At 64.8% G+C, this 55100-nt stretch carries 57 protein-coding genes and 1 tRNA gene (1 of these 58 running past the window's edge); 28 read left to right on the forward strand and 30 right to left on the reverse strand.

Annotated elements, in window-relative coordinates; genetic code table 11:
* Window positions 1-208, forward strand: a 208-nt coding sequence (locus ACT6UX_RS22205) for an OmpA family protein (protein WP_444777331.1), incomplete at its 5' end; no start/stop codon positions are given.
* A 224-nt stretch (window positions 209-432) separates the two neighbouring features.
* Window positions 433-1938: a hypothetical protein gene (locus tag ACT6UX_RS22210; protein ID WP_444777332.1), complete on the forward strand. Its 1506-nt coding sequence runs from the start codon at window positions 433-435 to the stop codon at window positions 1936-1938.
* A gap of 29 nt (window positions 1939-1967) precedes the next feature.
* Here the strand turns inward: ACT6UX_RS22210 and ACT6UX_RS22215 are convergent, their stop codons facing one another.
* Window positions 1968-2954: a DNA topoisomerase IB gene (locus tag ACT6UX_RS22215; protein ID WP_444777333.1), complete on the reverse strand. Its 987-nt coding sequence runs from the start codon at window positions 2952-2954 to the stop codon at window positions 1968-1970.
* Between the two features lie 134 nt (window positions 2955-3088).
* On the opposite strand from ACT6UX_RS22215, the gene ACT6UX_RS22220 reads away from it, so the two are divergent.
* The gene (locus tag ACT6UX_RS22220) at window positions 3089-4183 is read left to right on the forward strand and encodes an ROK family protein (RefSeq protein WP_444777334.1); all 1095 of its coding nucleotides are present in this window, start codon (window positions 3089-3091) and stop codon (window positions 4181-4183) included.
* A gap of 6 nt (window positions 4184-4189) precedes the next feature.
* Here ACT6UX_RS22220 and ACT6UX_RS22225 read toward each other — a convergent pair whose 3' ends face one another.
* From ACT6UX_RS22225 to ACT6UX_RS22240, 4 genes are all read right to left on the reverse strand, one after another.
* Window positions 4190-4900: a Crp/Fnr family transcriptional regulator gene (locus ACT6UX_RS22225; protein ID WP_444777335.1), complete on the reverse strand. Its 711-nt coding sequence runs from the start codon at window positions 4898-4900 to the stop codon at window positions 4190-4192.
* Between the two features lie 152 nt (window positions 4901-5052).
* Entirely contained in the window at window positions 5053-5337 is a 285-nt protein-coding gene (locus tag ACT6UX_RS22230; RefSeq protein ID WP_444777336.1) for a hypothetical protein, read from the reverse strand.
* Window positions 5338-5454: 117 nt separating this feature from the next.
* Complete coding sequence (locus ACT6UX_RS22235) at window positions 5455-7227, reverse strand: flavin-containing monooxygenase (RefSeq protein WP_444777337.1); 1773 nt, start codon at window positions 7225-7227, stop codon at window positions 5455-5457.
* Window positions 7228-7527: 300 nt separating this feature from the next.
* Window positions 7528-8034 carry a hypothetical protein gene (locus ACT6UX_RS22240; RefSeq protein WP_444777338.1) on the reverse strand — a complete coding sequence of 169 codons (507 nt, stop codon included), beginning with the start codon at window positions 8032-8034 and terminating at the stop codon, window positions 7528-7530.
* A gap of 325 nt (window positions 8035-8359) precedes the next feature.
* Between ACT6UX_RS22240 and ACT6UX_RS22245 the strand changes: the two genes are divergently transcribed.
* On the forward strand, window positions 8360-9331 hold the full coding sequence (locus ACT6UX_RS22245; protein WP_444777339.1) for a TAXI family TRAP transporter solute-binding subunit: 972 nt from the start codon (window positions 8360-8362) through the stop codon (window positions 9329-9331).
* Between the two features lie 70 nt (window positions 9332-9401).
* The gene (locus ACT6UX_RS22250) at window positions 9402-11402 is read left to right on the forward strand and encodes a TRAP transporter permease (RefSeq protein ID WP_444777340.1); all 2001 of its coding nucleotides are present in this window, start codon (window positions 9402-9404) and stop codon (window positions 11400-11402) included.
* A gap of 12 nt (window positions 11403-11414) precedes the next feature.
* On the opposite strand, the gene ACT6UX_RS22255 is transcribed toward ACT6UX_RS22250, so the two are convergent.
* A complete protein-coding gene (locus ACT6UX_RS22255) occupies window positions 11415-12365 on the reverse strand; it encodes an HlyD family secretion protein (protein ID WP_444777341.1) in 951 nt (316 codons plus the stop codon).
* Window positions 12366-12482: 117 nt separating this feature from the next.
* Window positions 12483-12557 (reverse strand) — tRNA-Thr (locus ACT6UX_RS22260).
* 131 nt (window positions 12558-12688) lie between these two features.
* Here ACT6UX_RS22260 and ACT6UX_RS22265 point away from each other — a divergent pair.
* On the forward strand, window positions 12689-13792 hold the full coding sequence (locus ACT6UX_RS22265; RefSeq protein WP_444777342.1) for an amidohydrolase family protein: 1104 nt from the start codon (window positions 12689-12691) through the stop codon (window positions 13790-13792).
* Window positions 13793-13928: 136 nt separating this feature from the next.
* Here ACT6UX_RS22265 and ACT6UX_RS22270 read toward each other — a convergent pair whose 3' ends face one another.
* The gene (locus tag ACT6UX_RS22270) at window positions 13929-14105 is read right to left on the reverse strand and encodes a hypothetical protein (protein WP_444777343.1); all 177 of its coding nucleotides are present in this window, start codon (window positions 14103-14105) and stop codon (window positions 13929-13931) included.
* A 193-nt stretch (window positions 14106-14298) separates the two neighbouring features.
* Here ACT6UX_RS22270 and ACT6UX_RS22275 point away from each other — a divergent pair, with 193 nt between their 5' ends.
* A complete protein-coding gene (locus ACT6UX_RS22275) occupies window positions 14299-14934 on the forward strand; it encodes an OmpA family protein (RefSeq protein ID WP_444777344.1) in 636 nt (211 codons plus the stop codon).
* A gap of 55 nt (window positions 14935-14989) precedes the next feature.
* On the opposite strand, the gene ACT6UX_RS22280 is transcribed toward ACT6UX_RS22275, so the two are convergent.
* Window positions 14990-15382: a hypothetical protein gene (locus ACT6UX_RS22280; RefSeq protein WP_444777345.1), complete on the reverse strand. Its 393-nt coding sequence runs from the start codon at window positions 15380-15382 to the stop codon at window positions 14990-14992.
* 90 nt (window positions 15383-15472) lie between these two features.
* Here ACT6UX_RS22280 and ACT6UX_RS22285 point away from each other — a divergent pair, with 90 nt between their 5' ends.
* From ACT6UX_RS22285 to ACT6UX_RS22295, 3 genes are all read left to right on the forward strand, one after another.
* The gene (locus tag ACT6UX_RS22285; RefSeq protein WP_444777346.1) at window positions 15473-16057 is read left to right on the forward strand and encodes a helix-turn-helix domain-containing protein; all 585 of its coding nucleotides are present in this window, start codon (window positions 15473-15475) and stop codon (window positions 16055-16057) included.
* Window positions 16058-16060: 3 nt separating this feature from the next.
* Window positions 16061-16897: an EamA family transporter gene (locus ACT6UX_RS22290; RefSeq protein ID WP_444777347.1), complete on the forward strand. Its 837-nt coding sequence runs from the start codon at window positions 16061-16063 to the stop codon at window positions 16895-16897.
* Window positions 16898-16994: 97 nt separating this feature from the next.
* Window positions 16995-17297 (forward strand): hypothetical protein, encoded by a 303-nt coding sequence (locus ACT6UX_RS22295; RefSeq protein ID WP_444777348.1) that lies wholly within the window; start codon window positions 16995-16997, stop codon window positions 17295-17297.
* A gap of 53 nt (window positions 17298-17350) precedes the next feature.
* Here the strand turns inward: ACT6UX_RS22295 and rpoD are convergent, their stop codons facing one another.
* From rpoD to ACT6UX_RS22310, 3 genes are all read right to left on the reverse strand, one after another.
* Entirely contained in the window at window positions 17351-19375 is a 2025-nt protein-coding gene (gene rpoD / locus ACT6UX_RS22300) for an RNA polymerase sigma factor RpoD (protein ID WP_444777349.1), read from the reverse strand.
* Window positions 19376-19540: 165 nt separating this feature from the next.
* Window positions 19541-21418, reverse strand: coding sequence for a DNA primase (gene dnaG / locus ACT6UX_RS22305; protein ID WP_444777350.1), 1878 nt, complete (start codon window positions 21416-21418; stop codon window positions 19541-19543).
* Between the two features lie 53 nt (window positions 21419-21471).
* Entirely contained in the window at window positions 21472-21930 is a 459-nt protein-coding gene (locus tag ACT6UX_RS22310) for a GatB/YqeY domain-containing protein (protein ID WP_444777413.1), read from the reverse strand.
* 224 nt (window positions 21931-22154) lie between these two features.
* Here ACT6UX_RS22310 and carA point away from each other — a divergent pair, with 224 nt between their 5' ends.
* The 3 genes from carA (at window position 22155) to greA (ending at window position 27160) form a co-directional block, all read left to right on the forward strand.
* Entirely contained in the window at window positions 22155-23339 is a 1185-nt protein-coding gene (gene carA, locus ACT6UX_RS22315) for a glutamine-hydrolyzing carbamoyl-phosphate synthase small subunit (protein WP_444777351.1), read from the forward strand.
* 7 nt (window positions 23340-23346) lie between these two features.
* A complete protein-coding gene (gene carB / locus ACT6UX_RS22320; protein WP_444777352.1) occupies window positions 23347-26592 on the forward strand; it encodes a carbamoyl-phosphate synthase large subunit in 3246 nt (1081 codons plus the stop codon).
* A gap of 94 nt (window positions 26593-26686) precedes the next feature.
* Window positions 26687-27160 (forward strand): transcription elongation factor GreA, encoded by a 474-nt coding sequence (gene greA / locus ACT6UX_RS22325; RefSeq protein ID WP_444777353.1) that lies wholly within the window; start codon window positions 26687-26689, stop codon window positions 27158-27160.
* Here greA and ACT6UX_RS22330 read toward each other — a convergent pair.
* From ACT6UX_RS22330 to ACT6UX_RS22340, 3 genes are all read right to left on the reverse strand, one after another.
* Complete coding sequence (locus ACT6UX_RS22330) at window positions 27153-27719, reverse strand: inner membrane-spanning protein YciB (protein WP_444777354.1); 567 nt, start codon at window positions 27717-27719, stop codon at window positions 27153-27155. The two genes, greA and ACT6UX_RS22330, sit on opposite strands and share 8 nt — an antisense overlap.
* A gap of 88 nt (window positions 27720-27807) precedes the next feature.
* A complete protein-coding gene (locus ACT6UX_RS22335) occupies window positions 27808-28182 on the reverse strand; it encodes a nuclear transport factor 2 family protein (protein ID WP_444777355.1) in 375 nt (124 codons plus the stop codon).
* A 4-nt stretch (window positions 28183-28186) separates the two neighbouring features.
* A complete protein-coding gene (locus ACT6UX_RS22340) occupies window positions 28187-28666 on the reverse strand; it encodes an Lrp/AsnC family transcriptional regulator (RefSeq protein ID WP_444777356.1) in 480 nt (159 codons plus the stop codon).
* A gap of 177 nt (window positions 28667-28843) precedes the next feature.
* Here ACT6UX_RS22340 and trxB point away from each other — a divergent pair, with 177 nt between their 5' ends.
* From trxB to ACT6UX_RS22355, 3 genes are all read left to right on the forward strand, one after another.
* Window positions 28844-29815, forward strand: coding sequence for a thioredoxin-disulfide reductase (gene trxB / locus ACT6UX_RS22345; protein ID WP_444777357.1), 972 nt, complete (start codon window positions 28844-28846; stop codon window positions 29813-29815).
* A gap of 30 nt (window positions 29816-29845) precedes the next feature.
* On the forward strand, window positions 29846-30736 hold the full coding sequence (locus ACT6UX_RS22350; RefSeq protein ID WP_444777358.1) for a LysR family transcriptional regulator: 891 nt from the start codon (window positions 29846-29848) through the stop codon (window positions 30734-30736).
* Between the two features lie 367 nt (window positions 30737-31103).
* A complete protein-coding gene (locus ACT6UX_RS22355) occupies window positions 31104-31982 on the forward strand; it encodes a DUF6492 family protein (RefSeq protein WP_444777359.1) in 879 nt (292 codons plus the stop codon).
* A gap of 83 nt (window positions 31983-32065) precedes the next feature.
* Here ACT6UX_RS22355 and ACT6UX_RS22360 read toward each other — a convergent pair whose 3' ends face one another.
* The 11 genes from ACT6UX_RS22360 to ACT6UX_RS22410 form a co-directional block, all read right to left on the reverse strand.
* The gene (locus ACT6UX_RS22360) at window positions 32066-33205 is read right to left on the reverse strand and encodes a CaiB/BaiF CoA transferase family protein (RefSeq protein WP_444777360.1); all 1140 of its coding nucleotides are present in this window, start codon (window positions 33203-33205) and stop codon (window positions 32066-32068) included.
* Window positions 33202-34368 (reverse strand): acyl-CoA dehydrogenase family protein, encoded by a 1167-nt coding sequence (locus ACT6UX_RS22365; RefSeq protein ID WP_444777361.1) that lies wholly within the window; start codon window positions 34366-34368, stop codon window positions 33202-33204. Before ACT6UX_RS22365 ends, ACT6UX_RS22360 begins: the two co-directional genes overlap by 4 nt.
* A 10-nt stretch (window positions 34369-34378) precedes the next feature.
* Window positions 34379-34720: a DUF7508 domain-containing protein gene (locus tag ACT6UX_RS22370; RefSeq protein WP_444777362.1), complete on the reverse strand. Its 342-nt coding sequence runs from the start codon at window positions 34718-34720 to the stop codon at window positions 34379-34381.
* A gap of 3 nt (window positions 34721-34723) precedes the next feature.
* On the reverse strand, window positions 34724-35485 hold the full coding sequence (locus ACT6UX_RS22375) for an enoyl-CoA hydratase/isomerase family protein (RefSeq protein ID WP_444777363.1): 762 nt from the start codon (window positions 35483-35485) through the stop codon (window positions 34724-34726).
* 5 nt (window positions 35486-35490) lie between these two features.
* Window positions 35491-36462, reverse strand: a complete 972-nt coding sequence (locus ACT6UX_RS22380; protein WP_444777364.1) for a Bug family tripartite tricarboxylate transporter substrate binding protein — start codon at window positions 36460-36462, stop codon at window positions 35491-35493.
* A gap of 72 nt (window positions 36463-36534) precedes the next feature.
* On the reverse strand, window positions 36535-37509 hold the full coding sequence (msrP, locus tag ACT6UX_RS22385; RefSeq protein WP_444777365.1) for a protein-methionine-sulfoxide reductase catalytic subunit MsrP: 975 nt from the start codon (window positions 37507-37509) through the stop codon (window positions 36535-36537).
* 94 nt (window positions 37510-37603) lie between these two features.
* Window positions 37604-38041: a hypothetical protein gene (locus tag ACT6UX_RS22390; RefSeq protein ID WP_444777366.1), complete on the reverse strand. Its 438-nt coding sequence runs from the start codon at window positions 38039-38041 to the stop codon at window positions 37604-37606.
* A 69-nt stretch (window positions 38042-38110) separates the two neighbouring features.
* A complete protein-coding gene (locus ACT6UX_RS22395; RefSeq protein WP_444777367.1) occupies window positions 38111-38356 on the reverse strand; it encodes a hypothetical protein in 246 nt (81 codons plus the stop codon).
* 66 nt (window positions 38357-38422) lie between these two features.
* Complete coding sequence (locus ACT6UX_RS22400) at window positions 38423-38545, reverse strand: hypothetical protein (protein WP_444777368.1); 123 nt, start codon at window positions 38543-38545, stop codon at window positions 38423-38425.
* 111 nt (window positions 38546-38656) lie between these two features.
* Complete coding sequence (locus ACT6UX_RS22405; protein WP_444777369.1) at window positions 38657-40732, reverse strand: elongation factor G; 2076 nt, start codon at window positions 40730-40732, stop codon at window positions 38657-38659.
* A gap of 171 nt (window positions 40733-40903) precedes the next feature.
* Window positions 40904-42106: a pyridoxal phosphate-dependent aminotransferase gene (locus ACT6UX_RS22410; protein ID WP_444777370.1), complete on the reverse strand. Its 1203-nt coding sequence runs from the start codon at window positions 42104-42106 to the stop codon at window positions 40904-40906.
* Between the two features lie 138 nt (window positions 42107-42244).
* Between ACT6UX_RS22410 and ACT6UX_RS22415 the strand changes: the two genes are divergently transcribed.
* On the forward strand, window positions 42245-42739 hold the full coding sequence (locus tag ACT6UX_RS22415) for a hypothetical protein (RefSeq protein ID WP_444777371.1): 495 nt from the start codon (window positions 42245-42247) through the stop codon (window positions 42737-42739).
* On the opposite strand, the gene ACT6UX_RS22420 is transcribed toward ACT6UX_RS22415, so the two are convergent.
* The 3 genes from ACT6UX_RS22420 to ACT6UX_RS22430 are packed head-to-tail and all read right to left on the reverse strand — an operon-like array spanning window position 42736 to window position 45940.
* Window positions 42736-43554 carry a transglutaminase family protein gene (locus ACT6UX_RS22420; protein WP_444777372.1) on the reverse strand — a complete coding sequence of 273 codons (819 nt, stop codon included), beginning with the start codon at window positions 43552-43554 and terminating at the stop codon, window positions 42736-42738. The two genes, ACT6UX_RS22415 and ACT6UX_RS22420, sit on opposite strands and share 4 nt — an antisense overlap.
* A gap of 8 nt (window positions 43555-43562) precedes the next feature.
* The gene (locus tag ACT6UX_RS22425; RefSeq protein WP_444777373.1) at window positions 43563-44495 is read right to left on the reverse strand and encodes an alpha-E domain-containing protein; all 933 of its coding nucleotides are present in this window, start codon (window positions 44493-44495) and stop codon (window positions 43563-43565) included.
* Between the two features lie 8 nt (window positions 44496-44503).
* Window positions 44504-45940 carry a circularly permuted type 2 ATP-grasp protein gene (locus ACT6UX_RS22430; RefSeq protein ID WP_444777374.1) on the reverse strand — a complete coding sequence of 479 codons (1437 nt, stop codon included), beginning with the start codon at window positions 45938-45940 and terminating at the stop codon, window positions 44504-44506.
* Between the two features lie 83 nt (window positions 45941-46023).
* Here ACT6UX_RS22430 and ACT6UX_RS22435 point away from each other — a divergent pair, with 83 nt between their 5' ends.
* Window positions 46024-47013: a zinc-dependent alcohol dehydrogenase family protein gene (locus tag ACT6UX_RS22435; RefSeq protein ID WP_444777375.1), complete on the forward strand. Its 990-nt coding sequence runs from the start codon at window positions 46024-46026 to the stop codon at window positions 47011-47013.
* A gap of 16 nt (window positions 47014-47029) precedes the next feature.
* A complete protein-coding gene (locus ACT6UX_RS22440) occupies window positions 47030-47404 on the forward strand; it encodes a nuclear transport factor 2 family protein (protein WP_444777376.1) in 375 nt (124 codons plus the stop codon).
* A gap of 24 nt (window positions 47405-47428) precedes the next feature.
* On the opposite strand, the gene ACT6UX_RS22445 is transcribed toward ACT6UX_RS22440, so the two are convergent.
* Window positions 47429-47974: a peptidylprolyl isomerase gene (locus ACT6UX_RS22445; protein ID WP_444777377.1), complete on the reverse strand. Its 546-nt coding sequence runs from the start codon at window positions 47972-47974 to the stop codon at window positions 47429-47431.
* A 299-nt stretch (window positions 47975-48273) separates the two neighbouring features.
* Here ACT6UX_RS22445 and coxB point away from each other — a divergent pair, with 299 nt between their 5' ends.
* The 9 genes from coxB to ACT6UX_RS22490 form a co-directional block, all read left to right on the forward strand.
* On the forward strand, window positions 48274-49143 hold the full coding sequence (gene coxB, locus ACT6UX_RS22450; protein ID WP_444777378.1) for a cytochrome c oxidase subunit II: 870 nt from the start codon (window positions 48274-48276) through the stop codon (window positions 49141-49143).
* A 24-nt stretch (window positions 49144-49167) separates the two neighbouring features.
* Window positions 49168-50802: a cytochrome c oxidase subunit I gene (gene ctaD, locus ACT6UX_RS22455; protein ID WP_444777379.1), complete on the forward strand. Its 1635-nt coding sequence runs from the start codon at window positions 49168-49170 to the stop codon at window positions 50800-50802.
* Between the two features lie 48 nt (window positions 50803-50850).
* Complete coding sequence (locus tag ACT6UX_RS22460; protein WP_444777380.1) at window positions 50851-51783, forward strand: heme o synthase; 933 nt, start codon at window positions 50851-50853, stop codon at window positions 51781-51783.
* Window positions 51784-51791: 8 nt separating this feature from the next.
* Window positions 51792-51932 (forward strand): hypothetical protein, encoded by a 141-nt coding sequence (locus ACT6UX_RS22465; RefSeq protein ID WP_422011789.1) that lies wholly within the window; start codon window positions 51792-51794, stop codon window positions 51930-51932.
* Window positions 51929-52531 (forward strand): cytochrome c oxidase assembly protein, encoded by a 603-nt coding sequence (locus ACT6UX_RS22470; protein WP_444777381.1) that lies wholly within the window; start codon window positions 51929-51931, stop codon window positions 52529-52531. Before ACT6UX_RS22465 ends, ACT6UX_RS22470 begins: the two co-directional genes overlap by 4 nt.
* Window positions 52532-52533: 2 nt before the next feature.
* The gene (locus tag ACT6UX_RS22475) at window positions 52534-53406 is read left to right on the forward strand and encodes a cytochrome c oxidase subunit 3 (RefSeq protein WP_444777382.1); all 873 of its coding nucleotides are present in this window, start codon (window positions 52534-52536) and stop codon (window positions 53404-53406) included.
* A 68-nt stretch (window positions 53407-53474) separates the two neighbouring features.
* Window positions 53475-53837: a DUF983 domain-containing protein gene (locus ACT6UX_RS22480; RefSeq protein WP_444777383.1), complete on the forward strand. Its 363-nt coding sequence runs from the start codon at window positions 53475-53477 to the stop codon at window positions 53835-53837.
* A gap of 27 nt (window positions 53838-53864) precedes the next feature.
* Window positions 53865-54602: an SURF1 family protein gene (locus ACT6UX_RS22485; RefSeq protein ID WP_444777384.1), complete on the forward strand. Its 738-nt coding sequence runs from the start codon at window positions 53865-53867 to the stop codon at window positions 54600-54602.
* Window positions 54599-55100, forward strand: partial view of a carboxypeptidase M32 gene (locus tag ACT6UX_RS22490; protein WP_444777385.1) — the 5' end (the start) only. The gene runs 1001 nt beyond the window's last position; the window shows 502 of its 1503 coding nt (coding positions 1-502); its start codon is at window positions 54599-54601; the stop codon falls past the right edge of the window. Before ACT6UX_RS22485 ends, ACT6UX_RS22490 begins: the two co-directional genes overlap by 4 nt.

The raw sequence follows: 55100 nt of genomic DNA on the forward strand, positions 1-55100 counted from the left end.
CGGTCACACCGACACGTCGGGCGCGCCGGCTTACAACATGGCGCTGTCGCTGCGTCGTGCGAACGCCGTCAAGGACGCCCTGGTGCGCGAAGGCGTGCCGGCGACCGCGATCGCGGTGGTTGGCCGTGGCGAGCAGGGCCTGCTGGTCCAGACTGGCCCGAACGTCCGCGAGCCGCAGAACCGCCGCGTCGAAATCGTCATCCAGTAAGCTGGACGACCCAAAACGAGGAAAAGGCGGCCCATCGGGCCGCCTTTTTCTTTGGCAGTGCGTCGGCGGTTTTTTGCCAGCCCGCCTGCGGCGTTGGGAACTTTTTTGCAGTGGCGGCCCGGCGCCCACCCCTGTACTGGCAATGAACCGGAAGCCAGAATTATTGCTTTCAAAATGCGATAATCATGCGATGAACTGGTTGACCCACCTGATATTCACTGCCCATGGCCTCCACGCTCGCTAATCCGCATCGCAACGCCCCGCGCCTCGACTACTCGATGCTGCGGCGGGCAGCGTTCGGATTCGGGCTGGTCTTTCTGCTGATTGCGCCTGCCTCTCCCGACCCACTGGCTCTCGGTGTCGGTGCGTTCACGCCTTGGCTCCTCCTTCGGCTGATAGGCAGGCCGACCATGCCTCTGGCGATCGTCTACTACCTTCTCTCTCAATGGCTGCAGGTGTTTGCGCGCGCCTTCCTCGCCCTCATCGATGGCGAGGCGATGGCACAGAGCATTTTCGGACCGTGGGTCTTGAACGCCTACTGGTACATGCTGGCGTCCACGGTGACGCTGGCCGTCGCCTGCAGGATGGTCTTGGGAAGCATTTCGCCGCCGACCCAGCAGAACTTCTCGGCCCACCTGGCCTGGCGCCCGATCGACGTGTTTCTGGTTTACCTCGGGGCGAACGTGGTGGCCCAGGTGGGCGCTCTGACCTTGGGTGGTGGACTGTTCCAGTTCTTCGAGTCCGTCGCGCGGTTCAAGATCGTCGCCGCTTTCCTGCTGTTCACGTCGGTCATGCAGACGGGACGCGGATGGAGTTTCCTGTTGGCGATCGTCATGGTCGAGATCGGGTCCGGAATGACCGGCTTGCTCGGCGATTTCCGGGGCGTCTTCGTTTTCCTCGGCACCGCAGCGCTCGCTGCACAAATCAGATGGACGCCTCGCACGAGCGCCTCTGCAGTTCTGGCAGGCTTTGCCCTGGTGTTCCTGGCGCTGTTCTGGACATCGGTAAAAACCGAGTATCGCGAATACGCCACCGGGGGCTCGGAATCGCAGGCCCTTCAGCTCTCCTTGTCCGATCGGGCCGAGTACATGCTCGGGCGGGTCGCCGGGATTGGCGACATCAACTGGGCGCTGACCTCGAAGGCCCTTTTGGAGCGGCTTGCATATGTCGACATCACCGGTCTCGTCATCAACGTCGACCAGGCCGGTTCCGAGCCCTCCTCGATGCGACAGTGGCGCGATGCCCTCAGTCACGTCCTCCGTCCCCGCTTCTTGTTTCCCAACAAGGAGGCCCTTTCGGATACCGAAGTCTATATTCGTCTGACCAAGGCCGACCTTCTCGAGAATATGCGCGGCGGCACGTCGATCAGCGTCGGCTACATGGCCGAAAATTACGTCGATCTGGGATTTCCAGGGATGCTGGCCGGCGTCTTTGCGGTCGGCCTGATCGTCGCCTTCGTCATCCGGTTTTTCTTCTCATTCGATGTCCCCTGGATGGTGCAGCAGGGTTCGGCACTCGCCTACGTCTACGCAATCTGTGCCAGCGGTCTGGAAGTGTCCCTTCCGAAGCTTCTCGGGAGTTCCCTGACCTTTGCTGTGGCCTACGGGCTGATCCTGAAATTTGCCTTTCCCATCGGTCAAAGGTGGCTCGATCGTCGCGCACGTCAGGCGGTGCCTGCTGCTGGAAGACAGACAGGCTTCCCTCGACGTGGCAGGGGACGCCCGAACTAAACCGGCAACCGCAGGGTCCATATTGGCGCTCAGCGGCGACGAGCGACCACCCGAACGAGCGCTTGTGTCGTGCCCTCCAGACTGCGGCCGGCCGCGGCGGGCAATACGCCCTTTTCGAACGCCGCAATCACGGACCCATGGACATAGCTCTTGCGGCAGACCGTTGGCGTGTTGGCCAGCTGTTCGGCCGCCGCTGCGATGGCATCGCGCAGCTGAGCACGACGGGCACGCTCGTTCGCAGCGGGAGGAGCTGCGGCAAGGGCCCGCATGACGCCGGCAGATGCCACGAGGGTACGGAAGTCCTTGAGCGAGATACGAGCGCCCGAGACGTCCCGGAGAAAGGCATTCACGTCGGAGGCTCGCACGAGATGAAGCGCGCCGTCCGTCCCTCGATACTGGAAGAGGCGCCGGCCGGGCAGCTCGAACAGACTCCGGCAGGTGGTCGCGAGGATCCGGTCGCGAACCTCCCGCGCGACGATCTTGGCGCCTTTCCCCCGGAAGTGTAGGCGCACGAACTCTCCATCGATCCGCACGTTCGACTTGAGAAGGGTGGTCGCCCCCCGCGTTCCGCGTTCGCGTGCATAGGCGTCACTACCGGCCCGCAGCGCTGTTTTAGAAACGAGATAGACGACCGCCGCGGCGACCTGACGGACATCGGCCTTGTCAGATCGCAGGCAACGGCGAACCGCCCGACTGATGACCGGAAGAGACTTGGCGAGGTTCTCAAGCTTCCGGGCCTTGAGACTCTCGCGCACCTGCAGCCAGTCGGGATGATATCGATATTGAAGTCGACCGGCGGCATCTTCGCCGACTGCCTGGAGGTGCATCGCTGGGTCCGCGGCGTAGCGGACGTTCGCATAGGCGGGTGGCATCGCGAGGGATTTAAGGCGGACGATGATGCCGGGGTCCTTTATCGTTCCGCCGTCGGCGTCCACGAAGCGAAAGCCCTTACCGCAGCGCTGTCGTCGGAGGAGCAGCATCTCCGGCGTTCCGCGGGTCAGGCCATTCTCGCGCATAAGGCGCGCCGTCGACGAAATTCGAGGCATGACCGGCAAACGGCTGGATGCCGTTATCGTTGCGGCAACCGAACTGAGGCTGCTTCCGTTGCATCACTGCTGCATTTGTAGTGCTGACGGGGCGGAGGACATAAATGGACGGTTCCGGCGTACACGACGTGCCGAGCGGCACGCTCGACAAAGACGCGCGTGGTGCCGAATCCGCGACAGGGCACGGCCCGCGGGTGTTGCCTCACGTCACTGTCGATACTTACAACGAGGAGCTTCGCGACGAAGAAGGGTTTGTCGGAGATCGTGCATCCGGCCGCGCGTTCAGTGCGATCCTCGACGACTGGCGCGAGCGTGTTGCTGCGACGCTCGATGAGGATCCGTTCGGCGACACGCCCACGGGCAGCATATCGAAGGCCACCCTCGACGAGCTCTTGACCGGCGACGACACGGTCGCCGCAGGCCTGGTTCTGACCGCGATCGAGGAGTTCGCGCATGAACTCGCCACGGTGGTCCGGCGGTTCCTTCGCCTCGACGGCTGGCGGGACACCCAGCGAATCGTAATCGGTGGCGGCCTGAGTTCGAGCCAGATCGGACAGTTGGCGATGGGCCGGGCCCAGGTTCTGCTGGCAGGCGAAGGCACGCCCCTGGAACTGCTGCCGGTTCGCAGCCATCCCGACGAAGCCGGTCTCATCGGAGCGGCAGAACTTGCCCCCGCAGCGGTGCTGGCCAGCCATGACGCAATTGTTGCTGCAGACATTGGCGGCACCAATCTGAGAGTAGGCATCGTTCAAATCGCAAATGGCAGCGTCTCGAAAGGTGCGGTTTGGAAGATGGAACATTGGTGTCATCGCAACGACAATCCCACTCGCGATCAAGCCGTGCGCCGCCTGGCTGAAATGACGACCAAGCTGGTTGAAAGATCAGTTGCCGCAAACCTGGATCTGGCGCCTTTCATGGGGATCGGCTGTCCAGGTCTGATCGACGAGCAAGGCACGATTCTCAATGGTGGACAGAACCTCCCCGGCAACTGGCAGGAGGACGGCTTCAACCTGGTTTCCGCCTTGTCGGGATCGCTGCCGCTTATCGGTGGCCGGAAGCCGCTCGTCGTCATTCACAACGACGCCGTCGTTCAGGGATTGAGCGAGGTCGCCGAGATGACAGATGTCGAGCGGTGGGGTGTGCTCACGATTGGAACGGGGCTGGGTAATGCACGCTTCACGAACCGGCGGGCGGAATAACGATCGTCACTCGAGCCCGCCAATGATGCGGTGCGTCTTTTCCCGCAGCGCGCCCACACATTCACAGGCGCCTCGCTCGAGGCCGGCGCGGTCGAGGATCGTGATCTTTCCCCGCTGGTAGCGGATCAAGCCCGCCTGCTGCAGGCCATAGGCGATCAGGCTGACGGTCGGGCGGCGGACGGCGAGCATCTGCGCGAGAAAATCATGAGTGAGGCGGATTACATCATCGTCGATGCGGTCTCGGACTTGCACGATCCAGCGACACAACCGACGGTCTGCCGTGTGAAGTGCATTGCACGCCGCTGTCTGCTGCATCTGCGCCAGCGTGAGTTCGCTGCTCAACAAGGCCGTTTTGCGGAGGAGGGGGCTCTGCCCGATGGCGGTTCGAAAGTCTGCCACCGTCATCCGCCACGCGGTCGCGTCGATCTGCACGATCGCCCGGGTGCCCGCAGTATGGTTGCCGAGCGCGGAAAGCGATCCGAGAATGGCCTCGCGCCCGAGCGTGGCGGTCTCGATCTCGGCACCGTCCTGCATCATCGCGACCAACGAGATCATGCCGCTTTCGAGAAAGTAGACGTGCTCGATGCGCTGCTCGGGTTCCTGGAGGATCGTGCCCTGTGCCATCCGATGGAAGGCCAGATGGGGGCGGAGCCGGTTTTGCTCGGCGGCGGGAAGGGCAGACAGGAACAGATTCTTCGGCTCGAACACGGATGTCACGTCAGTTTCCTCGTTCGCCGGGACACTGCGGTGACTCTCTCGAGCAGCCTGTGGGTCGGGCTTTGGAAGTTCCCGACTGTATGCACGCACCTCTTTGCCGGTCTGTTCCGTAACGAACGAAGAAGCAGGTCGTGTGGACATGAATTACCTGTTCAAAAGGGGAGCGCCCGGCCATGAGGCATCCGGCGACCGAGCCGGTCGCGTTTGACCGCAGGGTCGTTGTCGGCCCGGGCCTTGGGTTCGACGTCGGTCACCGCAGATTCAGCATGCCGACGTCCCAAGGGGGTGAGACGCGGACCGTTCGGTCCGTCATGGAGAAGGCCCAAAAGCTCCAGGCGCAGGCGGTGGGAGGAAGGAAGCGTCACGGTTTGGCCGACGGACAACGCCCTGAGAAGACGCTGCTCCTCTGCGCTGATCCGCATTTGCGCGGTCGGCATGACTCACGGCTCCTTGGATCCGGGTTGGAGATGTTCGGCCCCTCAGGCACCGGCTGGACATGCAACGGGTCCCGTAGGAGGGGGTTCCGCCCCCGACCTGTCGAGCCGTAGCGGAAATCAGTCCCGGTGGATTTCGGCCGCTTTTATCTGCAGGGCGAGATACTTGGAGTATATGCGGCACTGGGCGAAGGAACCGCCCTGGAACCACAGGCCCGGTTGCGCCGTGGGCATCCACATGTTGCGCAGCTCCTGGGTGCGTTCGTCGAAACCCCAGACGGGACCGACCATGTGAGCGATTTCCGCCCCGAAGAGCTGTTCGACGAGGTGATCCTGTCCCTTGTAGCCGGTGGCCAGCACGATCAGATCGGCGGTGCGATCACTGCCGTCCTTCATCGTGAAGCCGGTCGCGGTGAAGCAGGCGATGTCGTCGTACTGGATCAGTCCGATCTCGCCCTTCGCCACCAGGTCGGAAGCGCCGACGTTGAAGTAGTAACCGCCGCCCCGGCCGCGATACTTGAGCGGCCAGCCGGTGCCATCTTCCCCGAACTCGAGCCGGAAGCCGACGCGCTCCAGCGCGTCGAGCAAGGGCGCGTCGTGAGCCCGGGCCTGGTCGGTGAGGATGCGGTGCGCCGTCTTCATCACCCGCAGCGGAACCGACGCGTTGACGAGGTCGCGGTCTTCGAGCGTCGGCCCCTTCCCGTAGTAGATTCCGTCATAGAGCTGGGCGCCGGGTTCGACGTTGACGATCAGCGTCGGGCTGCGCTGGACGAGGGTGACGTGGGCACTGTTACCATGCAGGTCCTGGGCAATGTCATGCGCGCTGGTGCCGGTGCCGAAAACATAGACCGGCCGGCCCTTCCAGTCTGCGCCGCTGGCAAACTTGCTTGAATGGACGACCGTGCCCTCGAAGCGGTCGAATGTCGGTATCTCGGGAATGTTCGGCGTCCCGCTCACGCTGGTCGCCATGATGATGTGCCGCGGATGCAGCGTGCGGTGAACGCCGCCGGCCACGTCCATGTCCAGTTCGGCCATCCAGCGCCTTTCGCCGGCGTCCCACGTCGCTCCCTTGAAGCTCGTCCCCGTCCAGAAGTCGATTTCCATCGTCTCGACATAGGACTCGAGCCAGTTCGCGATCTTGTCCTTGGGAATGTACTTCGGCCATGTCTTGGGGAAGGGCAGGTAGGGAAAGTGGTTGGAGTGCTTCTGGTTGTGCAGCTTCAGCCCGTGATAGCGCTTGCGCCAGTTGTCCCCGATTCGGGCCATCCGGTCGACGACCAACGCGTCGATGCCCAATGCCTTGAGGCGGGCCGCCGCCGTGATGCCGGCATGGCCTCCCCCAACGATCAGCACAGTGGGGTCGTGATCGGCGTAACGTGAGGATTCCTGCCGGCGGTCGAGCCAGTTCGGTCCGTGAAAGTCGCGATCGAAGGCCGGCTCCTCGGCCGCGGCCTGGACCGTCTCTTCGTCGTGGCCGTGCAGTGACTCGAGCGAGGTCAACAGCGTCCATGCCGCTGCGTCCCCGGCGCGGCAATCGGCACGCTTCAGCCGCAGGACGCCTGCACCGGTCCCGACTGCCGTCGTAAAAGTGAGGATCGCTTCGATGCACGCCTCGCCGGCGCGCTCGACATCGCGGGGTGGCCAGCGGTCCGAATCGATGGCGAAGTTTCGGGCGCTGGTTGCGGAAGCAGCTTCGACCAGTCGTCCGGCGATCGCGGCGCGATCGCTGACGGTCTCGATCGAGCCCGTGAGCGCGACGATATCCCGCCAGTCGGCATCCGAGCGGAACAGCAGTGCCAGACGCTGCGAGTCGCGCGCATCGAGCGCGGCGTTCAGATCGGCGAGCCAGCCTCTGACGATGAGTTCCGCATCACGGTTGAGTTCGATATCCATTCCCCGAACTTGTCGAATGGCGGCGCGGTGCACAACCGGCAAGAGGGTGATTTCAACGGAACGGAAGATCGGTTGGACGTTAGCGGACTGAGATCAGGGAAGGCGCCTTCAGCGTCGAAATGGTGCCGGTGACCGTCAGTTCCTGAACGAAGCGCTCGGGCTGGCTCCGGCGCGACGGCAAGGGACTACGTCCATGATCGTCCTCGGAAAAGGCCGGCATCCAGACCGCACCGCCCACGCGCCCGCTTGTCCGCCTCTTTCAGCTTGGCGCCGCGCCCACGTGCTTGAGCAAGTGGTCCGTCAGGCGCTGACACGGTCGACGCGGTAGAGCCTCAGGGTAAGGACAAGGGCGCGGCCGAGCATGGCACCCGCACAGATCATGGCAACGAGGGCGCCTCCCAGGCGAAAGGCCTCAAGGGCCGGACTGCCAGAAAATGCGCCCACGCATTCGATGGCGACCGCGACGCCCACCGCGACCGCCACCCACAGAAGCATGAGTTTGGACCTGTGGGTGAGGTTGACTTGCGGCCGGTACATGTCGTGCTGGATGCCGATCATCATGGCGCGCACGGAGCCAACCACGAATCCGCCGGCGAGCGCCGCTCCGAACCACCAGGCCGCCAGCGGTGCACGCTCGCCAAGTTGCAGAAGCGAAAGGATGCCCCCGACGACAAGCGCGAGCAACGCCGGAGCGAACAGGCGCCAGATCGAAATGTAGCGCCGCCGCACCTCTCGAAGGGAAAGGTAAATGCAGCCGCCTGCCGCAGCGATCAGGAGGAAATGGACTGAGTTCAAATTGTTAATCACGCGCCAAGCCTACACTACGAGTGTGCCACTCTCGCCGCCGGCTATTAAGTCCGACGGCTCGAACTTGGTCCTGAAACTGGGCCTTATCTGGGCGACGCCGTCAACGGGACGTGGGCAATCCGGAGCGGACTACTCATCCGACAAATTACAAGAAAATCAGGTGGTCAATTTCGCGCCATGCGCAGCCAGGCTCGCCCAACCGGTTCCGATTCGCGAAGCCGAGTTTCGAAAAGGCGCTGGATTGCGCGTGTTGCCTGATACCGGAAGTCGTGGTTTGTTCCGCGCCGAGTTCGGGGAGTGGAAACGAACCATAGGGAGCTTCATCATGAAAAGACGTCAATTCATCGCCGCTGGCTCGGCCGCGGGCGCATTCGGTATGGCCGGCCTGTCTCTGCCAGCTGCCGCGCAGACCCAGTTCTCGATCGCAACAGGCACCACGGGCGCGGTCTACTATCCGCTCGGCGGCGCGATGGCGAATATCCTGAGCAAGAAAGTCCCGGGCTGGGCCGTCACCGCCGAGGCGACGGCGGGCTCGGTCGCCAACATGCACATGATCCGGGACGGCAAGGCGCAGATGGCGCTGACGCAGTGCGACACCGCCTATGACGCCATCAAGGGTCTCGACAAGTTCAAGGGCAAGCCCGTGGAGTCGCGCACCTTGGCCGTCGTGTACCCCAATCTGGTGCACTTCGTGACGATGGAAGGCACCGGCATCAACAAGCTGTCGGACATCAAGGGCAAGCGCATCTCGACCAGCGCGCCGGTGAGCGGTTCCGAGGTGATGGCGTTGCGCATCATCGACGAACTCGGCCTGAAGCTCAGCGACATCAAGCGCGAGCGTCTGTCGCCGGCCGAGAGCACAAATGCCATGAAGGACGGCAAGCTCGACGGCTACTTCTTCAACGGCGGCCCGCCGGTTGCGGCGATCACCGATCTCGCGGCGACCCAGGGCGTCAAGATCAAGCTGATCTCGACGGCCGACCTGGTGCCGGCGCTGAACAAGAAATACGGTCCGGTCTTTGCCGCCAGCCAGATCCCGGCCAAGGCTTATCCAAACCAGGATGCGGCGGTTCCGGTAATCGCCATCTGGAACATCCTCGTCGTGCCGGCATCGATGAGCGACGATCAGGCCTACACCATCACCAAGACCCTGTGGGAAAACCACGGCGACCTCATCGCCACCCACAAGGCGTCGACCGACATGACGGCCGAGAATCAGAAGACGGCGAATTCGTCGGTGCCTTTCCATCCGGGCGCGCTGAAGTATTTCGCCGAGAAGGGCATCAAGCTGTCGTAGAGACAGCGACACTGGCGGGGCCCTCCAGCAAGAGAGGGCCCCGTTTCCATTTTTGGGGATGGGAAGAACGATGACGGTCCAGGCCGAACTGCTGAGCGACGAGGAAAAGCGCAAGATCGAGGAGCTCGTCGAGCAGGAAGAAGGCGGCATCCACAGATTCGTGGGCTGGTGGGGCACGTTCCTCACCTTCATCGCCTTCACCATGACCATCTTCCATCTCTATGCTGCCGCATCGACGGTCGACACGCAGTCGCTGCGCGAGATTCATGTCGCCTATGCGCTGTCGCTGGTCTTCCTGCTGTTCCCGGCGGTGAAGAGCTGGCGCAACCGGGTCGCCCCCTGGGACATCGTGGCGGCCGGCCTGGTGATCGTCGTCATCTGGTACATGATGACGGGTGGCAGCTGGACGTCCCTGGCCGATTCCGACGATTTCCTCGATCGCTACGTTTCGCCGACACAGACCGACCTGGTGATCGGAGGCCTGCTGATCCTGCTGGTTCTCGAATCGACCCGTCGGGCAACCGGCTGGATCATGCCGATCCTGTCCCTCGTGTTCTTTGCCTATGCGCTGTGGGGCAACTACCTGCCCGCCCCGTGGACGCACAAGGGCTATCCACTGTCCGACATGATCGCCGAAGAATACATGACCCTGAACGGCATCTTCGGCTCGGCCATCGACGTCTCGGCCACGCTGATCATCCTGTTCACGATCTTCGGCGCCATCCTGCAGGCTTCCGGCGCAGGACGCTTCTTCATCGACTTCTCGCTGCGCGCCATGAAGGGCCAGCCTAACGCGGCCGGCCGTGCGGTCGTGCTGTCGTCGTTCCTGCTGGGCGGGCCCTCGGGCTCGGGCGTCGCCACCACGGTGACTATCGGTACCGTCGCTTGGCCGATCATGAAGGAGGCGGGCTACGGCAAGTCGGCGGCCGGCGGCCTGCTGGCGGCGGGTGGCCTCGGCGCCATCCTGTCGCCGCCGGTGCTCGGGGCCGCGGCCTTCCTGATCGCCGAATACCTGAAGATGTCCTACCTGGACATCGTGCGGATGGCCCTCATTCCGACCTGCCTCTACTACTTCGGCCTGCTGATGATGACCGAGATTGATTCGCGCAAGTACGGGCTGCGCGCCGTCGATCCGACGGTCGATCTGACGATGAAGCAGCTGATGACGCGCTACGGCTTCCATTTCACGTCACTGATCTCCGTGGTCGTGCTGATGGTGTGGGGTTTTTCGGCGACCTATGCCGTGTTCTGGTCGATCCTGCTCGCCATCCTGGTGAGCTACATGCGCGCCGACACGGCGCTCTGGCCCCGCCGGCTGTTCCAGGCGCTGGCCGACGGGTCGATCCAGGCGCTGGGAGTCGCTGCGACCTGCGCTTGCGCCGGCCTCATCGTCGGCGTCATCACCAAGACCGGCCTGGCGCTGAAATTCTCGTCGATCGTCATCGACCTGGCCGGCGGCTCCGTCTTCTGGACGGCGATGTACACCGCACTGATCGTCTGGGTGGTCGGCCTCGCCGTTCCCGTGACGGCTTCCTACATCATGTGTGCCGTGATCGCGGCGCCCGCGCTGATCAAGCTCGGCATCCCCGACTACGCCGCGCACATGTTCATCTTCTACTACGCCGTGCTCTCCGAAGTGTCGCCGCCGACTGCGCTGGCACCCTTCGCCGCCGCCACGATCACACGCGCCGATCCCTACGTGACCACGCTGCAGAGCTGGAAATATGCCCTGCCGGCCTTCCTCGTGCCGTTCATCTTCGTACTCGACCCGATCGGAACCGGCCTGCTGCTCGAGACACCGAAGAACATGAGCTGGCTGTGGATCCCCTGGGTGACGCTGGGCGCTGCGGGCGGCATCGTTGCCCTCGCGGTGGCGGCGCAGGGCCATCTGTGGCGGCCCCTCGGCATCGGCATGCGCGTCGTTTGCGGTGTGGCCGGGATCGCGCTCACCTTCCCGGGCATCATCGACGACTGGGTGGGAGGCACGGTTGCCGCGCGGGCCATCGGACTGGCCATTCTCGCGGCCGCGCTGCTCTACGAGTACAGGAGTCCGCGGCCTCAGGTCGCTTGACGGCCGCCCTGCCTACTGGAAGACCACCCGGGCTTCCCGGCCCAGCATCTGTGGAATGCTCTGCGGATCGTCGGGCCGGATCTCGACCTCGAGAAGGCGCGCGTTGGATTCGCCGAGGTCGGCCTCCGACCTCTTGGTGCGCTTCACGGTCAGCGGCGTCCGGATGATCGTGCCGATGTGCACGGTGCGGCTACCCTGGAAGGTGAACTCGACCTTGCCGCCCGGCTTCAGGGTGCGCAGATGGATCTCGTCGACATCGGCAAAAATGCGGATCTGGCTGAGGTCGACGATCTTGGCGATGCCTCGGAACGAGATCCGCTCACCCTGGCGCGTGTAGATGTCGACCACGACCCCGTCGAGCGGCGAACGGACCATCGCCAGCTCGCGTTCGATCTTGGCTCCGTCCAGCTTGGCTTCGTAGATGGCGATGTCAGCTTCGATCTGGGCGAGATCCGCTTTCAGGACTTCCTTTTGGAACCTGAGCTTGGCCTCCTCGCGCTCCAGCGCCTGCTGCGAGAGGGTGGACTGGAGCTGTTTCTGGTCGGGCGGTGCGCTGGAGCGCGACAATTCGAGGTCCTTGAGTTGGCTCTCGTCCGACGCTGACTTCACCGACACTTCCTGAAGCGCGATCTCTGCGGTCCTGTAGCCTGAGATCATCGTCTCGCGTTTGCGTCGCGCCTTGGCGATCTCGGCCTCGATCCGGCGCACTTCGACGTCGGCAGCGGCGTAATTGTTCAGGACCGCGATGACCTCGCCGCGCTTGATGGTCTGGCCGTTCTTGATCCGCAGTTCGGTCAGTACCGAGCCACCGACCGGGTCGCCCGCGATCACGGCCGTGCCCACGGGCGCGTCGGTGTAACCCCGCGAGATCAAGGGGCCGTTCACTTCCGACCTGTTCTGCGCGCTGCCTACCTGCAGTTCGGGCAGCCCAAAGACCCCGGCCGCGGCGATCACGACGATCACCACCGCGCCGAATAGGACTCCGAGCCATGCAAATTTACCGCTTTGCGCCATCGCGGACCGCTTTCACCATCTACCCGAGATGGGCCTCTCACTCCCTGTACGTCAAGGAGGATGCGCTGGTGCTGCCGGACAGGATTGAACTGTCGACCTCCCCCTTACCAAGGGGGTGCTCTACCACTGAGCTACGGCAGCGCGCGGCCGGGGGTATGCCACACGCTTTGAAGCGGTTCAACCGCTGCCGCCGGCCGGAACCGCCTTCGTTCCGCGACTTGCCGTGTCTTTCGACCTCTGCCTAGGCTGGCACAAAGAAAACGGAGGAACGAATGGACTGGCGCCCGATTTCTGCAGATTCCCACATTACCGAACCGCCCGGCTGCTACCGCGACCACATCGACCCGGCGTTCCGCGATCGGGCGCCGCACGTCGTGCGCCACGACAGCATGGGCGACATCTACCTCGTCGATGGCATGAAAACCCCGGTTCCGATGGGCCTGATCGCGGCCGCCGGCGTCGCCCCGCAGGACATCCGGATCGGCGGCGCCCGGTTCGAGGACTTGCACCGCAGCGGCTGGGATCCCGCGACCCGTCTTGAGGATCAGGATAGGGACGGGGTGGCGGCGGAAATCATCTATCCGACCGTCGGCATGCTGATCTGTAACCATCCCGATTTCGATTTCAAGAAGGCCTGCTTCGACGCCTACAACCGTTGGCTCCAGGCCTATTGCTCACACGCTCCCGATCGCCTGGTCGGCATGGGGCAGACGGCCCTGCGCTCGGTGAAGGAAGGCATCGAGGATCTCGAGCGCATCAAGGCAATGGGCTTCCGCGGCGTCATGATGCCCGGCAATCCGGCCGAAAAGGACTATGACGATCCGATCTACGATCCCTTCTGGGAAGCGGCCGTCGCGCTCGAACTGCCATTGTCCTGGCATATCCTCACGACTTCCGGCGACAATTCCCTCTCGAAGCCACGCGGCCCGAAGATCAATGGCTTCTTGTCGATCATCCGGGGCTGCCAGGACATCATGGGCATGCTGGTGTTCAGCGGCGTGTTCGAGCGACATCCCAAGTTGCGGGTCGTCTGCGTCGAAGCCGATGCCGGGTGGGCGCCACATTTCATGTATCGCATGGATCATGCGTATAAGCGGCATCGCTTCTGGATGAAGGGACAGGACCTCGCGCGCCTCCCGTCGGAGTATTTCAGGGACCACATTACACTGACGTTCCAGGACGACTGGACGGCTTTCCAGTTCGCCGACCGGCTCGGGCCCAAACAGCTGATGTGGGCCAACGACTTCCCTCACAGCGACTCGACGTGGCCTTGGAGCCGGAAGGTCATCGAACAGCAAACCGGGCACCTTGAGCCCGGCCTGCGCAAACGTATCCTCCGTGACAACGTGGCCGAACTCTACGGTCTCGCCGCTTAGGCGGGGCTCATCGGGTCGTATAGACGGTTGTCTGCGCCGGAACCGGCTTCTCGACGACCCTTTCGCTGCGGATGGAGCAGCCGGCTGCCAACACGCAGGCAGCGGCAAGAAGCGTCAGCTTCACCACGGCCGCGCCTCAGCGGGTCGTGTAGACCGTGGTGGTCTGCGCGGGAACCGGGGTGGAATCGTAAACCACCGTCCGCTCGGAAGTAGTACGCGCCGGCACCGGCTTCTCGACCACACGCTCAGTGTACGACGCACAACCTGCGACGAAAGAACAGGCGGCAAGGGTGATGATGGCGACTTGCTTCACGGGGTGCTCCTTGTTGTCTCTTGCTGCACCAACGGCGCCAAATCTCTGTGGTTGCGGGCCCCGTGCACTATCGCAGGTGGTTTTTACCTCCTCGTTTGAAGCAGCATACCCTATGCAATTTTTGGCATTGCTCGCATGAGGGGTGATCGAGCATTATGGCAATGGCTAAAATGGCCATAGGGGAGAGGGGCTTATGCTCAAGAAGTTGTTTGTTCTGCTTGCCGCCACGTTCATGATCGCCGCCTGCGACGAACCGGCGCCGGCCACTGCGCCGCCGCCTCCGCCGCCGCCGGCGCCTCAGAGCTTCATGGTCTTCTTCGATTGGGACAGCGCCAAGCTGAACCCGCAGGCCACGAACGTCGTCGGTCAGGCTGCCACTGCCTACAAGACGAAGGGCAATGCGCGTATCACGGCGACCGGGCACACCGATACGTCGGGTACGGAAGCCTACAACATGGCGCTGTCGCTGCGCCGTGCGAATGCGGTCAAGGGCGCCCTCGTCCAGCAAGGCGTGCCCGCCACCGCGATCGCGGTCGTGGGCCGCGGGGAACAGGGCCTGCTCGTGCAGACCGGCCCGAACGTTCGCGAGCCGCAGAACCGCCGCGTCGAAATCGTCATGGCGCAGACGATGGCTGCTGCTCCGATGGATGACGCCGCCTACTGCAAGGCTTTGGCCGCGAAGTGGCGCGACTCCGTGCGTCGGGACTCGGTGGCCAGCGAGGGTCCGGCGGCGATCGCCAAGTGCGATGCCGGCGACTACAAGGCGGGCATTCCCGCCCTCGTGAAGCTGCTCACGGACGCGAAGGTTCCGCTGCCGCCGCGCAGCTGAGATCTGACACCGACAATGGAAAAGGCGGCCCTCGTGGCCGCCTTTTTTTGTTTTGCTAATTTCCCTTCCCGGGTCGCGCCGGCAGGCGCGCCCATTGCCGAGGCTGGAGTTCGCGATACTCGATCCAAGGCCCGGTTTCGGCGAAGCCGGGATCGAGTGCGCCAACGTCGCTCACCCAATAGCCCAGGGAGCGGCGATTGGGGTCGAACCTCCAGGTGCCGACCACGATCTCGTCGGCGACGTGACCGGCGAGGCCGGGGCAGAAAAGCAGAACGGGCCCTTCGTCCTTCGGCGCCGTCTCGATCGGCCGCCAGGTCGCCGGCCGCAGGGACTCGATTTCCGCTGCCGCCCGCCAACGCACGTCGCGCGCAAGGACGCCGGTGTCGTCGCCGGTCGGGCCATGCTGCTCCCGGCACTGGGCGCGCAATTCATCGACGATGTCCTTCATCTCATTTCCCCCGCTGCATTCCGATCCTGTTTTAGCGCAGCCCGGACTTCCTTGATGCGTCGTCCAATATAGTAGATATTTACTCCATCAGTGGAGGATGCCCTGGAGCTCGGCATAAACGAACGGATCGCAGCCCGTGTTCGCGACCTCAGGGGCCGGCATGGCCTGTCGCTCGAGACCCTGGCCGAAGCCAGCGGGGTCAGCCGCTCGATGATCTCCCTGATCGAGCGCGGCGAAAGCAACCCGACAGCCGTACTCCTCGAAAAACTGGCGACGGGGCTCGGCGTCTCGCTGGCGACCCTCTTCGAAGCGCCAGCCGCGCCACCGCTTCCAATGTCCCGGCGGTCGGATCAGGTCGAATGGCGGGACCCCGAATCGGGGTATCTCCGTCGCAACGTCTCGCCGGGTGGCTTCCCGTCTCCGATCCAGATCGTCGAGGTGATTTTTCCGGCAGGCGCGCGCGTCGCCTACGAGACCGCGGCACGGCCGGGCGTGACCCATCAGCAGGTCTGGGTCCTCGAGGGCAGCATCGAGATGACGCTGGGGGAGGAGCACTTTGAACTGTGCGCTGGCGATTGCCTGGCGATGGTGCTCGATCGGCCGATCACCTACCACAATCCAACGCAAAGCCCGGCTCGCTACTGCGTGGTCATCGTCGCGCAGCGCCCGGCCTGAACGATGGATCTCACCGACGTTTCGCTCGCCCTGCTGAGCGCCGTGCTGCACGCGGGGTGGAATGCCGCCGTGAAGGCAAGCCGCAGTCCGGCCCACGTGATGACGGCCCAGATGGTGCTGGGCGCCGTGCTCGTCGTTCCGGCGCTCTTCTTCTCCGGTCTTCCGAACCTTGCTTCCTTCGGCTGGATCGCGGCCTCGACCGTGATGAACGTGCTCACCGTGTCGGCCCTCCTGCGAGCCTATGAACTCGGCGGATTCGGCCTCGTCTACCCCGTCGTCCGCTCTCTGGCGGTATTGATGGTGGTGCCGCTGGCGGCTCTCGTGACGGGTGAACGACTGGCGACGGCGGGGCTGCTCGGCGTTCTGGTCATTTCCCTTGCCCTCGTCGTGCTGGCCTGGGACGCCGCGCGGGGGAAGGGGATCACGCGGGCGGCGATGGGCTGGACCGCTGCGGCGGGAGTCGGGACGGCGGCCTACATCATGTGCGACGCGCAGGGCGTCCGGCTTTCGGGATCGCCGTGGGCCTATGGCTTCGTCGTGTCGATCACCAACGCGGCAGCCATGGCCTGGCGGCAGCGGCGCGTGGGGCCCCCCTGGGCGCAGGTGACGGCGCATTGGGCGTTCGCCCTGCCGATCGCCCTCGCCGCCATGGGGTCGTATCTGATGATCCTCTGGGTCTGGAGCCACGCGCCGATCGCCCCGGCGGCCGCGCTGCGGGATACCAGCGCAATCTTTGCCGTCCTCATCGCCGTCTTCTGGCTCAAGGAGCCTTTCACGCGTACACGCATCGCGGCCGTCCTGTTGGCGGCGGCCGCGATACCCCTCCTGCGGTTCGGCTGATCTTAAGGGAGGAGGCGCGCGGGCTTGTGCGCCGGGGACTCCGGTGACAGCATCGATACCGATCACAGCGTTCCCGTTGTCGGCCGAGGAGACTCCCATGGAAGTCGATGGTCTTGTCACGGCGTTGGAGCGTATCGAACATGCGACCCGCGATTTCGTGCGTCCCGGGCACACGGCGGAGTCGCCGGCAGCGCTGCTGGGTGTGCTCGCGGAATGCGGGCGCGCCCTCGGGCATCCCTATGCGATCGACCCTGGGCTCGACGACGCCCGCAACGAAGCCTCGCGCCACTGCGCAGCCGTTCAGGAAAATCTCTCGGCCGTCATGGAAGAGGTTCGCCGGCTCAATGTGACGGTGTGCGGGTTGCTGCCGTCGCTGGTGCGGATCGCCGACCGCGAGTGACATGAAAAAGCCGGGGACGGGCCCCGGCTTTCGATCTCCGATCTCGCTCTGTCTCAGCCCTCGTCGAGGAAGCTGCGCAGCATGCGCGAGCGGCTCGGGTGCTTGAGTTTGCGCAGCGCCTTGGCCTCGATCTGGCGGATGCGCTCGCGGGTGACCGAGAACTGCTGGCCGACCTCTTCCAGTGTGTGGTCGGTGTTCATGCCGATGCCGAAACGCATACGCAGCACGCGCTCCTCGCGCGGCGTGAGCGTCGCCAGGACCCGCGTCGTGCTCTCGCGCAGATTGCCCTGGATCGCCGCCTCGAGCGGGATGACGGCGTTCTTGTCCTCGATGAAGTCCCCGAGGTGGCTGTCCTCCTCGTCGCCGATCGGCGTCTCGAGGCTGATCGGCTCCTTGGCGATCTTCAGGACCTTGCGCACCTTCTCGAGCGGCATGCCGAGCTTCTCGGCCAGTTCCTCGGGTTGGGGCTCGCGGCCGATCTCGTGCAGCATCTGCCGGCTGGTACGGACCAGCTTGTTGATGGTCTCGATCATGTGCACCGGGATGCGGATGGTGCGCGCCTGGTCGGCGATCGAGCGCGTGATCGCTTGTCGGATCCACCACGTGGCGTAGGTCGAGAACTTGTAGCCGCGGCGGTACTCGAACTTGTCGACCGCCTTCATCAGGCCGATGTTGCCTTCCTGGATGAGATCCAGGAACTGCAGGCCGCGGTTCGTGTACTTCTTGGCGATCGAGATCACGAGCCGCAGGTTGGCCTCGATCATTTCCTTCTTCGCCCGCATCATCTCGCGCTCGCCGTCCTGGACGGTCTTGCACATGCGGCGGAACTCGAAGATCGGCGCGCCGCAGTGATCGGAGATGTCCTTGATCTCCGCCCGGATCTTCTCGATCTCGGGGCCACGCTTCTTGGCGAAATCCTTCCAGCCCCGGCCCGACAGCTTGCCGACCTTCTCGAGCCAGTTGGGGTCGATCTCGTGCGTGAAGTAATTGTCGAGGAAGTCCTGCCGCGAGATGCGGAAGCTCTCCGCCGTGCGCAGCAGTTTGCCCTCGAGCGTCATCAGCTTGCGGTTGAGGTCGTACAGCGAGAGCTTGAGCTGCTCGATGCGGGCAGCATTGATGTGCACCGTTCGCACCAGCTCGACGATCTTCTTGCGGTGCTTCTCGTAGCTCTTCTCGAACTCGGCGCTGGGCTTCTGCCCGCGGGCGAGAGTCGACAGGCGCCGATTCTGCACCTTCGACATCTCGATATAGACTTTGTAGATCTTGGTGAGGGTGCGCAGAACCTCGGGCTTGAGCTTTTCCTCGAGCGCTGACAGGGAGAGCGCGTTCTCGTCGTCCTCCTCAGCCCCTTCCGCTGCAGGAGCCTCGCCGCCCGCTTCACCGTTCACCGCAGGCCCGGCCGGCCGCACCAGCTTCGGCAAAGATGCCGGACGCGGCATCGGCGGCGCGGCGGGAGTAGCGGGAGGGGCGGCGTTGACGCCCTTGCCTTCGCCGGGAGCGCCGCCACCCTGCGTCGCTTCCAGGTCGATCACGTCGCGCAGCAGGATGCGGCCCTCGTTGATCGCGTCGCGCCAATGCAGCAGCGCCGTGATCGTCATCGGGCTTTCACAGATGCCGCCGATCATCTTGTCCTGGCCGGCCTCGATGCGCTTGGCGATCTCGATCTCGCCCTCGCGGCTCAGCAGCTCGACGCTGCCCATCTCGCGCAGGTACATGCGGACCGGATCGTCCGTGCGACCCAGCTCCTCGTCCTCACCAGTGGCCTCGGCCGCGACCACCGCCGTCTTGGCGGGTTCGGCCGCCGTGGCGGAGGCGGTATCCTCCGGCTCCTCGGCCTCGACGACGTTCACCCCGGCCTCGGACAGCATCGCCATCGTGTCCTCGATCTGCTCGGAGGACACTTCGTCGGGGGGCAAGGCCGCGTTCAGCTCGTCATAGGTGACGTAGCCGCGTTCCTTGCCCTTCTGGACGAGCTTCTTGAGCTCGGCGCCAAGCGAGTCGAGCAGGGGGGCGTCGGGACCCTCCTCCCGGGCATCGGCGGCTTCGGGTTGCGCTACGGTCGCGGTTTTGGTCGCCATTTACTCAAATCCTTGGGTGCGACAAACGGATAGAACGGCCAAAGGGCCGTTATTTGGCTGCAAGAAGGGGAGGCGGGAGGGCGGCCCCGCGAAACTACCCTTCTACTATATGGGGCTTCAGTGCAAGCAGCGATAGGGGGAAGCCCCTGAATCTGCGCGCGCCGGCTACAGCGCATTCGATTCCAGGCTTTCTCGCCGCATTCGGTCGAGAATGGCATGAAGTCGCCGCAAATTCTCCTCGGACATGTCCTCTGCGAGAGCATCTTCCGCCCGTTTCAGCTCTTCGGGGTCGGTCCGGAGATGGCTGACATGACGGGCGGCCCGGCGCCACTGGCCGACCCAGCCGTCCGCCTCCGCGGGCTCGTCGCGGAAGGCTTCGCGGGCCTTGGCCTGGGCCGAGGCTGCCAGCTGCCCCAGGCCCATCCTCTGGAGATGCTGGCCGATCAGCTCGGCTTCGAGGGAGGGATCGCCCGCCGCTTCATCGGCCGCCGGGTCGACCCCGGACGGCACCAGCGAGAGGGCATCCAGAAGTCCGCTGCGCAGACGGCTCAGGTCGGGACTGGCGATCGGTAGGGCCGCCAGGTCTTCGGCCAGGATGTGAAGCAGTGCCGGCCGCTCGATCAGCGCTCCCAGCAAGCCCCACTCCTGGCGGGAGGCGTCGAGATCCTGGCCCGAGCGGCGGGCCGCCGAGCCGGCCGCGAAAGGCGCGGGTTCGGGCTCGCCGGGGCGTCGGAATGGCTTGCGGAAATTTCCAGGCTGCCAGGCCGGCGCCTCGGGGCGGCGAAGCCGGTTCAGCCGGTTGCGCATCTCCGTGCGGTAATAGTCGCGCACGACCGGATCGGCGATCTCGGCCACCCGTTGCTCGACGCTCTGCTGCAGGCTCGCCCGGCGTTCCGGGGTATCGGCCGGCTTGCCTTCGATCTCCAGATCCCAGACCACGTCCGACAGCGGACGGGCGAGGTCGAGGGTGCGGCGCACCGCGTCGGGACCGCGGGTCCGGATCAGGCTGTCGGGGTCCTCGCCCGCCGGCAGCGTGAGAAAACGCAGACTCTTTCCGGGACGGAGCAGGGGAAGCGCCCGTTCAGCGGCCCGGGACATGGCGCGCCGTCCCGCATTGTCGCCGTCGAAACAGAGAAAGGGCTCGTCCGCGAGCTTCCAGAGTTCTCCCAACTGTCCCTCGGTCAGCGCGGTGCCGAGCGGCGCCACGGCGCCGGTGAAGCCCGCCCCGTGGAGCGCGATCACGTCCATGTAGCCTTCGGCCACGATCACCGGCTGATCCTTGGTCACGGCCTGGCGGGCCCGATCGAGGCAGTAGAGATTGGCTCCCTTGTGGAAGAGCGGCGTCTCGGGCGAGTTCAGGTATTTGGGCTCGCCGGCGCCCATGACGCGCCCGCCGAAGGCGATGGCCCGTCCGCGGCGGTCGTTGATGACGAACATCACGCGGCCGCGGAAGCGGTCATAGGGCTCGCGCCGGTCTTCCGGCTGGATGGCGAGCCCGGCCTCCACGATCTTCTCGAGGGGGACGTTCTCGCGCTTCAGGGCGGCGAGGAGGCCGTCCCGCGAATCGGGCGCAAAGCCCAAGCGGAAGTCGTCGATCGTCGTGTCGGAAAGGCCGCGCCCCCGCAGATAATCCAGTCCCTGGCGGCCGACCGGCAGGCGAAGCTGCTTCTGGAACCAGACGGCCGCCATTTCCACGACCTGCTGGAGAGTCGAAGCCCGGTCGGCCCGCTCGCGTTCGGCCGGCGTGGCTACAGGCACCGGCAGATTGACCTCGCGGGCGAGCTTTTCGACCGTTTCAGGGAAGGAAAGTCCCTCTGTCTTCATGACGAAGTCGATGGCGCTGCCTTTCTCGTGGCAGCCGAAGCAATAGAAGAAGCCCTTCTTGTCGTTGACTGTGAAGGAGGGGGTCTTCTCGTTGTGGAAGGGACAGAGGCCCGCGTACTCGGCCCCCGAGCGGCGCTTCAGCGACACCTTCCGGCCGACGATGTCGGACAGGCTGAGGCGCGCGCGCAGTTCGTCGAGGAAGCCCGGAGGGAACGCCATCCCCTAAGATGGCCCTCGCGTCGGAGCCACGCCATAGGGGATAGCGGGGATGATCAGGCGCTCAATGCTTTTTTGACGGCGGCCGACGCCTTGGCAAAGTCCATCTGGCCGGCGTATTTGCCCTTCAGGGCGGCCATGACGCCGCCCATGTCCTTGACCGAGGTGGCGCCGGCGGCGGCAATCGCCTCGCGCACGGCGGCCTCGACGGCGGCCTCGTCCATCTGCTGGGGCAGGAAGCGTTCGATGACGGCGATTTCGGCCTTTTCCTTATCGGCCAAGTCGGCGCGGCCGCCTTTTTCATAGAGAGCGATCGACTCGTTGCGCTGCTTGATCATGCCCTGCATCAGCGACAGAATCCTGTCGTCGGCCACGCCTTCGCGGCTGGCCTCGGTGCGGGCCGCGATATCGGCGTCCTTGAGCTTCGCCAAGATGAGCCGAATCGTGCCCAGCGCGGCCTGATCCTTGGCGCGCATCGCGTCTTTCATCGCTTCGGTCAGTTTTTCGCGCAGCATCGCTTGGGTCCTGTTGGTACGCCCGAAGGCTAAGGGGCGGAAACTAATCGCCCCAGCCGCTGTTGGCAAAGCAAATAAGCTATTGAAATAGCTTAGAAATTGGCTGCCTTCCGCGCCTTGACCCTCTGCGGCGGCTTGGCTACAACCCGCCCGGCTTGCCGATCGCCTCGCCCATGCCGGGTCCGGGGCGAGGCCGCGCGAGCCGCACGAACGGGCAAATCATCATGACTTCACCTAAGACCGCCGGTGCGAATGACGCCGCGCCGCGTTGGGCCACGGCCGCGCTGGTGCTGGCTGACGGCACGGTCTTCTGGGGCAAGGGAGTGGGCGCCGCCGGCCACGCCGTGGGCGAGGTCTGCTTCAACACCTCGATGACCGGGTACCAGGAGATCATCACCGATCCCTCCTATGCCGGCCAGATCATTACGTTCACCTTCCCGCACATCGGCAACGTTGGCACCAATCTCGAGGACATCGAGACGATCACCCCGGCCGCGCGCGCCGTCGTGCTGCGCGGCGACATCACCGAGCCGGCCAACTGGCGCTCCGTAAAGCCGCTCAACGACTGGCTGAAGAGCCACAATCTGCCTGGCATCTGCGACGTCGACACGCGCGCCATTACGCGTCGCATCCGCGACGGCGGCCCGCCCAACGGCGTCGTCGTCCATGCGCCGGACGGCAAGTTCGACATCCCGAAGATGCGCCAGATCGCGCTCGACTGGCCGGGTCTCGACGGGATGGACCTGGCGATCGAGGTCACGACCAAGCAGACCTACCATTGGGACGAGACCAAGTGGGCCCTGGGCAAGGGCTACGGCAAGCTCACCAACCCCAAGTATCACGTCGTCGCGGTCGATTACGGCGCCAAGCGCAACATCCTGCGCTGCCTCGCCAACACCGGCTGCAAGGTCACGGTCGTGCCGGCCACGGCCACGGCCGAGGACATCCTGCGACACAATCCCGATGGTGTCTTCTTGTCCAACGGCCCGGGTGATCCTGCGGCGACCGCGGTCTATGCCTCGCCCGCCATCCAGGCCGTGCTCGAGAAGAAGGTGCCGCTGTTCGGCATCTGCCTCGGACACCAGATCCTCGCTCTGACGCTTGGCGGCAAGACGCGCAAGATGGAACGTGGCCACCGCGGCGCCAACCAGCCGGTCAAGGATCTGACCACCGGTAAGGTCGAAATCACGTCGCAGAACCATGGCTTCTGCGTGATCCCAGAATCGCTGCCGGCAAACACGGAAGTGACGCACGTCTCCCTGTTCGACGGCATCAACGAAGGCCTGCGCTGTACCGACAAGCCGGCCTTCTCGGTCCAGTATCACCCCGAAGCCTCGCCCGGCCCGACCGACAGTCACTATCTCTTCGATCGCTTCGTCGAGATGATCGACAAGAGCAAGGGCAAGTAGAGAAATCATGCCCAAGCGCACAGACATAAAGAGCATCCTCGTCATCGGTGCCGGCCCGATCGTCATCGGTCAGGCCTGCGAATTCGATTATTCCGGCGTCCAGGCCTGCAAGGCGCTGAAGGACGAGGGCTATCGGGTCATCCTGATCAACTCCAACCCGGCCACGATCATGACCGATCCGGGGCTGGTCGATGCGACCTATATCGAGCCGATCACGCCCGACTTCGTGGCGCGCATCATCGAGAAGGAAAAACCCGACGCCATCCTGCCGACCATGGGCGGCCAGACGGCGCTCAACACCGCGATGTCGCTGCATCGCGATGGACGGCTCGAGAAGTATGGCGTCGAGCTGATCGGCGCCAATGCCGAGGCCATCGACAAGGCCGAGGACCGGCTGCTGTTCCGCGATGCCATGACCAAGATCGGGCTCGAATGCCCGAAGAGCGAGGTCGTGCACAATCGCGAAGAGGCGGCGACCGCGCTCGAGCGGGTCGGCCTCCCGGCGATCATCCGCCCGTCCTTCACGTTAGGCGGCACCGGCGGCGGCATCGCCTACAATCGCGATGAGTATTTCGAGATCGTGGCCGGCGGCGTCGATGCCTCGCCGGTCGGCGAGGTACTGGTCGAGGAATCCGTGCTCGGCTGGAAAGAGTACGAGATGGAGGTCGTGCGCGACCGCAACGACAACTGCATCATCATCTGCTCGATCGAGAACGTCGATCCGATGGGCGTGCATACCGGCGACTCGGTGACCGTGGCGCCGGCGCTGACGCTCACCGACAAGGAATACCAGATCATGCGCGACGCCTCGATTGCGTGCCTGCGCGAGATCGGCGTCGATACGGGCGGTTCGAACGTGCAGTTCGCGGTCGATCCGGCGACCGGCCGCATGGTGGTTATCGAGATGAATCCGCGCGTGTCGCGGTCCTCGGCGCTTGCGTCGAAGGCCACGGGCTTCCCGATCGCCAAGGTCGCCGCCCGGCTCGCAGTCGGCTACACGCTCGACGAGCTCCTGAACGACATCACCGGCGAGACGCCGGCCTCTTTCGAGCCGACGATCGACTACGTCGTCACCAAGATGCCGCGCTTCGCCTTCGAGAAGTTTCCGGGTGCGGAGCCGCTGCTCAACACCTCGATGAAGAGCGTCGGCGAGGCGATGTCGATCGGCCGGACCTTCCAGGAATCGCTGCAGAAGGCGCTGCGCTCGATGGAGACGGGCCTGACCGGCCTGAACGAGATCGAGATCAAGGGTGCGCCCGACAAGTCGGCCATCGTGGGCGCTCTGGCGCGGCCGACGCCCGACCGCATCCTGGTGATCGCCCAGGCGTTCCGTTGCGGCCTGAGCGTGGAAGAGATCGCCCAGGCGTCAAAGTACGAGCCTTGGTTCCTGCGCCAGATCGAGCAGCTCGTCGCCATCGAGGCGAGCGTGCGCAAGGACGGCCTGCCGAAGGATGCCAAGGCTTTCTTCGACCTCAAGAAGAAGGGCTTCTCCGACGAGCGGCTGGGCGAGCTGACGAAGCAGGGCGCCGACGACGTGGCCAGGAAGCGCCGCGCGCTCGGCGTGCGGCCGGTCTTCAAGCGCATCGACACCTGCGCCGCCGAGTTCGAATCGCGTACGCCGTATCTGTATTCCTGCTACGAGGGCGACGGTGTACGGCCGGCGGAATGCGAGGCGCAGCCGACCGACCGGCGCAAGGTCATCATCCTGGGCGGCGGTCCGAATCGGATCGGCCAGGGCATCGAGTTCGACTATTGCTGCGTCCATGCCGTCTACGCGCTGCGCGATGCCGGCTACGAGACCATCATGGTCAACTGCAATCCCGAGACCGTGTCGACCGACTACGACACGGCCGACCGTCTGTACTTCGAGCCACTGACCGCCGAGGACGTGATCGAGCTGGTCGAGGTCGAGCGCCGCAATGGCGAGCTGATGGGCCTGATCGTGCAGTTCGGCGGCCAGACGCCGCTCAAGCTCGCCAAGCCGCTCGAGGCGGCGGGCATCCCGATCCTGGGCACCTCGCCCGACGCGATCGATCTCGCCGAGGACCGCGAGCGCTTCCAGAAGCTGATCCACGAGCTCAAGCTGCGCCAACCCGACAACGGCACGGCCACGTCGCAAGAGAAGGCCATCGAGATTGCCGAGAAAATCGGCTATCCGGTCGTTATCCGCCCGTCCTACGTGCTGGGAGGACGCGCGATGCAGATCGTCTACGATCGCGCCGCCATCGAGCGTTACATGCGCGATGCCGTGAAGGTCTCGGGCAGCAATCCAGTGCTGATCGACTCCTATCTGCGCGACGCCATCGAGGTCGATGTCGACGCCCTGGCCGACAAGGACCAGAACGTGTTCGTTGCCGGCATCATGGAGCATATCGAGGAGGCGGGAATCCATTCCGGCGACTCCGCCTGCTCGCTGCCGCCTTATTCGCTGTCGGCCAAGATTCTGGCCGAGATCGAGCGCCAGACCGAGGCGATGGCCAAGGCGCTTCATGTCGTCGGCCTCATGAACGTGCAGTTCGCCGTCAAGGATGGCGAAGTCTACGTCCTGGAAGTCAATCCGCGCGCCAGCCGCACGGTCCCCTTCGTGGCCAAGGCGACCGGGCAACCGATCGCCAAGTTCGCGGCCCGCCTGATGGCCGGCGAAGCGTTGAAGTCGCTCGGCATCAAGAAAGCCAAGGGCAAGCATATCGCGGTCAAGGAGGCGGTGTTCCCCTTTGCCCGGTTCCCCGGCGTCGACATCATCCTCGGCCCGGAAATGCGTTCGACCGGCGAGGTCATGGGCCTCGACATGGATTTCGGGCGCGCCTTCGCCAAGTCGCAGCTCGGCGCCGGCAGCAAGGTGCCTGTCGAGGGCGCGGTGTTCGTCTCGGTCAAGGATCAGGACAAGGCAGCGATGGTGAAACCCCTGAAGCGGCTGATCGAACTGGGCTTCAAGGTCGTGGCGACCCGCGGCACGGCGGAGTTCCTCGCTAAGCATTCGATCGAGGCGCAGCAGGTCAACAAGGTGCTGGAAGGCCGGCCCCATATCGTCGACCTGATGAAGGACGGCAAGGTGCAGCTCGTCTTCAATACGGTCGATGGCGCAAGCGCCCTGACGGACAGCTTCACGCTCCGGCGCACCGCCCTGATGCACAAGATCGCGTACTATACGACGGTCGCCGGCGCCAAGGCGGCGGTCGAGGGCATTGCCGCGGTCAAGCAAGGCGGGCTCGACGTGGCGCCGCTGCAATCCTACTTCAAGACCGCCTTCTAACCGGGCGGTCATTCCTGCAACGTGCCGAACGGCACCTCGTTTTGGGGCTGCGTTCGGCGTTGACGCCGTACGACTGATCAAGGACGATTTGGCGATGGAACGTATTCCCATGACGGCCGAGGGGCTCCAGCGCCTCGAAGGCGAACTGAAAGTGCTGAAGAGCGTCGAGCGCCCGGCGATCATCAAGGCCATCGCGACGGCGCGCGAGCACGGCGACCTCTCGGAGAACGCCGAGTACACGTCGGCGCGCGAGAAGCAGAGCTTCATCGAGGGGCGCATCGCCGAGCTCGAGGACATCATCTCGCGGACCGAGGTGATCGACTTCTCGAAACTCAGCGGCAAGGTTGTCAAATTCGGCGCGATCGTGCGTCTGGCCGACGAGGATACCGACGAGACGGTGAAGTACCAGATCGTCGGGCCCTACGAGGCCGATCTCGCCAAGGGCCGCATCTCCGTGACCTCGCCGATCGGGCGCGCGCTGATCGGCAAGACGGTCGGCGACCGGGTCGAGGTCCAGACGCCGCGCGGCGGCAAGTCCTACGAAGTGGTGGGCGTGCAGTTCAACTAGCCGCCATCATGGCGCGCGCTCGGCGGATACCGGTCGACTTCATGACCGCGTACTGGATGCCGAACAGGCCGACCTTGCTGCCGATCGCCCAGACCGACTTCACGGCGGCCCAGCTCGTCACGTCGAGTGTCAGGGCGAGCGCGATATTGAGCCCGGCCGAGAAGAACATCAGCCCTGCCCAGACATAGCCGAAGGTGATGGCGAGGTCGGGAACGGTCGCGCGCGCGATCGGCGGCAGGTAGCGGGTCATCCAGCCTCGCTTCAGCATCACCACGCCGACGCTCCCGTAGATGATGCTGGGCTTCAGCATGATGAAGAGCGGATCGTCGGTCAGGAACGTCGCCGTGCCCGACGCGAAGATGATGACGAGGCTCAGCCACTGAAGCGCCTCGACGGGCTGCTTGCGGGCGAGCTGCCAGCCGATCTGGCCGATGCCCAGTGCCATGCCGAGCCCGACAGCAAGGAAGAGATTGCCGGTGATCGCGTAGACGGCGAGGAAGAGCAGAGTCGATGCCAGGTCGAGCAGCAGAATCTTGGACGCCTGGAAGAGATTCCTCATGGCTCGCGACCTTCATCTTTTCGACAACGGTGTGTATTTAAAGCACGCTATCAATACACGGCGTTTCCCGCAAGAGTCGTCGGAGCGTCTAGTCGACGACCTTGATGTAGGTGTCCTTCATCACGATCAGGCCGCGCCGGAAGGTGTAGAGGTCGCAGCCCAGCCACTCCTGGCGTTCGCCTGACCTGAGCGTGGCGGTCCGGTGCCATTCGGTCACCGCGCGATCTCCGCAGATGAATTCGTGGGTGTGAATCCACTTCACGTCGCCGGTATTGGCGAACAGCGGCTCGAAGTAGCTGCGGATCGCCGCCTTGCCCTTGAAACTCTGGCCCCAATGGTCGGGACCCCTGGCGTTGCGGAATTCGCCATCCTCGGCGAACGACTCGACGATCCCGTCGACGTCGCGCCGGGCAAAGGCATCGGCAACCCGGTGCAGGATTTCGAAGGTGACGTCGTCGGTCATCGATTCACGCTTCCGTCGAGATCGGCACGCCGGGGACTTCCTTCGCCGTCCGGAACACCATCATGGACTTCACATGGCTGACATTGGGGGCCGAGGTGAGGCGGGTCGTCAGGAATTTCTGATAGTCGTCCCAGGTTTCTGCCACGATCTTGAGCAGGAAATCGGCCTCGCCGGCCAGCATGTGGCACTCGCGGACCTCGTCCCAGTCGGCGATCAGTGCCTCGAAAGCCTTGAGATCGGCTTCCGCCTGGCTGTTCAGCCCGACCAGGGCAAATACCGACACGCTGTAGCCGAGTGCCTCCGGGCTCAGATCTGCATGATAACCCTTGATGATGCCGGCCCGCTCCAGGGCCCTCACGCGGCGCAGGCAAGGCGGTGCCGATATGCCGGCCCGTTCGGCCAGTTCCACGTTGGTCATGCGTCCATTGGACTGCAGGTCGCTGAGAATTCGCCGGTCAATTCGATCGAGCTTGGCCCGAGCCATCAGTATTCCTCCGTTGGGCGCGGTCTATGCCAGAACCATGCCGATCACGCAATAAAGTTGCGAGGATTCGCCAATTGCCTGTGAACAATTGCGTGTGAAATCGACTTCTATCCGTGCAACTCAACGGAGGTTTGCATATATGTTCAAGATATGCGGTTGGCGGGATGCGGGGCGGACATGGCAGAAACTCACCGAAGCAAGGTAATGATCCTGGGCTCCGGCCCGGCCGGCTACACGGCGGCTATCTATGCTGCGCGCGCAAGCCTCAAGCCCATGCTGGTGCAGGGCATCCAGCCCGGTGGCCAGCTCACGATCACGACCGACGTCGAGAACTATCCGGGCTTCGCGGACGTCATCCAGGGACCGTGGCTGATGGAGCAGATGCAGAAGCAGGCCGAGCATGTCGGCACGCAGATGTTCTTCGACACGATCGTGGACGTCGACGTCTCGGTGCGGCCGTTCGTCTGCCTGGGCGATTCCGGCGACCGCTACGAGGCCGATTCGCTCGTCGTCGCGACGGGCGCGACGGCGAAGTGGCTGGGCCTGCCCAGCGAGGAGACTTTCCGCGGCGGCGGTGTCTCGGCCTGCGCGACCTGCGACGGCTTCTTCTTCCGTAACAAAGAAGTGATCGTGGTCGGCGGCGGCAATACCGCGGTCGAGGAGGCCCTCTATCTGACCCATCACGCCTCCAGGGTCACGCTCGTCCACCGTCGCGACGGTTTTCGCGCGGAGAGGATCCTCCAGGACCGTCTGTTCAAGAATCCCAAGGTCCGCGTCATCTGGGACCACGTCGTCGACGAGGTTCTCGGGGAGAAGGCCCCAGCGCCGGTCGTCACGGGGGCGCGCCTGCGCAATGTGAAGACGGGCGCGGTGCAGGACGTCAAGGCCGACGGGTTCTTCGTGGCGATCGGCCATTCGCCCAACACCGAGCTGTTCAAGGGCAAGCTCGAGATGGACGGCGAGGGCTATCTGGTCACCCGGCCTGATTCGACCGCGACCAACATCGCGGGCGTTTTTGCGGCCGGGGACGTGCAGGACAAGGTTTTCCGGCAGGCCGTGACGGCGGCGGGAACAGGCTGCATGGCCGCGCTCGAAGCCGAAAAGTGGCTGGCAGGTCAGGAGGCGCGCCACGCAGAAGCGGCCGAGTAGGCGGCGGGGCGTGGGCAGGGGAGGGTTGTGATGGACTGGGACAAGCTGCGGATATTCCAGGCCGTGGCGGATGCCGGCAGCTTTACTCATGCGGGCGAGTCGCTGAAGCTCAGCCAGTCGGCGATCTCGCGCCAGATCGGCGCGCTCGAGGAACAGCTTGGCGTCATGCTGTTCCACCGGCATGCGCGAGGCCTGATTCTCACGGAGCAGGGCGAGCTGCTCTACCGCACGGCGCGTGATATGGCCGCCAAGGTCAACACGGCCGAGGCGCTGTTGCGGGCCAACCAGGACAAGCCGGCCGGGCGGCTCAAGATCCACGCGACGGTCGGGTTCGGCTCCACCTGGCTGACGGCTCAGATGCACGAGTTCATCGCACTCTATCCCGAGATCGACGTGAGCCTCGTCCTGTCCGACAACGAGCTCGATCTCGGTATGCGCGAGGCCGACGTGGCGATCCGAATGGTCATGCCACGACAGCCGGGACTGGTGCAGCGTCACCTGCTCACCGTCCGCAGCCATGTCTATGCCTCGCAGGACTATGTGCAGAAATACGGCAAGCCCACTACGATCGACGAACTCGACGGGCATCGCCTCATCATCTTTGGCGAGGATGCGCGCGCGCCGGTCCAGGACGTGAACTGGCTGCTTCGCGAGGGCAATCCCGACCAGAATCCGCGGCTCGTGGTTCTGCGCGTGAATAATACCTACGGGATTTTCCGTGCCGTCGAATCCGGCCTCGGCATCGCGTCCCTGCCCGACTACCTCGCGCGCGAATCGACCAAGCTGGAGATGCTGTTGCCCGACCTCAATGTCCGGACGACCGACGTCTACTTCACCTATCCGGAGGAGCTGCGGCACTCCAAGCGCATCGCCGTTTTTCGGGATTTCTTGCTGCGGAAAGTCGCCGAGACACGTTTCTGATGTTTGTGACTTGCAGTATTGCATAGTCGGTGAAAGGCATGCGTAGCCCGCATGCCAGTGTCCAAAACTTCACCACTACCAATCTTTTCCACGAGGCATAGGTTCAGTATAGGTTTTCGACACGACTGGTTTTTGGCTGATCGGTTCGAAACTCGGGATCCTCATGATCCCACGTCTCCCAGACGTGAAGCCTCCCTGTTTGACTCGCCGGGCCTTTGTGCCCGGCGTTTTTTTTGCTTTGTCCCGCCATTTTTTGCGTTTTTGAATATGGGGCAATCTGCCGCTGAGAGGCCACCGTGAGGACTTAACCTATCGATTGATATGATGTCGATGATGCCCATATATGGTTCAGGAGAGTACATTCGATATGTTTTCAGAGATCAGACAAGGAATCCTCCCGCTCGCCCTGCGCAACATCAAGCGCTTGGGCGATCTGGAGCGTGCCGGACTTCTGATCGAATCGCTGGCCAAGCACTGGCGGGACAGCAAGCCTTTCGAGCTTTTGATCATCGCCCCTGATCGCGACGCGAACCTGTTGCGATCCAACCTGCCTCGCTTTCCCAACATTGAAGTCACGGTGCGCCGCGAGGGCGACTTCTTCCCGGCCTTCAGTTCCTTCTACTGGATGACCGGCTGGTACCGGCAACAGATCGTGAAGTTGCATGTGCCGGCAGTATTGGGCTTCGGCGGATTCTTCACGCTCGATTCCGATGTCTGCTGCGTCGGGGACTTCGATTCGCGCACTTTCGTGCAGTACGACCGGGCGCTCTCGCGGTGGGAGCCCAAGCAGCATCACAACTGGTGGCAGAGCGCGTCGGAGGTGATCGGCATTCCCTACGATTCGAGGTCGCATGGCCTCTCTGTCACGCCGAACATCCTGCACGGCGACCTGGCGCGACAGACGCTGGAGCGCCTGCGCGGTCCGCGGATGAGCGCAATGACCTCCCTGCTGCTGTGGAAAGTGCGCAAGCCGCTGCAGGTGCCGTGGACGGAATATTCGCTCTACACCAGCACCGCCGAGATCAACGGCACGCTCTACGACTATCACGCCGAGTGGGACACCTGTTACACGTCCGACGTCCAGCTCTTCTCGGAACGGTCCTGCGTCTGGGGAGCCGACGATTTCGAGCGGCTGGTGCGGCTGCCCAACGGCACCGACCCCGGCGGCAAGTTCATCATCGTGCAGAGCCACGCGCGCATCCCGCTCCAGCAGGTGCGCGACTACTGCCTGAGCTTCGCCGGCTGACCGGAGCGGCTTGACCCGCGAGCGTCATCCTGAGAGCCGTGACGGGCCCTTCGGCTTCGCCTTAGGACGTGACGTCCCTGGCGTCACGCTTTCCCGTTGTGTTCGCCGATCTTCGGGGCGGTCTCCATACCCCCCACACGCTGGCCGTCGAGGCTGAGCGGCAGCCCGTGGAACAGGGCATTCGATCCGGCGTAGGGCTGCATGAACATCCCCAGCGCCGCGACCTGTGCCAGCTCCATGACCTGGGGCACGGTGTTCAGCGGTCCGTTGGGCACGCCCAGCGCATCTAGCTTGGTCGCCCAATGGGCACGAGGATGCTCCTTCATGATGTCGGAGATCATGCCGAGCAGCAGCTCGCGCCGCTCTGCGCGCTGCACGTTCGTCCTGAAACGCTCCTCGTCCGGCCATTCCGGATGGCCCAGCGCCTCGGCGAACTTGCGCCAGAGCCGGTCGTTGCCTGGGCAGATCATTAGCGGCCCGTCGCTGCACTCGAAGGCCTGGTAGGGCGTCAGGGACGGATGGCCGGTGCCCTGGCGCGGCGGCATTTTGCCGGTCACCGACCAGCCCGCGACATGGTTGGAGGCCCACATCAGCCCGCTCTCGAACAGCGAGGTGTTCACCAGGCTGCCCTGGCCCGTGGCCGTGCGTCGGGCCAGCGCCGCCAGCACACCGATCGCGGTCCACATGCCGGTCGACAGATCGATGATCGAGACGCCGATCCGCGCTTCCGGTCCCGTGGGATCGCCATTCAGCGAGATCAGGCCGGCGACGGCCTGGATGATCGGTTCGTAGCCCGGCCGGTCTTTCCACGGACCGGCATGGCCGAAGGCCCCGAGGTCTGCATAGATCAGGCGCGGGAAGTGTTTGGTAAGCGTGGCGCCATCGAAGCCGAACTTGGCCGGCACGTCGGCGCGCAGATTGTGCACGAAGATATCGGCCGCGCCGATACGCTCGATCAGCGCCGCGCGCTGCGCCGGATCGGCGAGGTCGCAGGTGATCGACTTCTTGCCGCGGTTCAGCGCGATGAAGCCCGTGGCATCGCCCTCGACGAACGGAGGACCCCATTTGCGCGCATCGTCGCCCTCCGGCCGTTCGACCTTGACCACCTCGGCGCCGAGGAAAGCCAGGATCTGGCCACAATAGGGACCGGCCAGGTTTTGGCCGAACTCGACGACCTTGATGCCCGTGAGAGGGCCGGGGACCTGTCCGGAATTCGTGCTCATCGCAGGTTGCTCCCCAGGATCTCGCGCGCGATCACCATGCGCTGGACCTCGCTCGGGCCTTCGCCGACCCGGCGGATACGCATCTCTCGGTACCAGCGCTCCAGCGGCAGGTCCTTGGTCATGCCCATGCCGCCATGGATCTGCATCGAGCGATCGACCACGCGGCCGCCGCCTTCCGACGCGGTGAGCTTTGCGATCGAGGCCTCGATCTTGAAGGGCAGGCCACGCCGTGCCTTCTCCGCCGCCTCCAGCGTGAAGTGCCGCGCCGTCCGGATGTCGATCTCGTTGTCGACCAGCATCCATTGCACGGCCTGCCGATGCGACAGCTTCTCGCCGAAGGTCGTGCGCATCTTGGCCCATTCGATCGCCATCTCATGCGCGGCGATCGCGACGCCGATGCAGCCCGCGGCATAGGGGATGCGCTGGCGGGTCAGCCGGTCGTTGGCGACCGCGAATCCCTTGTTCACCTCGCCGAGCACCTGGTGGTCGCTGACCCAGCAATCCTTGAACTCGAGTTCGGTCGCGTAATGCGACGAGCGCAGCGTGTGCACGACCCGCCGCACGTGGAAGCCCGGCGTGTCGCTGTCGATGATGAAGCAGGTGATGCCGGCCCGCCCCTTCGACGAATCGGTGCGGGCGAAGACGATGCCGTACTGTGCGCGATCGGCGTTGGAGATGAAGATCTTGGCGCCGTTCAGCACCCAGCCATTGTCCTTGCGCTCGGCTTTCGTCTGGATGGCGCGCGCCGGATCGCTGCCGCCCGACGGCTCGGTGAGGCCGAAGAACGCCTTCTTCTCGCCGCGCAGGGTCGGGTAGAGATAGCGCTCCTTCTGATCTTCGTTGGCCTCGAAGATCTGTGCCAGGCCCGCGCCGCCGAAGGTGCCGTAGCAGGGCACGTAGAGGCCGGCACGATGCTGCGCCATCTCGATGGCCAGCAGCACGCGCGTCACGATGTCGATGTCGGGGCCGCCATATTCCTTCGGGATGTCGATGCCGAACAGGCCCATCCCCTTGGTCTTCTCGACCAGCCGCGCGTGATCGGCAGGATCGAGTTCGGAGGCGTCCGGATCGAGCTTGGCTTCGAGCGGGATGATCTCCTCGCGCACGAAGCGGCGGACCTGGTCGATCAGCATCTGCTGTTCTGCGGAGGGCTCGAAATCCATCTCTGCCTCTTCAGCTCGGGCTCAGCCGGCCAAGGTTTGGCGGCGGGTTCTTGGCGTTGTCCGGTGGCAGGCTGCCATGGTCGGCCTTGTGCACCATCAGCAGCTCGAACCAGCGTGTACGGTACTGCTGGTTTACCTCGACACGGAACTGGTAGTCCGGCCCGCGCTCGGCGAGTTCGCGCTGCAATTCGCTGCGCAGCCCGAACGGCGCGCGGGCGCCAGCCTGGCCGATGTAGAGGATGGCGCCCTTGGCGTCGGCCACTTGGTAGACGCCGAGCTGGCCCGGCAGGCGGGCGATCTCTTCGGCCATCAGGGGCCGCCACGGCTTGTCGAGGCGGAGCCTGATCGACATGGCCTAGCGCCCCTGGAACTTCGCGGTGCGCTTTTCCAGCCGCGCTTTCATGCCTTCCTGCGCGTCCTGGCTCTTCATCGCGGCCTGCACGAGCGCGTCGACATCGTCGTGCTCGATGCCGTCGCGGAACTCGAGCTGTTTCACCGTGAGCGCCTTCATCGCCTTGAGCGACAGGGGCGCATTGGCCGCCAGCCGGTCGACGACCTTCGAGGCCTCGGCCTCGAGCTGGTCGGCCGGCGCGCAGCGGGCGATCAGGCCCAGCGCATGAAGCTTGGTCGACGGCAGGGGATCGCCCAGTAGCAGCATCTCGCGGGTCGTGACCGGCCCCAGCACTTCCATCAGCTTCTTGGCCAGGAACCAGTTGGGCGCGAGGCCGACCTGGGCCAGTGACATGCCGAACCGCGCCTTCTGGCTCGCCACGACGATATCGCAATGAAGCGCCAGCTCGTTGCCGCCGGCGATCGCATCGCCGTGGACGACGGCGACGACGGGCAGCGGGCAAAGTTCGACCGCGCGCAGCATCACCTCGATGCCGCTGGCACTGCCGCCGCCGATGGTCTCGCGTCGCTCCGCCATGTCGAGGCCGGCGCAGAACACGTCGCCCTTGCCGCGAATCACCACGACACGGTCGTCGGCCGCGATCGGCGCCTGCAACGCCTCGATCATCTCGCGCATCAGCTCGCTGTCGAGCGCGTTGCGCTTCTCCGGCCGGTTCATCCAGATGGTTTTGACCGGACCGTTCTTCTCGATGATGACCTTGTTCATGGCGCTCACTCCGGCTCGATGCCGGCGGCCTTGATCTCCTTGGTCCACCAGGCCGTCTCGCTCCTCACGTAAGCCGCGAATTCGTCGAGGGCGAGCGGGGCGATCTCCATGCGGCCCTGCGTCATGGCCTTGGCGGTGGCCGGATCCTTCAGCGCCTCGGCGATCGCGTCGGCCAGGACCTTCTGGACGTCCTTCGGCGTCGCCGCCGGCGCGAAGACGGCCAGCCAGTAGACCAGCGAATAGCCCGGCACGGCTTCCGCGATCGCCGGCAGATTGGGGGTGACCGTCGTGCGCTTTGGGCCCGTGGTCGCGAGGCCGCGCACGCGGCCGGCTTCGATCTGCGTCAGCGCCTGCGGCAGGTCGGGGAACATCACCTGGACCTGGCCCGAGGCTACGTCGCCGAGCGCCTGCGGGCTGGCCTTGTAAGGCACCCGTTCCATCTTCACGCCCGCCAGCTTGTTGAACATCTCGCCCGAGAGGCGTTGGGAGGCGCTGGCTTCGGCATAGTTGAGCTTGCCGGGATTCTTCTTCGCGTCGTCCACCAGCTCGGCGGTCGTCTTCACCGGCAGCTCGTTGTTCACGACCAGCGCATTGACGCCCATCACGCAGCGCATGATCGGCGCGAAGTCCTTGTCGATGTCGTAGCTCAGCTTTTTGAACAGTGCGCCGTTGGCGGCGTTCGTCGTGTTCGTGCCCATCATAAGCGTGTAGCCATCGGCCGGCGCCGTCGCGACGGCGGAAGCGCCCAGCTGCCCGCTGGCGCCCGGCTTGTTCTCGATCACGACCGGCTGCTTCAGGATCTCCTGCAGCTTGGCGCCGAGGCCGCGCGCTGTCAGGTCGGTGGCGCTGCCGGCCGCGAAGGGTACGACGATCTTGATTGGCTTGTTGGGATAGGCCTGGGCGAAGGCAGCCCTGGACAGCGAACCTGCGGCCAGTGCGGCGGCGCCCGCCAGGGTCGTACGACGGTTGAGCTTCACGTTTCCTCCCGAGGCCTCGTTCGGCCGGGGTCCGTTTTAGCGGCCCGGCGCGACGAGGCAAAGGAGGGTAGGCTACATGAACAGCTTTTCCGCCTTGCGGTTGGCGTACAGGCCGGCCACGAATTCGGCGTAGCCGTTATAGAGCAGGGTCGGGATGCGCTGGTCGCTGCCCAGCGGCTTCTCGGTGGCCTGGCTCCAGCGCGGATGGGCGACCTCCGGGTTGACGTTGGCCCAGAAGCCATACTCGCTGGATTGCAGCCCCTCCCAGAACGTCTTGGGCTTCGTGTCGGTGAACTCGACGCTGACGATCGACTTCACGTTCTTGAAGCCGTACTTCCACGGCGCCACGAGACGCAGCGGCGCGCCATTCTGCTTGGGCATGGGCTTGCCGTAGAGACCGGTCGCGATGAAGGCCAGGTCGTTCATCGCCTCGTCCATGGCAAGACCCTCGGTGTAGGGCCACGGGTAGAGAAGATCGCGCTGCTCGCGCATCACCGACGGCCTCGACAAGGTCTTCATGACGATGAACTTGGCGCTGCCCAGCGGCTTGCAGACCTCGACCAGCGAGCGCACCGGGAAGCCGGTCCAGGGCACGATCATCGACCAGGTCTCGACGCAGCGATGACGGTAGACGCGCTCCTCGAGCTGCACCCTGGCCAGCAGGTCGTCGATGCCGATCTCGAAGGGCTTCTCGACCATGCCGCCGACCTTGATGGTCCAGGGACGCACGTCGAGCTTCTGGGCGTCCCGCCAGATGCTCTTGTCGGTGCCGAATTCGTAGAAGTTGTTGTAGGTCGTCGCCAGCTTCTCGGCCGTCATTGGTGTCGGCACGCCGTACTTGTCGTTGCGCTTGGCCGGATAGAGGCCGGCGGACGGATCGGCCGACTTGTCTTGCGCCATCGTCACACCGGGCAGCGCCAAGGATGCGGCGCCCAGTCCTGCCGCTAGTCCCATGGACCGCACCATCTCGCGCCGGTTGAGATAGTGGCTCTCCGGTGTCGCCTTGGACTCCGGCAGTTCCCAGCCTCGCGTGTGCTTGATCAGCATGATCCAACTCCTGTTACGCTCTGCCTCTAGATGGCGCCCGGCCGATGGGCCGGCAAATCAACCCTGCTCACTGCTCCGTGACGCGCTGGCGGGCCTAAGGCTGCGCATGGGTGACATCCAGCAGGGTCGGCCACATGACATCGCGCCAGGCACTGTTGCCAACGGCGGTGAAGGTGATCTGTCCTCCCTGAATGAGGAAGAATCGAGGCGTCTCGGCGCCCTGTTCGATTCCGACCTGGCTCATCAGGAAGGCGTCCAGCACCCAGCGCAGGTCCGTGGGCCAGCTCGCGGGCTTCAGCAGGAGCGCCGGTGTCTTCGTGAACACCACGCGGTAATCGACTTTCTGGAAGACCGGGGCCTGCCTGAACAGAGGCTCCCACTGGGTCCGCCAGGTCTTGCAGGGCTCGGACGTCTCGTCGCCGGCAAAGACCAGGATCGGCCTGGCGGCGCCCTGAGCGGCGGCGGTTCGCGCCAACATCGGCGCGGCCGTCAGCGACAGGCCGGCGGCGACCACGCTACGTCTCTTGAACATCAACCTACGTCTCCCCCTCGTGGACGGGTCCCACGAGGGTAATATGCGGTATCGCCGTCCGGCAGTGAACTACGCCTTGGTGGCGGTTACGTCCTGGATCGTCGGCCACATCTTGTCCTTCCAGCCGCCGTTGCCGGTGACGGTGAGGACGATCTTTCCGTCCTGGAACAGGATGAAGCGCGGCGTCGCATTGGGACTTTTCTTGCCCTCGTCGCTGGCGAGGAAGGCAGCCCGGATGGGTCGTGCCGGCGCGGGCCAGCTTTGTTCCACCATCACGAGGTCCGCATTGGCCGGATGGACGACCTGATAGTCCATCTTCTTGAAAGCGGCCGACTTGAGGAAATCAGGCTCTGACTGGGCACGCCAGATCTTGCAGCCGCCTCAAAGTTCGTGGCCGACGAACACCAGCGTCGGGCGCCCAGACTGGGCGCTGGCGACGCGGGTCAGTGACGATGCGGCGGCCGTCGCCAGGCTGCCCACCATCAGAGACCGTCTGTTGAACATGAACATTGCTCCCGTGGAACCATTCCACGAAGCGAATATGAAAGGCCGGACCGCGGAGGAGAAGCGCCGCCGGTCCGGCCTCACTGCCTTGTGACAGGAGCGGAGCTCCGCTCATGCGGCCTGGCGCTTGCGGGTCTCCTCGACGATGCGTTCGGCCGTGCGGCCCGCCAGTTCCTGCAGATGGTCGAACGCCGCACGGAAGGTGCCGATGCCCTGGGTGACCGACCGGATCTCCACGATCATGTCGGCAATTTCCGCCTCCGGCATCAGGGCTGACACCTCGTCCCACCCCGGCCAGTCCGTCCGGGCGTCGTAGCCGAGAAGCTGGCCGCGGCGCCCCGAGATCAATCGTTGCAGCCGCGGGGTCGCGTCGGCCGGTCCGGCCACCGTGACCCGGAGAATGGGCTCGAGCAGGACCGGCCTGCACTTGGGCATGGCCTCGCTCATCGCGATGCGCGCGGCCATCTTGAACGACATCTCGGAACTGTCGACGGCATGGTACTGGCCATCGAACAGCGTCGCTTCGAGATCGACCACGGGCTGTCCCAGTGGTCCCTCCTTCAGGTACTCGCGCACACCCTCCTCGACCGCCGGGATGAAGTTGCGCGGCACCACGCCGCCCACGATCCGGTCGACGAAGCGGAATCCCGACCCGCGGGGCAATGGCTTGATCTCGACCTTGAGGTCGGCGAACTGGCCGTGGCCGCCGGTCTGGCGCTTGTAGCGGGCGTGCTGCTGCGTGCCGGCCTGGATGGTCTCGCGATAGGCGACCCGCGGCGTCGCCGTCTCGACGGCAACGTTGTAGCGGCCGGCCAGCTTGTCGACGGCGACCTTGAGATGCATCTCGCCCTGGCCCCGCAGCAGCAACTCATGCGTCTCGCCGCGCTGCTCGAAGGAGAGCGACGGATCTTCCTCGACGATCTTCTGGAGGGCGCCGGAGAGTTTCACCTCGTCGTTCCGGTTGCGGGCCGAGAGGGCCACGCCGAACACAGGAGCGTCCGGCGCCGGGAAATCCGCCGAGGCGGCGATTCCAGAAGGGCTGAGGATCTGCCCGGATGACAGCGGCTCGACCTTGGCCAGGGCCACGATCTCGCCGGCACGGGCGCCGGCGATCTTGTCGAGCCTCTGTCCGAACGGGCGCAGGATCGAGCCGATCCGCTGTCCGCCGACCGACTGGCCTTCCCCGAGCGTGCCGGACCAGATGCGACACAGCGAGAGCTTTCCGGCATGGCTCTGGTGCAGGACCTTGAAGCACTCGGCCGTCGGAACGTCCCCCGCGGGCAGGGCGCGGCGCCGCGCCGTTTCCGCGACGAAGGGCGTGTCGTGGCGCAGAGCCTTCAGCAGGCGCCGCACGCCGTTCTCACGGTCGCCGGCACCGAGCAGTACCGGCACGATCTGGTCGGTGCAGAATTCGTCGTGCAGATCGCGGTAGATCAGCGACTTCTCCGGCGCGATATCCTCGATGAGCTGTTCCAAAAGCGCGTCGTCGAATTCCGAGAGCGTCTCCAGCATGTCGCGCCGCGCCTCGGCCTCTCGCGGCAGAACCTCGGCCGGCATCTCGATCAGGTCGGACGCGCCGCTGCTGCGGTAGCGATAGGCCCGCTCACTCACGAGATCGACATAGCCCACCGTCTCTTCGCTGCCGTCGGCGGCGGCGCGGCGAATAGGGACCTGCCGCAGCACGAGCTTGCGCCGCGACACCGACTGCAGCGCCGACAGGAGGTCGCGGATGCGGACCTCGGCCGAATCGATCTTGTTGACGAAGATGACGTGCGGGATGTGTCGGTCCTCGATGAATTTGAGGAGCGGTGTCAGCGCCATCACGCGCTCTACGGAGGGTTCGCAGACCAGAACGGCGGCATCGCACACCGCGAGGCCCGCGAAGGCGTCGTGCTGGAATTCGATCGACCCCGGTACGTCGAGGAAGGTCCACTGGTCGCCGAGATAGTCGACCGAGGCCACGTTGATCTCGGTGCCCATGTTGCGCTTGCGCGCTTCGACGGCACCGTCGCCGATGGACGTGCCGGCGCGAGTCGAACCGCGGCGGCCGATGGCGCCGGTCGCGTAGAGAATGCTTTCGAGCAGGCTGGTCTTGCCCGACAGATACGGCCCGCACAGCGCCACCACACGATGCGCGCCGCTGCCTGGTCTGCCGCCGGTGATCGTCTCCGTCTTGAATTCGGCCATGACAACGTCCTCCTTCTTCGCAGAAAGCGCAGAAGCTCCGGACGGACGTCGCGGAATAGACGTTACGCTTCCGAACGATCAGCCGGAGCGAAGCCCACTTGTCATGAAAATCGTTTCATCCCCGCCGAGACGAGTCAAACGCCGGGCGGGGATGATTTAGGTCAGCAATCCTTACGAAAGCGAGGCGCAGGCGCGCTGAATCCGGCGGCCCGCTTCCTCGAGCAGTTCTGTCGCCGTGGCGTAGGAGATGCGGAAGGCGGGGCCCTGGCCGAAGGCCGAGCCCTGAACCACCGAAAGGCCCTCGGCCTCGAGCAGGTAGTTCACGAAGTCGGTGTCGTCCTTGATCACCTTGCCGTCGGGCGTTTTCTTGCCGATCAGGCCGGCACAGGACGGGTAGACGTAGAAGGCGCCTTCGGGACGCGGGCACTTGATGCCGTTGCTCTGGTTCAGCATCGACACGATGAGGTCGCGGCGCTGCTTGAAGATCGCGACGTTCTTCGGAATGAAGTCGGTCGGACCGTTGAGCGCGGCCACGGCCGCAGCCTGGCTGATCGAGCTGGCGTTGGACGTGCTCTGCGACTGCACCGTGATCATCGCGTTGATCAGGTCCTGCGGTCCGGCCGCATAGCCGATGCGCCAGCCGGTCATGCTGTAGGCCTTCGACACGCCGTTCATGGTCAGCGTGCGATCGTACAGACGCGGTTCGACCTGGGCCGGCGTGAAGAACTCGAAGTCGTCGTAGACGAGCTTCTCGTACATGTCGTCGGTGAGGACATAGACGTGTGGATGCTTGAGCAGCACGTCGCACAGGCCCCGGAGGTCGGCCTTGCTGTAGGCGGCACCCGTCGGGTTGCTGGGCGAGTTCAGGATGATCCACTTGGTCTTCGGCGTGATAGCGCGGTCGAGATCCTCCGGCGTCAGCTTGAAGCCGTTCTCTTCCCTGCACTGGACGATGACGGGCGTGCCGTCGCCGAACATCACCATCTCGGGGTACGAGACCCAGTACGGCGCCGGCACGATGACCTCGTCGCCCGGGTTCAAGGTCGCCAGCATGGCGTTGAAGATGATCTGCTTGCCGCCCGAGGTGACGACGGTCTGGCTCGGCTTGTAGTCGAGGCCATGGTCGCGCTTCATCTTGGCGACGATCGCCTGGCGCAGCGCCGGCGTGCCAGGCACCGCGGTGTACTTGGTGTCGTTGTTGCGGATCGCCTGGATCGCCGCTTCCTTGATGTGGTCCGGCGTCGGCATGTCCGGCTCGCCGGCCGCCAGGCCGATCACGTCTTTGCCTGCCGCTTTCATCTCCAGGAACTTGCCCTGTGCGGCATTGGTCGGAGACGGCTTGATGCGGCTGAGACGATCGGCGATGAAAGCCATGACGAATATGCCTCCTTCAGGCATTTTTATGAGCGGCGCGAAGCTAGTCGCGACGCCGGGTTTCCGCAAGGCGACGACCCGTATTTATCGTCGGGCGGGCCGTACTCGCGCTAGGGCAATGAGGGTGAAGAGATCGAAATGAAGTACCTGTTCGTGCCGTTGAGGCTCCTCATCTCACCGGCCTTCATCGCGGCTGTCGACGTAATGATCCTGTTCCCGATGGTGCTGTCGATCGTCGACATCGTGCAGAGCGTGAACCGGCAGAGCGATACCCATGAGCCTGTCACCATCGCCTCCACGATCGCCCTGATCATGATCGGCTGGGGGGTGGCGCTGGAGGAGCGGGGGGTCATCCGCAAGCGGTTCGGTGTGTCCGGCGGTCCCGACGAGGAACGGCAGGTGAATATCGACGAGACGTGCCACGAATATGGGGTGGCCCAGCTCGTCCTCGGCCTGTTCGCCGAAATCGCGGTGGCGATGATCAGCCTGCCGGACCGCATCGTGAACACGATAGGCTACGAACACGCGCTCCTGACCGTTTCGGTCATCCTCATCTCCATCGGCGCGGCCATCCAGCTGAGGCATGTCGTCGTGCTGCTCGCCACGCTCTGGCGCGGCAAGACCCTCGTCTAATCGATCAGGCGGACAGAGCAGTCGACGGTCATCTTCGCATCGCCGAAGCCGACCCGGCGTCCGCTGACCGGCGCCGCGTCGCGGTAGTCGAGGCCCACGGCGACGCGCAGGCTGTCGCCGCGCGGGCTGATGCCGTTGGCAGGATCGAAGCCCACCCATTCCAGGCCCGGCACCCAGGCCTCCGCCCAGGAATGGCTGGTGCGGCCGACATGCAGTTCCGGATCGTCGTTGCGGAGATAGCCGCTGACATAGCGCGCCGGCACGCCGAGGCGGCGACAGCAGGCGATGAAGATGTGGGCCTCGTCCTGCGCCACACCCGCGCCCCGGGTCAGTGCCTCGACGGCCGTGGTGTCGACGGTCGAGACGCCCGTTTTGTAGGCCACGCGCGCGGAAATCCGCTCCATCAGCTCATGCAGGGTGGCGACCCGCTTCGTGGGATCCGCGGCGCGATCGGCCAGCCCCTCGATCACCGGATCGAAGCTGGCATCGTGCCGCGCGAGGCCCGTGTTGCGGAGCCAGAAGGGCGCCGGAAGGGTCGGCTCCTCGACATAGCGCAGCCACTGGTCGGTGCCGCTGTATTCGTAGATGCCCTGCACGACGATCTCGACGTTGTCGTGCTGCCGGGCGACCGAGAAGGTCGTCACCTGGTTGCCGTGGCCGTCCTTCCATTCCGACTTCTTGCCGGGGCCGTCGATGTGCCACGACACGATACGTTGCGCCGCCGCGGGTTTGGGCGTGAGGCGCACGTCGTGGATCGAATGTCCGGACGGCTGGTCGAATTGGAAGCGCGTGGCGTGGTGGACGGAGAAGCGCATGGGTCAGCTCAATCCAGGAGGAACTGTCGGCCGATTTCGTCCGACAAGGTACCGATGTCGCCGCGCAGCTCGCCCAGGAACCTGGCGAGGCCGATCTCGAACACCTTGTCGATGCGGGCGTAGCGCAACCTTGCATGCAGCTCGCCAGCCAGCCGGTCCGCCTCGCCGCGCGTGCCGTAGGCATCTGCCAGCTCGCGCATGTTGAGGTCGACCATCCAGAGACAGTGGTGCACCGAGCGTGGCACGTCGCGCCGCAGCATCATCAGCTCCGCCACCTTCATGGGGTTGAGCGAGCTGCGGTAGATGCGCCGGTAGGTGCGCACGGCGCCGACGCAGGCCAGGAGCTCCGACCAGGCGAAATAGTCGAGCCCCTCGGCGCTGGGATTGCCGTCGGGCCGCAGCAGATGGAACTTCACGTCGAGGATGCGGCCGGTATTGTCGGCGCGCTCGAGGAAGGCGCCGAGCTGCAGGAAGTTGTTGGCCTCGTCGCGCAGCAGGGTCACCTGTGCCGCGCCGAAGATCATCACCGCCTGCTTCTTCACCGACTCGATCAGCGCCCCGCGATCGAGCGCGGCCCGGTCACCGCGCAGGCGGCCGCTGAGCTCCAGCCACAGCGCGTTCAGGCTCTCCCAGACGTCGACCGTGATATTGTTGCGTTCCTCCCTGGCGTTGCGCCGCGCCGCATCGATTGAATTGACGATGGAGGAGGGGTTGTTCTCGTCGATCACCAGGAAGTCGATCAGGCTGGCGAGACGTTCGCCCTGGGCCTGGCTCTGGCGGAACTCGTCTTCCATGCCGAAGATCGCCGCGACGCCGGCGGCCTCCTCGCCGCGTGACTGCAGCGCCATGCGCTGGGTCGCCTCGATCAGCCGCGCGGTCGACTTCGCCCGCTGCAGGTATCGGCCCATCCAGTAGAGATTCTTGGCGGTACTGCTCAGCATCGGGGGGCCTACCTGTCGTCCGCCTGGTCCGGGGCGAGGACCCAGGTATCCTTGGTGCCGCCGCCCTGGCTCGAATTGACGACCAGGGAGCCTTCCTTGAGGGCGACGCGCGTCAGTCCGCCGGGCACGATCGTGATCTTCTTGCCCGAAAGCACGAAGGGGCGCAGGTCGACATGGCGCGGTGCCACGCCCCGGCTCACGAAGGTGGGGCAGGTCGACAGCGCCAGCGTCGGCTGGGCGATGTAGTTGTCGGGCCGCGCCTTCAGGAGCGCCGCGAATTCCTCGATCTCGACCTTGCTCGAGGTCGGGCCGACCAGCATGCCCTTGCCGCCGGATCCGTGGACTTCCTTCACCACGATCTCGGAGAGATGCTCGAGCACGTACTTGTAGTCGTCGGCCCGGTCGCAGCGCCAGGTCGGCACGTTCTGCAGGATCGGCTCCTCGCCGAGATAGAAGCGCACCATCTCGGGCACGTAGGTGTAGGTCGATTTGTCGTCGGCGACGCCGTTGCCCAGTGCATTCACGATGTTGACGCGACCGGCACGCAGGGCGCCGAGCAGGCCGGCGACGCCGAGGAAGGAGTCGGGACGCATCGCCAGCGGGTCGAGATACGCATCGTCGACACGGCGGTAGATGACATCGACCCGCTGCGGACCGCGCGGCGTGCGCATGTAGACCCGGCTTTCGTCGACGAACAGGTCGGAGCCCTTGACCAGTTCGATGCCCATCTCGTCGGCGAGGAAGGCGTGTTCGAAATAGGCGCTGTTGTAGTGTCCCGGCGTCAGCAGCACGACATTGGGCTCGTGGCCGTCGCTGAAAGAGACGGAGCGAAGCGTCGCCAGCAGTTCCTCGGAATAGTCGGCGACCGGCAGAACGCTCATCGCGGCGAACAGTTCGGGCGCCAGCCGCATCATCACTTCGCGATTCTCGAGAACGTAGGACACGCCGGAGGGCGTGCGCACATTGTCTTCGAGGACGTAGAAGTCCTTTTCGCCGACCCGGACGAGGTCGATGCCGGCAATGTGGGCATGCACGCCGCCGGGGAGCTGCAGCCCCTGGGCCATGGCGACGAACTCGCCGTTCATCAGAATCTGCTCTTCCGGGATGATGCCGGCGCGGCATATCTCGCGCTGGCCATAGGCGTCGCTCAGGAAGGCGTTGAGGGCGCGCACACGCTGCGACAGGCCCTTGTGCAGGAACTGCCATTCGTCATACGCGATGACGCGCGGGATGATGTCGAAGGGAATCGTCGTCTCGGACCCTTCGGCCGCGCCGTAGGCGCCGAACGTGATGCCGTGCCGCCGGTAGAAGAGGTCGACCTCTCTTCGTGTCGCCTCCAACCGTTCGGGTGAGGTCCGGGCCAGCCAGTCGGCGACGCCGCGATAGGGCACGCGGACCGAGCCGTCGGTGCCCGAATTCATCTCATCGAATACCTTGGCGGCCATCCGGCATTTCACCCCCTGTCAAAGCACCATATAAGCAATCGACGGGCCAACAAAGTGCCTGTGACGAGCGAAGGAGGCGCGGCATGAAGCAGGTGCTGATCGAGCGGTACGGGACTCCGTGGGATGTGGCGCGCTGCGCCGAGGTTCCGGACGTGGGCGAGCCGGCCGCCGACGAGGTCGTCTTCGACGTACTGGCCTTCCCGATCAATCCCGCCGACATGTGGTTCTGCAAGGGAAGCTACAGGCTGAAGCCGCCGCTGCCCGCAACGCCTGGCGCCGAATGCGTCGGCCGTGTCTCCGCGGTCGGATCGGCCGTCCGGCACGTCAGGACGGGCGATCTCGTCATCAATCTCCAGCGCGAGAACTGGACGCAGAGGCGGCGGGTAAAGGGCGACGACGCGATCCCGCTGCCGGCCGGCATCGACCTGCGGCAGGCGGCGATGGTGCGCATCAATCCGCCGACGGCGCGGCTCATGCTGTCGGACTTCGTCAATCTGGCGGCCGGCGAATGGGTGATCCAGAACGTGGCGAATTCGGCGGTCGGGCGGCTGCTGATCGTGCAGGCGCACCAGCGTGGGCTGCGCACCGTCAATGTCGTGCGCCGGGGCGAGCTCGCAGAGGAGCTGAAAGCGCTGGGCGCCGATGTCGTGCTGGTCGACGGTGACGATCTTGCGGAGCGCGTCGCCGGAGCGACCGGCAACGCCGCGATCCGCCTTGGGATCGAGGCGATCGGCGGCGCGGCCACGGGGCGCATCGTCGACTGCGTCGCGACCGAGGGCACCGTCGTGCATTACGGATCGATGAGCGGCGAGGATCCCAGAGTCGGGCGCAGCAACCTGATCTACCGTGGCGTCAAGCTGACCGGGTTCATGCTGGGTCGCGGCCTTGCCAAACGCGATGCCGCAAAGATTCGGGACATCTATGCGGAGCTGGCGGCACAGGTCGTGGCCGGTACGCTTTACGCCCCAGTGGACACGGTCTATCCGATCGAGAAGATCAAGGAGGCGCTGGCGCATGCCGACAAAGGCGGGCGCAACGGCAAGATCCTGGTGGCGCCCAACGGCGCGATTTGAACGAGGGAGAAAAGAGATGAATTCCGACGTCGCGGCGATCGAGAAGGTGCTTCAGGTCTATTTCGACGGCCTGTACGAGGGCGACACGAAGAAGCTGGGCGAGGCGTTCCATCCCGCCTCGCACCTTTACAGTGCCGGTCCCGATGGCAATGCCGCGGACATGCCGCGTGCCGACTGGTTCAAGATGGTGGAGAGCCGAAAGTCGGCCAAGGAAAGCGGCAGCGAGCGGCGCGACCGCATCGTTTCGATCGACTTTTCCGGCCCGGCGACGGCCTTCGCCAAGGTCGAGTGCCAGATCCCGCCGCGTTACTTCACCGATTATCTGACGCTTCTCAAAGTAGAAGGCCGTTGGCAGGTCATTGCCAAGGCCTTCCACACCGTTACCAAATAGACGACCGAGCGGGGCGCGAGGAGCCTAGCTCTTCGCGTCCGCCGCGACCTGGACCTTGATCATCTTGTCCGGCGGCGCGGACACGGCACCCGAGCCCGGCGCGCCCTTCTTGATCTTGTCCACGAATTCCATGCCGGACGTGACCTTGCCCCAGACGGTGTACTGGCCGTCGAGGAAGTTCGAGTCCTTGAGGACGATGAAGAACTGGCTGCGGGCGCTGTTCGGGTCGTTGGTGCGGGCCATCGAGACCGCGCCGCGGCTATGCGGCTCCTTGGAGAACTCGGCCTTGAGCGTTTCGCCCATGCCGCCGGTGCCGGTGCCGGTCGGATCGCCGGTCTGGGCCATGAAGCCGTCGATCACGCGGTGGAACACCACGCCGTCGTACTTGCCCTCGTGCGCCAGCTTCTTGATCTGGGCAACGTGGTTGGGGGCGAGGTCAGGGCGCATCTCGATGACGACCCGGCCGTCCTTGAGGTCGATGTAGAGGGTATTTTCCTTATCCATGGCGGAGGCTGCTCCTGCGAACATGAGAATGACGGCAAGGACGGGCGTCAGAATGGCGAGCCGCATGACGATTTCCTTAGGCGATTCCGCGGTCTTGCCGCGGCCGGCGGGACCTTATAGGCCGGACTCCGAAAGACAAGCGGCAACTTCGGGGCGGGGAGCCTCGCGGGGCGCCGGGGTATCGGCTGCCGTTCGGTCCCGTCTTTTCCCAATTCCGGGCACGGCTGCGACCGGCCGCCACATACCGACAGGGGCTGAAAACCCGTTACCACCCACGGCTATATCTGGTACTAACCCGTTTGAAATGCGGGGGATTTTGCGGGTCGGAAAACCTGCCGGATCTGAACCGCCGAGGGGACGGATGCATGGTCGTTAAGCGCGTATTGGGCGTCGTTGGACTGTTGGCGGCACTGGCCGGATTCGGCATGGCTGCGCCGGCCCAGGCGCAGAAGGTCATTGGCGTGCCGCATGATTGGCAGCTGAACTTTCCGCCGCCCTACACGCCGATCATGGAGCGGGTGGAATCGCTGCACGACCTGCTGCTGGTGATCATCACCCTGATCTGCGTCTTCGTGCTGCTGCTGCTGATCTACGCGGTCTGGCGCTTCCACGCCGGTCGCAACCCGACGCCGACGACCGTGACCCATAACACGATCCTCGAGATCGCCTGGACGATTATCCCGATCCTGATCCTCGTGGTGATCGCCATTCCGTCCTTCCGCCTGCTCTACTACAGCGACAAGGCGAGCGAGGCAGCGCTGACGGTCAAGGTCACCGGACACCAGTGGTACTGGTCTTACAATTACCCCGATCAGGGTGATTTCACGGTCGAGAGCCGCATGTTGAGCGAGGCTGATCGTGCCAAGACCAAGCCGCAGGTGCCGCGCCTGCTCGCCGTCGACGAGGAGATGGTGATCCCGGTCAATACCGTTGTGCGCATCGTCGGCACTGCCGAGGGCGGCAGCATGCACGGCTGGACCGTTCCTGGCTTCGGCATCAAGAAGACGGTGATTCCGGGCCGCATCAACGAGGGCTGGATCAGCGTCAAGGAAGAGGGCCTGTATTTCGGTCAGTGCTCGCAGATCTGCGGCCAGAACCACAGCTTCATGCCGATCGGCATCCGCGTGGTTTCGCAGGCCGACTTCGACAAATGGGTTGCCGACAAGAAGAAGGCCGCCGGGCTTGCGCCCGCGACCGACGTCGCGTCTGCCGCCGCCACTCCCGCCACCCGCTAAGCGCTTCTCCGCAGGAGATCAAGAATGGCCACCGCGCACGGCGCCGCCCACGACCACAACGCCCACGGGCATGACGACCATACTCCCACCGGCATCAAGCGGTGGCTGTACAGCACCAACCACAAGGACATCGGCACGATGTACCTTGTGTTCTCGATCATGGCGGCGCTGATCGGGGCGGGCTTCTCCGTCTACATGCGTCTCGAGCTGATGCAGCCGGGCGTCCAGTACTTCAATGGTCCCGACGGCACACCGGACGGCCATTTCTGGAACACGATCGTGACGGCGCACGGCTTGATCATGGTGTTCTTCGTGGTCATGCCGGGTCTGATCGGCGGCTTCGGCAACTGGTTCGTGCCCCTCATGATCGGCGCGCCGGACATGGCGTTCCCGCGCATGAACAACATCAGCTTCTGGCTGCTGCCGCCGGCCTTCATCCTGCTGTTGGCGTCGGCCCTGATCGGCGGTGGCGTGGGCACCGGCTGGACGATCTATCCGCCGCTCACGCTCAACCAGGGCGCTGGCATGGATCTGGCGATTTTCTCGCTGCACATCGCGGGCGCCTCGTCGATCCTCGGTGCCATCAATTTCATCACGACCATCCTGAACATGCGCGCGCCGGGCATGACGCTGCACCGCATGCCGCTGTTCGCCTGGTCGGTCCTGGTCACGGCCTTCCTGCTGCTGCTGGCGCTGCCGGTCCTCGCCGGTGCCATCACGATGCTGCTGACCGACCGCAACTTCGGCACCTCGTTCTTCAAGGCCGAGGGCGGCGGTGATCCGACCCTGTTCCTGAACCTGTTCTGGTTCTTCGGTCACCCCGAAGTCTACATCATGATCCTGCCGGCCTTCGGCATCATCAGCCACATCATCTCGACCTTCGCCAAGAAGCCAATCTTCGGCTACCTCGGCATGGCCTACGCCATGGTCGCAATCGGCGTCGTCGGCTTCGTCGTGTGGGCTCACCACATGTACACAGTCGGCCTCGACGTCGACACGCGTGCCTACTTTGTGGCCGCGACCATGGTGATCGCGGTCCCGACGGGCGTGAAGATCTTCTCGTGGATCGCCACCATGTGGGGCGGCTCGATCCGCCTCACCATCCCGATGTTGTGGGCGATCGGCTTCATCTTCCTGTTCACCGTCGGCGGCGTGACGGGCGTCGTCCTGGCCAATGCCGGCGTCGACTACTCGCTGCACAACACCTACTACGTGATCGCGCACTTCCACTATGTGCTGTCGCTCGGCGCGGTGTTCGGCATGTTCGCCGGCTTCTACTACTGGATCGGCAAGATGTCGGGCCGGCAGTATCCGGAGTGGGCGGCGCAGGTCCACTTCTGGGTCACCTTCGTCGCCGTGAACCTGACCTTCTTCCCGATGCACTTCTCGGGACTGGCGGGTATGCCGCGCCACTACGTCGACTATCCCGATGCGATGTCGCACTGGAACTACCTCTCCTCGATCGGCGCGTTCATGTCGTTCGGCGCGACCCTGTTCTGGCTGGTCTTCGTGGTCTTCGGCACGCTGATGTTCGGCCGCAAGGTCGGTGCGAACTACTGGGGCGAGGGCGCCACGACGCTGGAATGGACGGTGTCTTCGCCGCCGCCGTTCCATACGTTCGAGGACCTGCCGCACATCTCGCCGACGGCGAACCACTAGGAACGGAGCGGAGGCGCCCCAAGAAGGCGCCTTCGCCTTGAAAGGCCCATGAGCGACACCGCGCACACTTTCACGGGAAGCATCGACGGGACCGCCACGCCGGCACGTGTGCGGGACTATATCGACCTGCTGAAGCCGCGCGTTATGTCGCTGGTGGTGTTCACCGGCTGGATCGGCGTGCTGATCGCGCCGGTGCATGTCCACCCGTTCAAGACGGCGCTGGCCGTCCTGGCCATCGCCCTGGGCTCGGGCGCGGCCGGCGCCATCAACATGTGGTACGAGCGCGACCTCGACGCGCTGATGGCGCGTACGCGCAACCGTCCGCTGCCGGCGGGTCGCGTCGCCCCGGACGATGCACTGGGCCTCGGCGTGTTGCTGTCGATCTTCTCGGTCCTGCTGATGGCGGTGGCGACGAACCTCGTGGCCGCGGCGCTGCTCACGGCGGCGATCCTGTTCTACGTCTTCATCTATACGGTCTGGCTGAAGCGCCGGACGCCGCAGAACATCGTGATCGGTGGTGCGGCCGGAGCCTTTCCGCCGATGATCGGCTGGGCCGCGGCGACCGGCGACGTCTCCGCCGTGGGAATCGCGCTCTTCCTGCTGGTCTTCCTCTGGACACCGCCGCATTTCTGGGCGCTCGCCCTCTACCGCAGCGACGATTATCGCCGGGCTGGCGTGCCGATGCTGCCGGTGGTCGCGGGGCCGCGCGAGACCAAGCGGCAGATGCTGATCTACACGCTGCTGCTGTTGCCGGTCGCGCTGGCGCCGACGCTGCTGGGCGCCGTCGGCTGGCTTTATGGCGCAGTCGCGCTGGCGCTCAGCCTCGGCTTCATCGGGCACGCGATCGCGGTCTGGCGCACGGCCGACGACGACACAGCCTACCGGGCTGCGCGCAAGATGTTCCGCTACTCGCTGATCTATCTCGCCGCCCTGTTCGCGGCCTTACCGGTCGATCTGGTCGTGAGCCGGATCGCGGGATGAGCCAGGCCATGGCACAGGACCGTCGACCGGGTGATACCGACATGCACCGCCGCCAGCGCGGCAAGAACCTGTTCATTGCGGGGTTTCTGGTGGTGCTCGTGGTTCTGTTCTTTGCCCTGACGATCGTGCGCATGGGAGGCTACGGATGACGGATGACACGCCCGACACCGCCGCCAAGAACAAGCGGCTGGCACGGCGCCTTTTCCTCGTGACGGCGGGCATGGGTGGTTTCGCCTACGCCTCGGCGCCGCTCTACGACCTGTTCTGCCGCACCACGGGCTTCGGCGGGACGCCGATCGTGGCCCAGAGCGGCGACCGGCCGATCCTCGACCGCACGGTCAAGATACGCTTCGATTCCAATGTCGACACGTCGCTGCCCTGGAAGTTCCAGCCGCTGCAGCGCGAGGTGACGATCAGGTTGGGCGAGGAATATCTCGCCCATTACCGGGTGACCAACCTCTCGCAGCGGCCGGCCGTCGGCACCTCGACCTACAACGTTACGCCCGAGACGGCGGGCGGCTGGTTCAACAAGCTCCAGTGCTTCTGCTTCACGGAGCAGTTGTTGCTGCCCGGGCAGTCCGTCGACATGCCCGTCATTTTCTTCGTCGATCCCGAGTTGGACAAGGATCGGCGCTACGACAACATCCGGACCATCACGCTCTCGTACACATTCTTCGAGGCGAAGACGGAACGGGCCAGGACCTTGCTGGGCGGATTGCCCGGCAGCGATATCGGAAAGGGTGGATGAACATGGCCGGCGGTACTCCGAAGCATCCCTATCATCTGGTCGATCCCAGCCCGTGGCCGGCGCTGGGTTCGTTCGCGGCTCTGGTGCTGGCGTTCGGCTTCGGCTTTGCGCTGCATCCGGACATGCTGGGCCAGGGCGTCGGCAATGTCATGAAGGCCGTGCACTGGTGGGGGCTGGCCCCGGGGCTGCTGCTGGTGCTGGGCGTCATGTACTGGTGGTGGTCCGACGTCATCGCAGAATCGCGCGTCTATCACACGGCCGTGGTTCAGCTCGGCCTGCGCTACGGCATGATCCTGTTCATCGCCTCGGAAGTGCTGTTCTTCGCGGCCTTCTTCTGGGCCTTCTTCGACGCGGCCCTCTATCCGGGCGCGCCGAACATGCCGGTCCGTGCCGAAGCCACCGGCGGCGTCTGGCCGCCCAAGGGCATCAGCGTCATCGCGCCGTTCGACCTGCCGCTGATGAACACCCTGATCCTGCTGCTGTCGGGCACCACGGCGACCTGGGCGCATCACTCCATCATCGAGGGCAACCAGAAGGACGCCGTCCGCGGCCTGCTGTGCACCGTCCTCCTCGGCATGATCTTCACGAGCGTCCAGGCCTACGAATACCTGCACGCGCCGTTCACGTTCGGCCAGGACATCTATACGTCGACCTTCTTCATGGCGACGGGCTTCCATGGCTTCCATGTGCTGGTCGGCACGATCTTCCTGATCGTCTGCCTGATCCGCGCCGCCAAGGGCCAGTTCAAGCCCAAGCAGCATTTCGGCTTCGAGGCTGCTGCCTGGTACTGGCACTTCGTCGACGTGGTGTGGCTGTTCCTCTTCTTCTGCATCTACTGGTGGGGCGCCGGCAAGGCACCGATCGCCCTGCACTGACGCAGGCATACAGGCTATCTTGGAACCGCCGGGTGCTCCCCGGCGGTTCGTCTTTGGGAGACACCCCTTTGTCCGACTGGCCCCGCCAATCTCCCCTCGACGTCGCGTTGCGCGGCGCCTGCCCCCGTTGCGGCAAGGGACGGCTGTTCGCCGGCCTGCTGAACGTCGTGGATCGCTGCGACTCATGCGGCCTCGACCTGCGGGGCAACGATGCGGGGGATGGGCCGGCGGTGTTCGTCATCCTGGGGCTCGGCGCCATCATCATGATGCTCGTCTTCTGGGTGGAGTTCCGCTACGAGCCGCCCTGGTGGCTGCACGTCGTCATCTGGCTGCCGCTCACCTTCGCACTGGCCGTCGGCATGCTGCGCTTCCTCAAGGCGTTGCTGGTCGCCCAGCAATTCGCCCACCGCACGACTGAACTCGATGATTAGGCGAACTCGACGAGTAGAGGAGACACCATGATCCGGCTGAGGCCCGCTCTCTGGCCCACGCTCGTCTCGCTGCCCATCCTGGTTCTCTCGCTGAGCCTCGGCTTCTGGCAGATGGAGCGTCGCGAGTGGAAGCGTGACATCCTCGATCGCATCGCCACCAACCAGGCGGCGGCGCCGATGACGCTCGACCAGCTGCTGAGCCGCGATCCACTTCGCCACGAATATGGTCGTGTGAAGATCGCCGGCACCTTCGAGCATGGCCACGAATTCTTCCTGGCCGCGCGCAGCCTGAAGAACAAGGTCGGTCTGCAGGTCATCGTGCCCCTGAAGACTGAGGACGGCCGCGTCGTTCTGTTCGATCGCGGCTGGGTCCCGGACCGTGCGGCTGCGACACAAGCCGCGGCGCAGCCGTCGGGCCGGGTCGAACTCACCGGCCTGGTGCGCCGCTCCCAGATCAGGGCGCGCTTCGCGCCCGAGAACGTGCCGGAGAAGAACGTCTGGTTTCAGGCCGACGTACCGCTGATGCGCAAGATGGCGGGTGCGCCGCCGGACCCCAAGCTCGACGCGTTCTTCCTCGAGTCCGACGCCACGCCCAATCCGGGCGGCATCCCGGTGGGCGGCCAGACGCGGCTTGATATTCCCAACGACCATCTCCAGTACGCCATCACCTGGTTCCTGATCGCTCTCGCGCTGGCCGGGGTCTATCTCGCCTATCACTGGGAGAATGGCCGGCTGGAGATCAACGGTCGGCGCAAGGCCCCATGATCGCCAACGATCCCTATGCCGAGCTGGAGCGCCGCTTCGCGCGGCTGAGCGCGCTCGGCCGCGCCTCGGCGATCCTGAACTGGGACCGCTCGACGATGATGCCGGACGGTGCCACCGATGACCGCGCCGACCAGCTCGCGACCCTCGGCGTCATCGCCCACGAGATCATTTCCGCGCCCGAAATGCCCGATCTGCTGGCGCGTGCCGAGGAGGGCAGAGCTGCGCTCGATCCCTGGCAGGCCGCCAATCTGCGCGAAATGCGGCGGTCCTGGGTGCACGAGAGCGCGCTGCCGTCGGACCTCGTCGAGGCCCGCACGCGGGCCTGCTCGGCCTGCGAGCTGGTCTGGCGCTCGGCCCGCAAGAATGCCGACTTCAAGTCGCTGCTGCCGAGCCTCACCGAGGTGCTGAACATCATGCGGCGTGTCGGCGAGGCCAAGGCCGCCGCGCTCGGCACCTCGGTCTACGATGCGCTGCTCGACGAGTTCGAACCCGGCGGCC

The sequence above is a fragment of the Reyranella sp. genome (genome assembly GCF_052439685.1).
Classification (GTDB): domain Bacteria; phylum Pseudomonadota; class Alphaproteobacteria; order Reyranellales; family Reyranellaceae; genus Reyranella.

Excerpts from the sequence above, each read along its gene's own strand:
- ACT6UX_RS22245 (WP_444777339.1), top strand. The coding sequence starts at position 8,360 with ATGAAAAGACGTCAATTCATCGCCGCTGGCTCGGCCGCGGGCGCATTC.
- ACT6UX_RS22295 (WP_444777348.1), top strand. The coding sequence starts at position 16,995 with ATGGAAGTCGATGGTCTTGTCACGGCGTTGGAGCGTATCGAACATGCG.
- ACT6UX_RS22410 (WP_444777370.1), bottom strand. The coding sequence starts at position 42,106 with ATGGCTTTCATCGCCGATCGTCTCAGCCGCATCAAGCCGTCTCCGACC.
- ACT6UX_RS22415 (WP_444777371.1), top strand. The coding sequence starts at position 42,245 with ATGAAGTACCTGTTCGTGCCGTTGAGGCTCCTCATCTCACCGGCCTTC.
- ACT6UX_RS22335 (WP_444777355.1), bottom strand. The coding sequence starts at position 28,182 with ATGACCGACGACGTCACCTTCGAAATCCTGCACCGGGTTGCCGATGCC.
- ACT6UX_RS22340 (WP_444777356.1), bottom strand. The coding sequence starts at position 28,666 with ATGGCTCGGGCCAAGCTCGATCGAATTGACCGGCGAATTCTCAGCGAC.
- ACT6UX_RS22485 (WP_444777384.1), top strand. The coding sequence starts at position 53,865 with ATGATCCGGCTGAGGCCCGCTCTCTGGCCCACGCTCGTCTCGCTGCCC.
- ACT6UX_RS22330 (WP_444777354.1), bottom strand. The coding sequence starts at position 27,719 with ATGAGGAATCTCTTCCAGGCGTCCAAGATTCTGCTGCTCGACCTGGCA.
- ACT6UX_RS22360 (WP_444777360.1), bottom strand. The coding sequence starts at position 33,205 with ATGAGCACGAATTCCGGACAGGTCCCCGGCCCTCTCACGGGCATCAAG.
- ACT6UX_RS22405 (WP_444777369.1), bottom strand. The coding sequence starts at position 40,732 with ATGGCCGAATTCAAGACGGAGACGATCACCGGCGGCAGACCAGGCAGC.
- rpoD (WP_444777349.1), bottom strand. The coding sequence starts at position 19,375 with ATGGCGACCAAAACCGCGACCGTAGCGCAACCCGAAGCCGCCGATGCC.
- ACT6UX_RS22475 (WP_444777382.1), top strand. The coding sequence starts at position 52,534 with ATGGCCGGCGGTACTCCGAAGCATCCCTATCATCTGGTCGATCCCAGC.
- ACT6UX_RS22290 (WP_444777347.1), top strand. The coding sequence starts at position 16,061 with ATGGATCTCACCGACGTTTCGCTCGCCCTGCTGAGCGCCGTGCTGCAC.
- carA (WP_444777351.1), top strand. The coding sequence starts at position 22,155 with ATGACTTCACCTAAGACCGCCGGTGCGAATGACGCCGCGCCGCGTTGG.
- ACT6UX_RS22310 (WP_444777413.1), bottom strand. The coding sequence starts at position 21,930 with ATGCTGCGCGAAAAACTGACCGAAGCGATGAAAGACGCGATGCGCGCC.
- ACT6UX_RS22420 (WP_444777372.1), bottom strand. The coding sequence starts at position 43,554 with ATGCGCTTCTCCGTCCACCACGCCACGCGCTTCCAATTCGACCAGCCG.
- ACT6UX_RS22375 (WP_444777363.1), bottom strand. The coding sequence starts at position 35,485 with ATGAACAAGGTCATCATCGAGAAGAACGGTCCGGTCAAAACCATCTGG.
- ACT6UX_RS22460 (WP_444777380.1), top strand. The coding sequence starts at position 50,851 with ATGAGCGACACCGCGCACACTTTCACGGGAAGCATCGACGGGACCGCC.
- ACT6UX_RS22390 (WP_444777366.1), bottom strand. The coding sequence starts at position 38,041 with ATGTTCAAGAGACGTAGCGTGGTCGCCGCCGGCCTGTCGCTGACGGCC.
- msrP (WP_444777365.1), bottom strand. The coding sequence starts at position 37,509 with ATGCTGATCAAGCACACGCGAGGCTGGGAACTGCCGGAGTCCAAGGCG.
- ACT6UX_RS22425 (WP_444777373.1), bottom strand. The coding sequence starts at position 44,495 with ATGCTGAGCAGTACCGCCAAGAATCTCTACTGGATGGGCCGATACCTG.
- ACT6UX_RS22265 (WP_444777342.1), top strand. The coding sequence starts at position 12,689 with ATGGACTGGCGCCCGATTTCTGCAGATTCCCACATTACCGAACCGCCC.
- ACT6UX_RS22220 (WP_444777334.1), top strand. The coding sequence starts at position 3,089 with ATGGACGGTTCCGGCGTACACGACGTGCCGAGCGGCACGCTCGACAAA.
- ACT6UX_RS22430 (WP_444777374.1), bottom strand. The coding sequence starts at position 45,940 with ATGGCCGCCAAGGTATTCGATGAGATGAATTCGGGCACCGACGGCTCG.
- ACT6UX_RS22235 (WP_444777337.1), bottom strand. The coding sequence starts at position 7,227 with ATGGATATCGAACTCAACCGTGATGCGGAACTCATCGTCAGAGGCTGG.
- ACT6UX_RS22470 (WP_444777381.1), top strand. The coding sequence starts at position 51,929 with ATGACGGATGACACGCCCGACACCGCCGCCAAGAACAAGCGGCTGGCA.
- ACT6UX_RS22280 (WP_444777345.1), bottom strand. The coding sequence starts at position 15,382 with ATGAAGGACATCGTCGATGAATTGCGCGCCCAGTGCCGGGAGCAGCAT.
- ACT6UX_RS22395 (WP_444777367.1), bottom strand. The coding sequence starts at position 38,356 with ATGGACTATCAGGTCGTCCATCCGGCCAATGCGGACCTCGTGATGGTG.
- ACT6UX_RS22445 (WP_444777377.1), bottom strand. The coding sequence starts at position 47,974 with ATGCGGCTCGCCATTCTGACGCCCGTCCTTGCCGTCATTCTCATGTTC.
- ACT6UX_RS22465 (WP_422011789.1), top strand. The coding sequence starts at position 51,792 with ATGGCACAGGACCGTCGACCGGGTGATACCGACATGCACCGCCGCCAG.
- trxB (WP_444777357.1), top strand. The coding sequence starts at position 28,844 with ATGGCAGAAACTCACCGAAGCAAGGTAATGATCCTGGGCTCCGGCCCG.
- ACT6UX_RS22355 (WP_444777359.1), top strand. The coding sequence starts at position 31,104 with ATGTTTTCAGAGATCAGACAAGGAATCCTCCCGCTCGCCCTGCGCAAC.
- coxB (WP_444777378.1), top strand. The coding sequence starts at position 48,274 with ATGGTCGTTAAGCGCGTATTGGGCGTCGTTGGACTGTTGGCGGCACTG.
- ctaD (WP_444777379.1), top strand. The coding sequence starts at position 49,168 with ATGGCCACCGCGCACGGCGCCGCCCACGACCACAACGCCCACGGGCAT.
- ACT6UX_RS22350 (WP_444777358.1), top strand. The coding sequence starts at position 29,846 with ATGGACTGGGACAAGCTGCGGATATTCCAGGCCGTGGCGGATGCCGGC.
- ACT6UX_RS22210 (WP_444777332.1), top strand. The coding sequence starts at position 433 with ATGGCCTCCACGCTCGCTAATCCGCATCGCAACGCCCCGCGCCTCGAC.
- ACT6UX_RS22250 (WP_444777340.1), top strand. The coding sequence starts at position 9,402 with ATGACGGTCCAGGCCGAACTGCTGAGCGACGAGGAAAAGCGCAAGATC.
- ACT6UX_RS22275 (WP_444777344.1), top strand. The coding sequence starts at position 14,299 with ATGCTCAAGAAGTTGTTTGTTCTGCTTGCCGCCACGTTCATGATCGCC.
- dnaG (WP_444777350.1), bottom strand. The coding sequence starts at position 21,418 with ATGGCGTTCCCTCCGGGCTTCCTCGACGAACTGCGCGCGCGCCTCAGC.
- ACT6UX_RS22365 (WP_444777361.1), bottom strand. The coding sequence starts at position 34,368 with ATGGATTTCGAGCCCTCCGCAGAACAGCAGATGCTGATCGACCAGGTC.
- ACT6UX_RS22230 (WP_444777336.1), bottom strand. The coding sequence starts at position 5,337 with ATGCCGACCGCGCAAATGCGGATCAGCGCAGAGGAGCAGCGTCTTCTC.
- ACT6UX_RS22215 (WP_444777333.1), bottom strand. The coding sequence starts at position 2,954 with ATGCGCGAGAATGGCCTGACCCGCGGAACGCCGGAGATGCTGCTCCTC.
- ACT6UX_RS22440 (WP_444777376.1), top strand. The coding sequence starts at position 47,030 with ATGAATTCCGACGTCGCGGCGATCGAGAAGGTGCTTCAGGTCTATTTC.
- carB (WP_444777352.1), top strand. The coding sequence starts at position 23,347 with ATGCCCAAGCGCACAGACATAAAGAGCATCCTCGTCATCGGTGCCGGC.
- ACT6UX_RS22400 (WP_444777368.1), bottom strand. The coding sequence starts at position 38,545 with ATGTTCAACAGACGGTCTCTGATGGTGGGCAGCCTGGCGACGGCCGCC.
- ACT6UX_RS22370 (WP_444777362.1), bottom strand. The coding sequence starts at position 34,720 with ATGTCGATCAGGCTCCGCCTCGACAAGCCGTGGCGGCCCCTGATGGCC.
- ACT6UX_RS22435 (WP_444777375.1), top strand. The coding sequence starts at position 46,024 with ATGAAGCAGGTGCTGATCGAGCGGTACGGGACTCCGTGGGATGTGGCG.
- greA (WP_444777353.1), top strand. The coding sequence starts at position 26,687 with ATGGAACGTATTCCCATGACGGCCGAGGGGCTCCAGCGCCTCGAAGGC.